This window comes from Caballeronia sp. LZ008 (genome assembly GCF_031451435.1).
Taxonomy (GTDB): domain Bacteria; phylum Pseudomonadota; class Gammaproteobacteria; order Burkholderiales; family Burkholderiaceae; genus Caballeronia; species Caballeronia zhejiangensis.
Map to the genome: position 1 here is coordinate 277,455 of NZ_JARUXK010000003.1, position 57,671 is coordinate 335,125.

General features: G+C 64.7%; 50 protein-coding genes and 1 pseudogene (1 of these 51 only partly in view). 36 read left to right on the plus strand and 15 right to left on the minus strand.

Translation table 11 applies throughout. The features are described 5' to 3' along the window. The 6 genes from QCE49_RS20415 to QCE49_RS20440 form a co-directional block, all read left to right on the plus strand. Positions 1 to 366: BON domain-containing protein (locus QCE49_RS20415; protein ID WP_309806368.1), on the plus strand; the 366-nt coding region annotated here is incomplete at its 5' end. 209 nt (positions 367 to 575) lie between these two features. Then, positions 576 to 770: a hypothetical protein gene (locus tag QCE49_RS20420; protein WP_008347565.1), complete on the plus strand. Its 195-nt coding sequence runs from the start codon at positions 576 to 578 to the stop codon at positions 768 to 770. A gap of 151 nt (positions 771 to 921) precedes the next feature. Further along, complete coding sequence (locus QCE49_RS20425) at positions 922 to 1,908, plus strand: sulfonate ABC transporter substrate-binding protein (protein WP_250437132.1); 987 nt, start codon at positions 922 to 924, stop codon at positions 1,906 to 1,908. Between the two features lie 138 nt (positions 1,909 to 2,046). After that, positions 2,047 to 3,195, plus strand: coding sequence for an FMNH2-dependent alkanesulfonate monooxygenase (gene ssuD / locus QCE49_RS20430; protein ID WP_008347568.1), 1,149 nt, complete (start codon positions 2,047 to 2,049; stop codon positions 3,193 to 3,195). Beyond that, positions 3,192 to 3,974 carry an aliphatic sulfonate ABC transporter permease SsuC gene (gene ssuC, locus QCE49_RS20435; RefSeq protein ID WP_008347569.1) on the plus strand — a complete coding sequence of 261 codons (783 nt, stop codon included), beginning with the start codon at positions 3,192 to 3,194 and terminating at the stop codon, positions 3,972 to 3,974. The genes ssuD and ssuC overlap by 4 nt, the downstream gene beginning before the upstream one ends. Further along, positions 3,971 to 4,768 (plus strand): ATP-binding cassette domain-containing protein, encoded by a 798-nt coding sequence (locus tag QCE49_RS20440; protein WP_250458612.1) that lies wholly within the window; start codon positions 3,971 to 3,973, stop codon positions 4,766 to 4,768. Before ssuC ends, QCE49_RS20440 begins: the two co-directional genes overlap by 4 nt. Positions 4,769 to 4,791: 23 nt before the next feature. Here the strand turns inward: QCE49_RS20440 and QCE49_RS20445 are convergent, their stop codons facing one another. Beyond that, complete coding sequence (locus tag QCE49_RS20445) at positions 4,792 to 5,265, minus strand: Lrp/AsnC family transcriptional regulator (RefSeq protein ID WP_175980527.1); 474 nt, start codon at positions 5,263 to 5,265, stop codon at positions 4,792 to 4,794. 135 nt (positions 5,266 to 5,400) lie between these two features. Between QCE49_RS20445 and QCE49_RS20450 the strand changes: the two genes are divergently transcribed. From QCE49_RS20450 to QCE49_RS20460, 3 genes are all read left to right on the plus strand, one after another. Next, positions 5,401 to 6,774, plus strand: coding sequence for an amino acid permease (locus tag QCE49_RS20450; protein ID WP_008347574.1), 1,374 nt, complete (start codon positions 5,401 to 5,403; stop codon positions 6,772 to 6,774). 11 nt (positions 6,775 to 6,785) lie between these two features. Beyond that, entirely contained in the window at positions 6,786 to 7,991 is a 1,206-nt protein-coding gene (locus QCE49_RS20455; protein ID WP_250458614.1) for an amino acid aminotransferase, read from the plus strand. Between the two features lie 67 nt (positions 7,992 to 8,058). Beyond that, positions 8,059 to 9,612 (plus strand): class I adenylate-forming enzyme family protein, encoded by a 1,554-nt coding sequence (locus QCE49_RS20460; protein WP_250458617.1) that lies wholly within the window; start codon positions 8,059 to 8,061, stop codon positions 9,610 to 9,612. Between the two features lie 376 nt (positions 9,613 to 9,988). On the opposite strand, the pseudogene QCE49_RS20465 reads toward QCE49_RS20460, so the two are convergent. From QCE49_RS20465 to QCE49_RS20480, 4 genes and pseudogenes are all read right to left on the minus strand, one after another. After that, a pseudogene (locus QCE49_RS20465) lies at positions 9,989 to 11,173 on the minus strand (benzoate/H(+) symporter BenE family transporter). Positions 11,174 to 11,181: 8 nt separating this feature from the next. Beyond that, on the minus strand, positions 11,182 to 11,460 hold the full coding sequence (gene catC / locus QCE49_RS20470; protein WP_008347582.1) for a muconolactone Delta-isomerase: 279 nt from the start codon (positions 11,458 to 11,460) through the stop codon (positions 11,182 to 11,184). A 38-nt stretch (positions 11,461 to 11,498) separates the two neighbouring features. Further along, the gene (locus QCE49_RS20475) at positions 11,499 to 12,626 is read right to left on the minus strand and encodes a muconate/chloromuconate family cycloisomerase (protein WP_008347583.1); all 1,128 of its coding nucleotides are present in this window, start codon (positions 12,624 to 12,626) and stop codon (positions 11,499 to 11,501) included. Between the two features lie 105 nt (positions 12,627 to 12,731). Further along, the gene (locus QCE49_RS20480) at positions 12,732 to 13,655 is read right to left on the minus strand and encodes a LysR family transcriptional regulator (RefSeq protein WP_008347585.1); all 924 of its coding nucleotides are present in this window, start codon (positions 13,653 to 13,655) and stop codon (positions 12,732 to 12,734) included. A gap of 177 nt (positions 13,656 to 13,832) precedes the next feature. Here QCE49_RS20480 and catA point away from each other — a divergent pair, with 177 nt between their 5' ends. The 7 genes from catA to QCE49_RS20515 all read left to right on the plus strand — a co-directional run bounded on the left by catA (position 13,833) and on the right by QCE49_RS20515 (position 20,467). Continuing rightward, positions 13,833 to 14,768 carry a catechol 1,2-dioxygenase gene (gene catA, locus QCE49_RS20485; RefSeq protein WP_008347586.1) on the plus strand — a complete coding sequence of 312 codons (936 nt, stop codon included), beginning with the start codon at positions 13,833 to 13,835 and terminating at the stop codon, positions 14,766 to 14,768. Positions 14,769 to 14,873: 105 nt separating this feature from the next. Continuing rightward, positions 14,874 to 16,232 (plus strand): Rieske 2Fe-2S domain-containing protein, encoded by a 1,359-nt coding sequence (locus QCE49_RS20490; protein ID WP_250458627.1) that lies wholly within the window; start codon positions 14,874 to 14,876, stop codon positions 16,230 to 16,232. Next, positions 16,229 to 16,717, plus strand: coding sequence for a benzoate 1,2-dioxygenase small subunit (benB, locus tag QCE49_RS20495; protein WP_008347590.1), 489 nt, complete (start codon positions 16,229 to 16,231; stop codon positions 16,715 to 16,717). Before QCE49_RS20490 ends, benB begins: the two co-directional genes overlap by 4 nt. Before the next feature lie 35 nt (positions 16,718 to 16,752). After that, complete coding sequence (gene benC / locus QCE49_RS20500) at positions 16,753 to 17,781, plus strand: benzoate 1,2-dioxygenase electron transfer component BenC (protein ID WP_250441310.1); 1,029 nt, start codon at positions 16,753 to 16,755, stop codon at positions 17,779 to 17,781. Next, the gene (benD, locus tag QCE49_RS20505) at positions 17,778 to 18,554 is read left to right on the plus strand and encodes a benzoate diol dehydrogenase BenD (RefSeq protein ID WP_250458636.1); all 777 of its coding nucleotides are present in this window, start codon (positions 17,778 to 17,780) and stop codon (positions 18,552 to 18,554) included. Before benC ends, benD begins: the two co-directional genes overlap by 4 nt. 19 nt (positions 18,555 to 18,573) lie before the next feature. Further along, the gene (locus tag QCE49_RS20510) at positions 18,574 to 18,981 is read left to right on the plus strand and encodes a RidA family protein (protein ID WP_250458638.1); all 408 of its coding nucleotides are present in this window, start codon (positions 18,574 to 18,576) and stop codon (positions 18,979 to 18,981) included. A gap of 145 nt (positions 18,982 to 19,126) precedes the next feature. Further along, the gene (locus tag QCE49_RS20515; protein ID WP_250458640.1) at positions 19,127 to 20,467 is read left to right on the plus strand and encodes an MFS transporter; all 1,341 of its coding nucleotides are present in this window, start codon (positions 19,127 to 19,129) and stop codon (positions 20,465 to 20,467) included. 19 nt (positions 20,468 to 20,486) lie between these two features. On the opposite strand, the gene QCE49_RS20520 is transcribed toward QCE49_RS20515, so the two are convergent. Continuing rightward, entirely contained in the window at positions 20,487 to 20,681 is a 195-nt protein-coding gene (locus QCE49_RS20520; protein ID WP_008347602.1) for a hypothetical protein, read from the minus strand. A gap of 153 nt (positions 20,682 to 20,834) precedes the next feature. Here QCE49_RS20520 and QCE49_RS20525 point away from each other — a divergent pair, with 153 nt between their 5' ends. The 4 genes from QCE49_RS20525 (at position 20,835) to QCE49_RS20540 (ending at position 23,122) form a co-directional block, all read left to right on the plus strand. Then, positions 20,835 to 21,872 (plus strand): zinc-dependent alcohol dehydrogenase family protein, encoded by a 1,038-nt coding sequence (locus tag QCE49_RS20525; protein ID WP_250458643.1) that lies wholly within the window; start codon positions 20,835 to 20,837, stop codon positions 21,870 to 21,872. A gap of 42 nt (positions 21,873 to 21,914) precedes the next feature. Continuing rightward, positions 21,915 to 22,361, plus strand: coding sequence for a universal stress protein (locus QCE49_RS20530; protein ID WP_008347606.1), 447 nt, complete (start codon positions 21,915 to 21,917; stop codon positions 22,359 to 22,361). A 52-nt stretch (positions 22,362 to 22,413) separates the two neighbouring features. Further along, positions 22,414 to 22,722 carry a hypothetical protein gene (locus tag QCE49_RS20535; RefSeq protein WP_250458645.1) on the plus strand — a complete coding sequence of 103 codons (309 nt, stop codon included), beginning with the start codon at positions 22,414 to 22,416 and terminating at the stop codon, positions 22,720 to 22,722. A 94-nt stretch (positions 22,723 to 22,816) separates the two neighbouring features. After that, entirely contained in the window at positions 22,817 to 23,122 is a 306-nt protein-coding gene (locus QCE49_RS20540; RefSeq protein WP_008347608.1) for a DUF1488 domain-containing protein, read from the plus strand. Here the strand turns inward: QCE49_RS20540 and fnr are convergent. The 6 genes from fnr to QCE49_RS20570 all read right to left on the minus strand — a co-directional run bounded on the left by fnr (position 23,098) and on the right by QCE49_RS20570 (position 26,851). Beyond that, a complete protein-coding gene (gene fnr, locus QCE49_RS20545) occupies positions 23,098 to 23,832 on the minus strand; it encodes a fumarate/nitrate reduction transcriptional regulator Fnr (RefSeq protein WP_250458647.1) in 735 nt (244 codons plus the stop codon). The two genes, QCE49_RS20540 and fnr, sit on opposite strands and share 25 nt — an antisense overlap. Before the next feature lie 162 nt (positions 23,833 to 23,994). Beyond that, positions 23,995 to 24,642 carry a response regulator transcription factor gene (locus QCE49_RS20550; protein ID WP_250458649.1) on the minus strand — a complete coding sequence of 216 codons (648 nt, stop codon included), beginning with the start codon at positions 24,640 to 24,642 and terminating at the stop codon, positions 23,995 to 23,997. Further along, complete coding sequence (locus QCE49_RS20555) at positions 24,639 to 25,106, minus strand: universal stress protein (RefSeq protein ID WP_008347612.1); 468 nt, start codon at positions 25,104 to 25,106, stop codon at positions 24,639 to 24,641. The genes QCE49_RS20550 and QCE49_RS20555 overlap by 4 nt, the downstream gene beginning before the upstream one ends. Positions 25,107 to 25,190: 84 nt before the next feature. After that, a complete protein-coding gene (locus tag QCE49_RS20560) occupies positions 25,191 to 26,300 on the minus strand; it encodes a PAS domain S-box protein (RefSeq protein ID WP_250482003.1) in 1,110 nt (369 codons plus the stop codon). 18 nt (positions 26,301 to 26,318) lie between these two features. Then, a complete protein-coding gene (locus QCE49_RS20565) occupies positions 26,319 to 26,549 on the minus strand; it encodes a hypothetical protein (RefSeq protein WP_008347614.1) in 231 nt (76 codons plus the stop codon). Between the two features lie 74 nt (positions 26,550 to 26,623). Beyond that, the gene (locus QCE49_RS20570) at positions 26,624 to 26,851 is read right to left on the minus strand and encodes a hypothetical protein (protein ID WP_008347615.1); all 228 of its coding nucleotides are present in this window, start codon (positions 26,849 to 26,851) and stop codon (positions 26,624 to 26,626) included. A 131-nt stretch (positions 26,852 to 26,982) separates the two neighbouring features. Between QCE49_RS20570 and QCE49_RS20575 the strand changes: the two genes are divergently transcribed. Then, positions 26,983 to 27,165, plus strand: coding sequence for a hypothetical protein (locus QCE49_RS20575; RefSeq protein ID WP_144403708.1), 183 nt, complete (start codon positions 26,983 to 26,985; stop codon positions 27,163 to 27,165). Positions 27,166 to 27,411: 246 nt separating this feature from the next. Here QCE49_RS20575 and QCE49_RS20580 read toward each other — a convergent pair whose 3' ends face one another. Continuing rightward, positions 27,412 to 27,759: a hypothetical protein gene (locus QCE49_RS20580; RefSeq protein WP_235366246.1), complete on the minus strand. Its 348-nt coding sequence runs from the start codon at positions 27,757 to 27,759 to the stop codon at positions 27,412 to 27,414. Here QCE49_RS20580 and QCE49_RS20585 point away from each other — a divergent pair. The 6 genes from QCE49_RS20585 to QCE49_RS20610 all read left to right on the plus strand — a co-directional run bounded on the left by QCE49_RS20585 (position 27,746) and on the right by QCE49_RS20610 (position 35,537). After that, complete coding sequence (locus tag QCE49_RS20585; RefSeq protein ID WP_250458652.1) at positions 27,746 to 29,266, plus strand: PQQ-binding-like beta-propeller repeat protein; 1,521 nt, start codon at positions 27,746 to 27,748, stop codon at positions 29,264 to 29,266. The genes QCE49_RS20580 and QCE49_RS20585 overlap by 14 nt on opposite strands. Before the next feature lie 61 nt (positions 29,267 to 29,327). After that, complete coding sequence (locus tag QCE49_RS20590) at positions 29,328 to 29,903, plus strand: DUF1993 family protein (protein WP_008347619.1); 576 nt, start codon at positions 29,328 to 29,330, stop codon at positions 29,901 to 29,903. Between the two features lie 54 nt (positions 29,904 to 29,957). Next, positions 29,958 to 30,647: an ABC transporter ATP-binding protein gene (locus QCE49_RS20595; RefSeq protein ID WP_250458654.1), complete on the plus strand. Its 690-nt coding sequence runs from the start codon at positions 29,958 to 29,960 to the stop codon at positions 30,645 to 30,647. Further along, positions 30,644 to 33,187: an FtsX-like permease family protein gene (locus QCE49_RS20600; protein ID WP_250458656.1), complete on the plus strand. Its 2,544-nt coding sequence runs from the start codon at positions 30,644 to 30,646 to the stop codon at positions 33,185 to 33,187. The genes QCE49_RS20595 and QCE49_RS20600 overlap by 4 nt, the downstream gene beginning before the upstream one ends. Beyond that, on the plus strand, positions 33,187 to 34,272 hold the full coding sequence (locus QCE49_RS20605) for a lipocalin-like domain-containing protein (RefSeq protein ID WP_250458658.1): 1,086 nt from the start codon (positions 33,187 to 33,189) through the stop codon (positions 34,270 to 34,272). Before QCE49_RS20600 ends, QCE49_RS20605 begins: the two co-directional genes overlap by 1 nt. Positions 34,273 to 34,559: 287 nt before the next feature. Further along, positions 34,560 to 35,537 (plus strand): M23 family metallopeptidase, encoded by a 978-nt coding sequence (locus QCE49_RS20610; protein ID WP_250458660.1) that lies wholly within the window; start codon positions 34,560 to 34,562, stop codon positions 35,535 to 35,537. A gap of 3 nt (positions 35,538 to 35,540) precedes the next feature. On the opposite strand, the gene QCE49_RS20615 is transcribed toward QCE49_RS20610, so the two are convergent. After that, positions 35,541 to 36,695, minus strand: coding sequence for a GGDEF domain-containing protein (locus QCE49_RS20615; RefSeq protein ID WP_250458662.1), 1,155 nt, complete (start codon positions 36,693 to 36,695; stop codon positions 35,541 to 35,543). Positions 36,696 to 36,992: 297 nt separating this feature from the next. Between QCE49_RS20615 and QCE49_RS20620 the strand changes: the two genes are divergently transcribed. From QCE49_RS20620 to QCE49_RS20650, 7 genes are all read left to right on the plus strand, one after another. Continuing rightward, positions 36,993 to 37,688: an RNA polymerase factor sigma-70 gene (locus tag QCE49_RS20620; protein WP_008347629.1), complete on the plus strand. Its 696-nt coding sequence runs from the start codon at positions 36,993 to 36,995 to the stop codon at positions 37,686 to 37,688. Between the two features lie 37 nt (positions 37,689 to 37,725). After that, positions 37,726 to 37,971 carry an MbtH family NRPS accessory protein gene (locus QCE49_RS20625; protein WP_008347630.1) on the plus strand — a complete coding sequence of 82 codons (246 nt, stop codon included), beginning with the start codon at positions 37,726 to 37,728 and terminating at the stop codon, positions 37,969 to 37,971. Then, positions 37,971 to 38,969, plus strand: a complete 999-nt coding sequence (locus tag QCE49_RS20630) for a TauD/TfdA family dioxygenase (protein WP_008347633.1) — start codon at positions 37,971 to 37,973, stop codon at positions 38,967 to 38,969. Before QCE49_RS20625 ends, QCE49_RS20630 begins: the two co-directional genes overlap by 1 nt. After that, positions 38,966 to 39,781 carry an ABC transporter ATP-binding protein gene (locus QCE49_RS20635; RefSeq protein WP_250437156.1) on the plus strand — a complete coding sequence of 272 codons (816 nt, stop codon included), beginning with the start codon at positions 38,966 to 38,968 and terminating at the stop codon, positions 39,779 to 39,781. Before QCE49_RS20630 ends, QCE49_RS20635 begins: the two co-directional genes overlap by 4 nt. A 94-nt stretch (positions 39,782 to 39,875) precedes the next feature. Continuing rightward, positions 39,876 to 41,960: a Fe(3+)-hydroxamate ABC transporter permease FhuB gene (gene fhuB / locus QCE49_RS20640; RefSeq protein WP_250458664.1), complete on the plus strand. Its 2,085-nt coding sequence runs from the start codon at positions 39,876 to 39,878 to the stop codon at positions 41,958 to 41,960. Then, positions 41,957 to 42,715 carry a siderophore-iron reductase FhuF gene (gene fhuF / locus QCE49_RS20645; protein ID WP_008347638.1) on the plus strand — a complete coding sequence of 253 codons (759 nt, stop codon included), beginning with the start codon at positions 41,957 to 41,959 and terminating at the stop codon, positions 42,713 to 42,715. The genes fhuB and fhuF overlap by 4 nt, the downstream gene beginning before the upstream one ends. Then, positions 42,712 to 43,665 carry an ABC transporter substrate-binding protein gene (locus QCE49_RS20650; RefSeq protein ID WP_409017477.1) on the plus strand — a complete coding sequence of 318 codons (954 nt, stop codon included), beginning with the start codon at positions 42,712 to 42,714 and terminating at the stop codon, positions 43,663 to 43,665. Before fhuF ends, QCE49_RS20650 begins: the two co-directional genes overlap by 4 nt. A gap of 30 nt (positions 43,666 to 43,695) precedes the next feature. Here QCE49_RS20650 and QCE49_RS20655 read toward each other — a convergent pair whose 3' ends face one another. Then, a complete protein-coding gene (locus QCE49_RS20655) occupies positions 43,696 to 45,438 on the minus strand; it encodes a cyclic peptide export ABC transporter (RefSeq protein WP_175980557.1) in 1,743 nt (580 codons plus the stop codon). 209 nt (positions 45,439 to 45,647) lie between these two features. Here QCE49_RS20655 and QCE49_RS20660 point away from each other — a divergent pair, with 209 nt between their 5' ends. Then, positions 45,648 to 55,190, plus strand: a complete 9,543-nt coding sequence (locus QCE49_RS20660; protein WP_250458666.1) for a non-ribosomal peptide synthetase — start codon at positions 45,648 to 45,650, stop codon at positions 55,188 to 55,190. Between the two features lie 25 nt (positions 55,191 to 55,215). Further along, on the plus strand, positions 55,216 to 57,671 hold the beginning of the coding sequence (locus tag QCE49_RS20665; protein WP_250458677.1) for a non-ribosomal peptide synthetase. It continues 2,506 nt past the right edge of the window; only the first 2,456 of its 4,962 coding nucleotides appear in the window; its start codon is at positions 55,216 to 55,218; its stop codon lies beyond the right edge, outside the window.

Here is a 57,671-nt window from a genome sequence, read left to right on the forward strand (position 1 = left end):
CGTGCTATCCGTGCTCGACGCGGGAGCGGGCGCGCTGGCCGTGGGCGAAGATGTGCCGCTCGACGCGGCGTCGTCAGCCGCTCGAATCTGGTGCAGGCGCTGGCGTCGGCGCTCGCCGTCGAAGCCGCGCCCGAGGCGCTCGCCAGCGATGCCGAGATCCGCGCCATGCTGATGGGCGATCTCGCGGGACGCGGCTGGGCGTTTCCGGGGCGCAATATCGTCGTGCGCGATGGCGTCGTGCATTTGTGGGGCACGGTGTGGTCGAGGGATCAGCTCGATGCCATGCGTATCGCGTCGCAAAGCATTCCGGGCGTGAAGCGCGTCGAGGATCACACGATTCCTTATCCGATCATGCCGGGGCTGTGAAAGTCCGAAGCCGATCAACGACAGGCGCGTCGCGGCGTAAGTCGTCTCGATCGGCCGATTTCTCCCACTATCCGGGACGACCCGAATTGCCGCGAACGGGCATCCGGTCCTACTATCGAATCCCGCTGCTATCGCGGCCAGAGGTACCCCCGGGTCATGCGTCCGAAGCGCATGCCTACATCAGCTAATCAAACGATGGGGAGACAGGTATGCTCAGCGCACACGAATTCGCAACCCTCATGCTCGTCAAGGATGCCGCCGATCAGATCATCGACCGGCACGAGCTCGACACGCTTCTCGAACGTCAACTGATCGCGATGGAACAACTCGTGAGCGGCGCGCAACTGCCGCGCATCACGGAAGATGGCGATTGGCTGCTGCGCGCCGTGCGGCGCACTCACTGAGTCGTCGGGACGTGTGCAGACGTACTGAGTCACGTCGGTACACATCGGCCTGACCGCACTATCGATATCACGATTTCTCGTTTAGCCCGCGAGGCATGCGTTGTTAGCATTGGCATCGGTAAAGATGCCTTCGCTCAACGAGGAAACACGCATGTCCGACCGCAAGAACACGCCTTCCATTCCCGCGCGCCGTCGCACGCTCTTCACGCTCGCCGCGCTCGGTGCGGGGCTGTCGGGCGGGCTCGCCACGCGCATCGCGCAAGCCGCCGATGCGCCGAAGACCTTGCGTATCGGCTATCAGAAGTACGGCAACTTCGTCGTGCTCAAGGCGCGCGGATCGCTCGACAAACGCCTTGCGGCGCAAGGTGTCACGGTGCAATGGCTCGAATTCCCGGCCGGGCCGCAACTGCTCGAGGGACTCAATGCGGGCGCGGTCGATATCGGCACGGTAGGCGAGACGCCGCCGATCTTCGCGCAGGCGGCGGGCGTCGACTTCGTGTATATCGGCCACGAGCCGCCCGCGCCGCACGCCGAGGCGATCGTCGTGCCGAAGGATTCGACTATCCGTTCGGTCGCGGAATTGCGCGGCAAGAAAGTGGCGCTGAATAAAGGATCGAATGTTCACTATCTGCTCGTCGAGGCGCTCAAAAAAGCGAATCTCACGTGGTCGGATATTCAACCGGTCTATCTCGCGCCCGCCGATGCGCGCGCCGCGTTCGTGCAGGGCAGCATCGACGCATGGGCGATCTGGGATCCGTATCTCGCCGCCGCCGAAAAGCAGGCGAACGCGCGTCAACTGACCGACGCAGAAGGCATCGTGCGCAACGTGCAGTACTACCTCGCGACGCGCAGGATCGCGACGGCGCAGCCGCAACTCGTGCATGCGGTGCTCGAAGAGCTGGATCAGGTCGATCGCTGGGCGCGCGACAACGTCTCCGCCGTGGCGGCGCAATTGTCGCCGCTCGTCGGGCTCGATACCGGCATCCTCGAAACGGCGTTGAAACGCACGTCGTACGGCGTGCAGCCGATCGATCCAGCCACGCTCGCGTACCAGCAGCAGATCGCCGATACCTTCACGAGCCTCAAGCTCATCCCGAAGAAGCTCGACGTGACCGAAGCGCGCTGGAACGTTGCCTGACGCGGCGACCGGCGTTAGCACGATCACGCACATCCTTAGCGCGAATCGATGGTTCAGCCGCGCGCGACGCGTCGTTAGACTCGTTCGAGCGCCGCTGCATTCCTGCGCGCGGCAAGCCCTCTCTCAGACACGACGAACATGAATGTTTTCTGGTTCATCCCCACGCACGGCGACAGCCGCTATCTCGGCACGTCGCAAGGCGCGCGCGCCGCGAATTACGATTACTTCCGTCAGATCGCGGTAGCCGCCGATACGCTCGGCTACGAAGGCGTGCTGCTGCCCACGGGCCGTTCCTGCGAGGACGCGTGGGTGGTCGCGTCGAGCCTCATTCCCGCGACGAAGCGCCTCAAGTTTCTCGTCGCGATTCGCCCTGGCCTGAGCTCGCCGGGATTGTCGGCGCGCATGGCATCGACGTTCGACCGGCTCTCGAACGGGCGTCTGCTCATCAACGTCGTGACGGGCGGCGATCCGACCGAACTCGCGGGCGACGGCGTCTTTCACGATCACGACACGCGCTACGAAATCACCGACGAATTCCTCACGATCTGGCGCGGCCTGCTCGAACAGTCGCACGACAACGGCAGCTTCGATTTCGACGGCAAGCATCTGCAATCGCAGGGCGGCAAGGTGCTGTATCCGCCGGTGCAGAAGCAGCATCCGCCGCTGTGGTTCGGCGGTTCGTCGGCGGCGGCGCACGATATCGCGGCGAAGCACATCGACACGTATCTCACGTGGGGCGAGCCGCCCGCGGACGTCGAGAAGAAGCTCGCCGATATCCGCAGCCGCGCGAAAGCGGAAGGGCGCGACATCAAGTTCGGCATTCGCCTGCATGTGATCGTGCGCGAGACCGAAGAGGAAGCATGGGCCGACGCCGACAAACTCATCAGCAAGCTCGACGATGAAACCATCCGCCGCGCGCAGGCCTCGTTCGCGAAGATGGATTCCGAAGGCCAGCGACGCATGGCCGCGTTGCACGGCGGCAGCCGCGACAAGCTGGAGGTGTATCCGCATCTGTGGGCGGGCGTCGGGCTCGTGCGCGGCGGAGCGGGCACCGCGCTCGTCGGCAATCCGGAGCAGGTCGCCGGGCTGATGAAACAGTACGCGGAACTCGGCATCGATACGTTCATCCTGTCGGGTTATCCGCATCTTGAAGAGTCGTATCGTTTCGCCGAACTGGTGTTTCCGCTTCTGCCGCGCAAGCAGCGCGAGCAGGCGAGCGGGCCGCTCTCGGGGCCGTTCGGCGAAGTCATCGGCACGTCGGAATTGCCGCGCGCATCGGCATCATGAAACTGGCATTCATTGCTCGCCGCGCGCTGCCGTGGCTCGTGCCGTTGATGATCCTCATCGCTTGGGAAAGCGCCGCGCGCACGGGCGGACTGTCGTCGCGCGTGCTGCCCGAACCGCTCGCGGTGGTGAAGGCGGCGTGGGCACTGATCGAATCCGGCGATCTGTGGGCCAACGTCAAGGTCAGCGCGGGCCGCGCGCTCGCGGGCTTCGCGATGGGCGGCGGAATCGGCTTCGTGCTCGGTCTCGCGACGGGTCTTTTTAAGCCCGCCGAAATCGCGCTCGACTCGACCGTGCAGATGATCCGCAACATCCCCGCGCTCGCGATGATTCCGCTCTTGATCCTGTGGTTCGGCATCGGCGAGGAAGCGAAGCTCGTGCTCGTCGCGCTGGGCGTGTTCTTTCCGGTCTACGTCAACACGTATCACGGCATCCGCTCGGTCGATCGCGACCTGATCGAGATGGCGAGAAGCTACGGCTTGTCCGGCTTCGCGCTGTATCGCGATGTGATTTTGCCGGGCGCGTTGCCGTCGATACTCGTCGGCGTGCGCTTCGCCTTCGGGCTGATGTGGGTGATGCTGATCGTCGCCGAGACCATTTCCGCGCAGTCGGGCATCGGCTACATGACGATGAACGCGCGAGAGTTCCTGCAAACCGATGTCGTGGTCGTCGGCATCCTGCTGTACGCGCTGCTCGGCAAACTCGCCGACATGGCCGCGCGCGCGATCGAACGCGCGACCTTGCGCTGGCATCCGGCGTATCAAACGAAGGCGCAATCATGAATCTGATCGATATCGACACGCTGACGCCCGCGTTCAGGCGCGTCGAAACACATGCGCGCGCGCCGCTCGGCGGGCGCGATATCGCCGTGTCGCTGCGCGGCGTGGAGAAGCGCTTCGGCGAGCGCACGGTGCTGGATCGGCTGGACTTGTCGATCGAGCGCGGCAGTTTCGTATCGATCGTCGGGCGCAGCGGCTGCGGCAAGTCGACGTTGCTGCGGCTCATCGCCGGTCTCGATCAACCGACCGGCGGCATTCTGCAGCGCAACGCCGCCGCGCGATCGGACGAACTGCAAGTGCGGATCATGTTTCAGGACGCGCGTCTCTTGCCGTGGAAGAGCGTGCTCGACAACGTGATGATCGGCCTGCCGCGCGACAAGCGCGACGAAGCCCGCGCGACGCTTGCCGAGGTCGGCCTCGCGGAACGCGAGAAGGACTGGCCGTCGCGTCTGTCGGGCGGGCAGCGTCAGCGTGTGGCGCTGGCGCGCGCGCTCGTGCATCGGCCGGATCTGCTTTTGCTCGATGAACCGCTCGGCGCGCTCGATGCGTTGACGCGCATCGAAATGCAGGGCTTGATCGAGCGTTTGTGGCGTGAACATCGGCTCACCGCGCTGCTGGTTACGCACGATGTGCAGGAAGCGGTGTCGCTCGGCGATCGCATCGTGCTGATCGATGCGGGGCGCATCACGCTCGATACCGACGTCCCGCTGCCGAGGCCGCGCACGCGCACGGCGCCGGGGTTTGCCGAACTCGAGGAACAGGTGCTTTCGCGGGTGCTTCAGCGAGGTTCGACCTGATCCTGGCGTGAGCGCCGCCCTCACTATCCCTCCAGCGGCACCGCGCTCACGCACTTCAACTCGTCGAGACATACGCTCGACTTCACGCCGCTCACGCCGGGAATACGCATCAGCGTGTCGAGCAGAAACTCCGACAAGCCCTTCAGGTCCCGCGCGATCACCTTCAGCATGTAATCGATATCGCCGGTCACGGCGAAGCATTCCTGAATCTCCGCGAGCTTGCCGACGACGCCCTTGAACTTCGCGAGGTCGCGCACGTGCCCGCGCTCCATCGTCACCTGAATGAAGGCGACGACGCCGAAGCCCAGCGCCTGCGCATCGAGCCGCGTCTCGTAGCCCTTGATGACACCCATCTCTTCCAGCCGCCGATGCCGCCGCAACGTCTGCGCCGGCGACAGGTTGATCGCTTCCGCCAGTTCGAGATTGGAGATGCGTCCGCGCGACTGCAGTATCCCGAGCAAACGCAGGTCGATACGATCGATCTCGATAGTCTGCAATTTTCTTTCTCCGATGAACCAATCGATGAAATCCGGACGCGCAAACTAGGGTTTGTCTGCGCGCGTTAGGAAATCATATTGTGCCGTAACAAATTTACACTGATTCCCCTAAATCGAGCACAAGGAGAGAGACACGTGACACATGAGGGACACGGCACGCTCAAGCGCGGCCTGAAGAACCGTCACATTCAGCTGATCGCGCTCGGCGGGGCGATCGGCACCGGGCTTTTTCTCGGCATCGCGCAGACGATCAAGTCGGCGGGACCATCGGTGCTGCTCGGCTACGCGATCGCGGGCATCGTCGCCTTTTTCATCATGCGGCAACTGGGCGAGATGGTCGTCGACGAGCCGGTCGCGGGTTCGTTCAGCCACTTCGCGGACAAATACTGCGGACAGTACGCGGGCTTTCTGTCGGGCTGGAATTACTGGGTGCTCTACATTCTCGTGTCGATGGCCGAGCTGTCCGCCGTCGGCATCTACGTGCAGTACTGGTGGCCGGGCATCCCGACGTGGATCTCCGCGCTCGTTTGCTTCTGCATCATCAACGCGATCAATCTGACGAGCGTGAAATCGTATGGCGAGCTGGAGTTCTGGTTCGCGATCGTGAAGGTCGTCGCGATCGTCGGCATGATCGGCTTCGGCGGCTGGCTGCTGTTCTCGGGCAGCGCCGGGCCGGACGCGAGCGTGACCAATCTCTGGCGTCACGGCGGCTTCTTCCCGAACGGCGTCTCCGGTCTCGTCATGGCGATGGCCGTCATCATGTTCTCGTTCGGCGGGCTGGAGCTGGTCGGCATCACCGCGGCCGAAGCGGACGATCCCTCGCACACGATTCCGCGCGCGACCAATCAGGTGATCTATCGCATTCTGATTTTCTACGTAGGCGCGCTCGGCGTGCTCCTTTCGCTGTATCCGTGGCAGAAGGTGGTGACCGGCGGCAGCCCGTTCGTGCTCATCTTCCATGCGATGAACAGCAACTTCGTCGCGCATGTGCTCAATGCCGTGGTGCTCACTGCGGCGCTCTCGGTCTATAACAGCGGCGTGTATTGCAACAGCCGCATGCTCTATGGTCTCGCGCAGCAGGGCAATGCGCCGCGCGCGCTGCTCAAGGTCAACCGGCGCGGCATTCCGCTCGCCGCGCTCGGCGTCTCCGCGCTCGCGACGGCCGTCTGCGTGCTCATCAACTATCTGATGCCGGGCAAGGCATTCGAGTTGCTGATGGGGCTCGTCGTGTCGGCGCTCATCATCAACTGGGCGATGATCTCGCTCATCCATCTGCAATTCCGACGCGTGAAGGCGCGCAACGGCGAAACGACCGTGTTCAAGAGCCTCGGCTATCCGCTCACCAACTATCTGTGCCTCGCGTTCCTCGCGGGCATTCTCGTGGTGATGTGCCTGATCCCCGATCTGCGCATCTCGGTCTATCTGATTCCCGTGTGGCTCGCGGTGCTCGGCGTCGGCTATGCGATTCGCAATCGCCGTCGCGCGAGTGCGGCCTTGTCGCGCGTCTGACGGAGACGGTCATGTTCGAACACATCGATGCCTATCCCGGCGATCCGATCCTTTCGCTCAACGAAGACTTCGCGAAGGATCCGCGCGCGGACAAGGTCAATCTGAGCATCGGCATCTACTACGACGACGAAGGCCGTCTGCCGGTGATGCGCGCCGTGCGCGACGCGGAAGCGCAGTTGCTCGCGGAACCCGCTGCGAAACCGTATCTGCCGATGGCGGGCTTCGCCGCGTATCGCGATGCCGTGCAGTCGCTCGTATTCGGCGACGATTCCGCAGCGCGCATCGAAGGCCGCATCGCGACCGTGCAGACGCTCGGCGGCTCCGGCGCGCTCAAGGTCGGCGCGGACTTCATCAAGCGCTATTTCCCGGCGTCGCACGTCTGGGTGAGCGATCCGACGTGGGATAACCATCGCTTCATCTTCGAGCGCGCGGGCTTCACGGTCGGCACGTATCCGTACTACGACGAAGCGAGCGGCGGCCTGAAGTTCGACGCGATGCTCTCGGCGATCCTCGATCTGCCTGCGAAGAGCGTCGTGCTGCTGCACGCGTGCTGTCATAACCCCACGGGCGTCGATCTGAACGATGCGCAATGGGCGATGCTCATCGATGCCATCAAAGCGCGCGACTTGCTTCCGTTCATCGACATGGCGTATCAGGGCTTCGGCGCGGGACTCGATGCGGATGCGTTCGCGATTCGCGAGCTGGTTCGCCGCAACGTGCCCGCGCTGATCGCCAATTCGTTCTCGAAGAACTTTTCGCTCTACGGCGAGCGTTGCGGCGCGTTGTCGGTGATCTGCGAATCGGCGGAGATAGCGGCGCGCGTGCTCGGTCAACTGACGAGCGCCGTGCGCGCGAACTACAGCAATCCGCCGACGCATGGCGCGAGGATCGTCGCGCGCGTCTTGACGACGCCCGCGTTGCGGCAATCGTGGCAGGAAGAACTGGCGTCGATGTGCACGCGCATCGCGCGCATGCGTAGCGCGATTCACGCGCGTCTTTCCGGCAACGTGCCCGATGCGATGCTTGCGCGTTACGTCGAGCAGCGCGGCATGTTCACGTACACGGGGCTTTCCGCCGCGCAGGTCGACGTGCTGCGCGAACGGCACGGCGTCTATCTGATCCGCTCGGGCCGCATGTGCGTCGCGGCGCTGAACGAGCGCAACGTCGATGCGACCGCGCGCGCCATCGGCGAAGTGCTGTCGAAAGCGATCGCGTAGCCGCTCATTTTCGCCTCATTGTGCGCGGGCACACTGCATCCATCGCTGATGAAGGAGGGATGCAGTCATGGAAACGTTTCGCTCTTATGTCGATGGGCTGCTCGACCAACTCGACGCGCACGCCGATCGCACGGTGCTGCGCTATCTCGACGACGACGTGACCGGCGCGGCGTTTCGCGCATCGATCTATCGATATGCGCGGGCGCTTGCGTCGTTCGGCGTCACGCGCGGCGGGTTCGTCGCGATGTTCGCGCCGAACTGCCCCGATGCGCTCGCGATCCGCTACGCGACCGGCCTGCTCGGCGCAACGACGATGTTCCTGCCCGCGATCACGCGCGCGGAACAGCGCGCCGCGTTTGTCACGCGCATGCAGCCGACGTTGCTCATCGCCTTCGAACAGACGAAGCATCTCGTGCCGGCGCATAGCGGCGCGCGTCTCGCGTATGTCGGAACGGGGCCGGCGCGTTTGCGGCTGGATATCCGGGCGCGCGTGCAGCACGATCTGCCGGTTGAGAGCCGCGCACGACCCGACGATCTCGCCGTGGTGGTGTCATCGGGCGGCTCGACCGGCGTGCCGAAAGCGAGCCGCCGCAGCTTCGCCGCATATTCGACGATGGTGAGCGCGCCGAGCCCCGAGGATCGGCGGCAGCTCGTCAACGGCGCGCTTGCGTATCTGTCGCAAGTGCTCGTCGATAACACGTTGATGGGCGGCGGCATCGTCGTGCTGAAGCCAGGCTACGATCCCGCCGAAACGCTCGCGACGATCGAAGCCGAGCGCATCACGGACGTCTTGCTCGTCGAACCGCAACTGTTCGAAACGATGGATCATCCGGACGTTCATCGGCGCAATCTGTCTTCGTTGCGCTCGGTCGCGCATATCGGCGGATCGGCGCCCGCGATTTTGCGGCGGCGCGCGATCGAGCGCCTCGGCCCGGTGCTCACGCACATGTACGGCGCGAGCGAAGCGGGGCTCGTGAGCGTGTTGACGCCGTCGGACTATCTCGTCGATGCGAGTCTGCTCGAGAGCGCCGGGCGTATCCGGCCGGGCGTCGAGGTGCGGATTCGCCGCGCCGACGGCACGTTCGCGCGTCATGGCGAGCACGGCGCGATCGAGGTGAAATCGAAGGCGGTGGCGCAGGGCTATTACCGGCAGCCGATCGAAGCGGCGCAGAAGTTTCGCGATGGCTGGTGCATGACGGGCGATATCGGCTTCATCGACGGGAGGGGTTATCTGCATGTGATCGGACGTGGAGGGGATGTCGCCGAAATCGATGGTGCCGTCGTCGGTCCGGCGCAGATCGAAACGCCGCTTTGTGCGTTGCCCGATGTGCGCTATGCGCGCGCTGTTGCATCGGCCGATGCTGCGCGCGGTTATGTGTGGGATGTCGTAGTGGTGCCGTGGACAGGAAGGCGTGTGGATGTCGCGCGTTGCATGCGGGCGCTTGAATCGGCGTGTGGGGTCGCAGTGGCGAAGGTTGTGCGGATGGCTGCCGTGCAGCGCGTGCCGCTTACCGAGCAAGGGAAGGTGAATCGGGCGGCGATTGGGTTCTGGTGTCGGGAGGCCTTAAGTACCAGGTGTACATTCGGCCAAGCGGGTGCGATGCCGGCTGCAGTCAGTTGAAATATTGTCCTTGGTAAGTAAGCACGCCGATCGAAGACGTAAAGCTACCGCCATCGACAAGTCCCTCACTCATGCTCCGGAGCACGATCGACGCATTTGCCGAATTGAGCGTGCCCGAAGATCGAACGCAGCTGTAATGACACCATTGCTACCGCCCTGCGCATTTTGAGTGGTGTATCCCTGTTTAACGCTCGCAAACGGGAGTTAAACATTCTCGGCATGGTAGCCACCCGATCCAATAGGATCGACGCCGCTAATACGCACGTCTTCAAGCGTGAACTTCTGGAAGTCGAGCGGCGTCCCGCCTGACTTGCGCATCGTGAGGATGGCTCTCGGGATAACCGTGCGTTTTGAAGGCGTACACGCAAAGTCCGAATTAGCCCCTGTCCCTCGCCCGCCCCAACACCAAATGCGCCATCGTCCCCAGCACGATCCCCCAAAACGCCGACCCCAACCCGAGAAAACTCATATTCGAAGCCGTCGCGATAAACGCGATAAACGAAGCTTCCCGATGCGCCTCATCCTGCACCAGCCCCACGACGTTCGCCGCGATCGCGCCGAGCAGCGCGAGACCGGCGAGCACCGCAACGAACGCATTCGGCAGCGCGGCGAACAGCATGACGACCGTCCCCGCAAAGCATCCGCCGATCAGATAGAAGACGCCATTGGCGATGCCCGCAACATAACGATTCGCCGGGTCGCGATGCGCATCGGGCCCGGTGCATAGCGCCGCCGTAATCGCCGCGATGACGATCGTGATGCCGCCCGAAAACGCGACGAGCATCGATGCGAGGCCCGTCGTCATGAGCACGGGACGCGTCGGCGTCTGATAACCCGACACGCGCAAGATCGAAAAGCCAGGCAGGAATTGCCCCGTCAGACTGACGATGACGAGCGGCAACGCAAGACTCACGGTCGATTGCCAGGACCAAGTCGGCATCGTGAATACGGGGCGCGTGAGATGAAGGCTGACCGACTCGAAATGCGTCAGGCCGAGTGCCATCGCAAGCGCGCAGCCGGACGCGAGAACCAGAATGAGGCAGTAGCGCGGCGCCCATCGGCGAAAAACGAGGAAGCTCGCGATGATGCCCAACGCGAGCCACGGCGTAACGGCAATCGACTTGAATACGTTCGTGCCGAACTGAAAGAGAATGCCGGCCATCATCGCGCAGGCGATGCCCTTCGGTATGCGCTTGACGATCTCATCGAATCATCCCGACAAGCCGAGCACGAAGATGCACGCGCCCGCGACGATATACGCGCCGATCGCCTCGCTCACCGGCATGCCGGGAAACAGCGTGACGATCAGCGCCGAACCGGGCGCCGACCACGCGGTGATGATCGGCTGCTTCAGCCACACACTCAGCGCGATGCCCGAAACGGCCGCGCCCATCGAGATGGACCAGACCCACGACGCGATCACGTCGTTGCCGACATGTGCCGCGTGCGCGGCCTGGAAGAGAATCGCGAGCGGTCCGGCATACGAGATGATGACGGCAAGCAACCCGGCGCTGACCGCCGATACCGACCCGCTTCCTTCCCGCGATACCGGAATCGACATGCGCGGCTTCAGCGAATCGACGACGGATGATGCGCGAGCGCCGTCACTTGCATCGTCATGTACGGGAAGAGCGGCAGGCCGGACAAGATCGTGTGCAGTTCATCGTGCGAATCGACATCGAAGACGCTGTAGTTCGCATATTCGCCGACCACGCGATGCAACTGCTGCCATTTGCCTTGCCGCTGCAGTTCCTGCGAGTATTCCTTCTCGCGCGCCTTGATTTCGTCGGCTTTGGCGGCGGGCATGTCGTGCGGCAGATGAACGTCCATTCTGACGAGATAAAGCATGATGTCCCCATTCGTTGTTGATGCGTTGATTCGATGATTCAAGCGCGCTTGTCGCGACGATAAAACGCGAGCTTCGCTTCATCGATCTGAAGCCCGAGGCCCGGTCCTTCCGGCAAGTGCAGATCGAAGTCGCGATACTGCGGACGCGCCGTGACGATGTCGTCCTTCAACAGCAGCGGCCCGAACAGTTCCGTGCCCCACGCGAGCTGCGGCAACGCGCTGAAACCATGCGCCGATGCAATCGAGCCGATGCTGCCTTCGAGCATCGTGCCGCCGTAGAGCGACACGCCCGCCGCATCGGCGATGGCGGCCGTGCGCATCATTCCGTAGATGCCGCCGGACTTCGCGATCTTCAGCGCGAACACATCGGCGCATGCGTGACGCACGAGTTCGAGCGCGTCCTCGGGGCCCGTCACCGCTTCGTCGGCCATGATCGGCACGATGAAGCGCGCCGCGAGCCGCGCGAGCGTGCCGCGCTGCTCGCGCGGAGTCGGCTGTTCGATGAGATCGATGCCCGCTGCCTGAAGTGCTTCGATGCCGAGCGACGCATCGGTCTCGCTCCATGCCTGATTCACGTCGACGGTGACTTTCGCGCGATCGCCGAGCGCGGCCTTGATCTTCGATACATGCGCGACGTCATCGCGCACGCCGCGCCGGCCGATCTTCAGCTTGAATGTGTTGTGACGGCGTTCGGCCAGCAGCATTTCCGCTTCTTCGATATCGCGCTGCGTGTCGCCGCTCGCGAGCGTCCAGAGTACCGGAAGCGTCTTGCGCACCGCGCCGCCGAGCAACTCCGACACCGGCACGTTCAACCGCTTGCCTTGCGCGTCGAGCAGCGCCGTTTCGAGCGCGCACTTCGCGAAGCGATTGCCGCGCGCGACCTTGTTGAGCTTCAGCATCGCCGCGTTGATGTTGCTCGCATCCTGTCCGATGAGCGCGGGCGCGAGATAGGTATCGATCGTCAGCTTGATGCCTTCGGGGCTTTCATCGCCGTAAGACAGGCCGCCGATGGTCGTGGCTTCGCCAATGCCCTCGATGCCGTCGCTCGTGCGCAGACGGACGATGACGAGGGTTTGCTGCTGCATCGTCGCCATCGCGAGTTGATGCGCGCGAATGGTCGGGAGATCAACCAGAATCGCTTCGACGGAGGTGATTTGGGCGTTCATACCTGAAATGTCGGAATGGAGAGGTTGATGCAGTATTGCGCGCCCGTTTGCCGCCTGTCCAAGACCATTCACGTCTAGTGCGATACCCCCCAGGTATGACGTGCGTCATCGCCCCCGATCCGTGCGCGCCGTGTAAGGAATCTTCTCCTCGTCATACAGCCGGTAAATGAGTTCGAGCATTTCCTTGATGTCGCGCGATTCGTCGAGCGCGCGCATGCTCATGATGACCGGCGAAACGAGCGTGGGATCGTCGAGTTCCTTGTAGCTCACGTCGTCGCGCTTCAGGCCGTGGACGCTGCTCGGCACGACGGAAATGCCTTCGCCCGCGGCGACGAGCCCCAGCGCGATCTGCAATTCGCGCACTTCGTAGATCTTGCGCGGCGCGAGCCCGCGATCCTGAAACGCCGCGAGCACCTGATCCGCATAACTCGGGCGCGGCGACTTCGGAAAGATGATGAGCGTCTCGTTGACGAGATCGCGCAGCGAGAGAATGGGCTTCGCGAGCGAGAGCGGGTGCCCGAGCGGAAGCGCGACGATCAGTTGCTCTTCGCGCAAGATCACGCGACGGATGTTGGCATCCTCATGACGAATGCGCCCGAAGCCCACATCGATGCGGCCATCCTTGAGCGCGCGGATCTGGTCCATCGTCGACATTTCGTGCAGGCTCAGTTCGACGGTCGCGTTCTCGTCGCGAAAGCGCCGGATGATCTTCGGCAGCATGCCGTAGAGCGTCGAGCCGACGAATCCCACCGAAAGACTGCGCTCGATATTGCCTACGCGGCGCGTCATCGATTCGAGTTCGGCGGTCTGCGCGAGCAACTGCACCGCATGCGAATAAAAGAACTTGCCGGTCTCCGTGAGCTTGAGCGGCCGCGAGTTGCGTTCGAAGAGTTGCACGCCGAGCGTTTCTTCGAGTTGCTGTATTTGACGGCTCAAAGGCGGTTGTGCGATATGCAGCCTTTCGGCCGCGCGCGTGAAGTTTCTTTCTTCCGCCACCGCCACGAAGTAACGCAGGTGTCGCAACTCCATTCAATACCTCCTGGATATGGCCCGATACTAAATCAGTGTTGGACTGGGCTTCTTTACGTCCATTATCCTGCCTTCACGCTCTGTTTCAACACCCGACTATACCTTCCGAGCATATCTGCACAGGTGATGAAGCGAGGGTTAACCCCCACCAGAAAATTGCGAGATTCAGGAGAAGACATGAGCATCAAAGTGTTCGATACGAAGGAAGTGCAGGACCTGCTGAAGGCCGCTGCGAACATCGGGAGTCAGGACGGCAATGCTCGCGCCAAAGAGATCACGCATCGCCTGTTGAGCGACCTCTTCAAGGCGATCGACGACCTCGACATGACGCCCGATGAAATCTGGGCCGGCGTCAATTACTTCAACAAGCTCGGTCAGGATGGCGAAGCGGCGTTGCTCGCCGCCGGCCTCGGTCTGGAGAAGTATCTCGACATCCGCATGGATGCCGCAGACCGCGAAGCCGATATCCACGGCGGCACGCCGCGCACCATCGAAGGCCCGCTGTATGTGGCTGGTGCGCCGGTGCGCGAGGGCGTGTCGAAGATCGATCTCGATCCCGATGCGAACGCCGGCCCGCTCGTCATTCGCGGCACGGTCACGGGTCACGATGGCAAGCCGGTTGCGAACGCGGTCGTCGAATGCTGGCACGCCAACTCGAACGGCTTCTACTCGCACTTCGACCCGACCGGCGCGCAAAGCGATTTCAATCTGCGCGGCGCAGTGAAAACGGGCGCGGACGGCAAGTACGAATTCCGCACGCTGATGCCGGTCGGATACGGCTGCCCGCCGCACGGCGCGACGCAGCAACTGCTGAACTCGCTCGCGCGTCATGGCAATCGTCCGGCGCACGTGCACTTCTTCGCGACGAGCGAGAAGCATCGCAAGCTGACGACGCAGATCAACATCGAAGGCGATCCGCTGATCTGGGATGACTTCGCTTATGCGACTCGCGAAGAACTCGTTCCGCATGTCGTCGAAAAGACGGGCGGCACGGCGCTGGGGCTGAAGGCCGACGCGTACAACGAAATCGTGTTCGACATCCAGTTGACGCCGCTCGTGCAGGGCAAGGACAACCAGCTCGTCCAGCGCCCGCGCGCATCCGTCACCGCGTAATTACGCAACAGCGGCGGTCAGCCCGCCGCCGCCCGAATCTCCGTACGACCCCTTCGATACCGATGCATGCGCTCCGTCGCCGGAACGCGCATAGGGAGAACTCATATGTCCGCCATCACCGACAAAGCCACGCAGCTCGATGAACTGCTGCAAAACGCCGTCCAGGACGACAAGGAGAGTGGCATCTTCCGTTGCCGCCGCGACATCTTCACGAACGCCGATCTGTTCGATCTCGAGATGAAACACATCTTCGAGAGCAACTGGGTGTATCTCGCGCACGAAAGCCAGATCCCGAACAACAACGATTACTACACGACGTGGATCGGCCGTCAGCCCATCGTGGTGACGCGAGACAAGACCGGCGAGTTGCACGCGGTCATCAATGCATGCGCGCACAAGGGGGCGATGCTCTGCCGCCGCAAGCACGGCAACAAGGGCAGCTTCACCTGTCCGTTCCATGGCTGGACGTTCTCCAACACCGGCAAGCTGCTGAAGGTGAAGGACGAGAAGACGACCGAATACCCGATCCAGTTCAACACGCACGGCTCGCACGATCTGCGCCGCGTGCCGCGTTTCCAGAACTATCGCGGCTTTCTCTTCGGCAGCCTGAATGCGGATTCGATGCCGCTCGAAGACTATCTCGGCGAGACGAAGGTCATCATCGATCAGATCGTCGATCAGGCGCCGAACGGCCTCGAAGTCTTGCGCGGCAATTCCTCGTACATCTACGACGGCAACTGGAAGATGCAGATGGAAAACGGCTGCGACGGTTATCACGTCAGCACCGTGCATTGGAATTACGCCGCGACGATGGGCCGCCGCAAGATCGAAGGCACCAAGGCCGTCGATGCGAATAGCTGGAGCAAGTCGGTCGCGGGCGTGTACGGATTCGATCATGGCCACATCCTGTTGTGGACGAAGACGATGAATCCGGAAGTGCGGCCGGTGTATCAGCATCGCGAAGAGATCAAGGCGCGCGTGGGCGAAGTGCAGGCGGATTACATCGTCAATCAGACGCGCAATCTGTGCCTCTATCCGAACGTCTTTCTGATGGATCAGTTCAGCACGCAGATTCGCGTGGTGCGCCCGCTTGGCGTCGACAAGACCGAAGTCAGCATCTTCTGCTTCGCGCCGAAGGGCGAGAGCGCCGAAGATCGCGCGACGCGCATCCGTCAGTACGAAGACTTCTTCAACGTGACCGGCATGGGCACGAGCGACGACCTCGAGGAATTTCGCGCGTGCCAGTCGGGTTATGCGGGCATCACGGCGATGTGGAACGACCTCTCGCGCGGCGCGCCGCTTTGGGTCCACGGTCCTGACGAGAACGCGCAGAACATGGGTATCAAGCCGCTCATTTCGGGCGAGCGCAGCGAAGACGAAGGACTCTTCGTCGTGCAGCACGAATACTGGGTCAACGTGATGCGCGACGCGTTGAAGAAGGAACAAGGGGAGACACTGGCATGAGCTTCGACTACCTGAAAATCTGCGCGACGCTGTATCGCGAAGCGCGTCTGCTCGACGATCGTCAATGGGACGAATGGCTCGGCTGCTATGCGGAAGACGTCACGTACTGGATGCCCGCATGGGACGACGACGATCAGATCACCGATGACCACGAAAGTCAGATCTCGTTGATGTATTACCCGGATCGCGGCGGCCTCGAAGATCGCGTGTTCCGCATCAAGACCGAGCGCAGTGGCGCTTCGATGCCCGAGCCGCGCACGAGCCACAACGTCACCAACGTGGAAGTGCTGGCCGAGCGCGAGAACGAAGTGGATGTGCGCTACAACTTCGACACGCTCAATCACCGCTACAAGATCACCGATCATTTCTTCGGCACGATCTTCGTGACGCTGCGCAAGGTCGACGACATTCTGGTGATTGCGCACAAGAAGATTGTGCTGAAGAACGACTATATCCGCCAGGTGCTCGACGTCTATCACGTCTGACACTCGCGGTGACGAGACAGGAAGTAGGAGGCAACATGTCCAGCTACAACATTGCACTGAATTTCGAAGACGGCGTGACGCGTTTTGTCGAATGCAAGGCGGGCGAGAAAGTTCTCGACGCCGCATTCCGCGCCAAGATCAATCTGCCGATGGATTGCTCCGACGGCGTCTGCGGCACCTGCAAATGCCGCGCCGAAAGCGGCAACTATGATCTCGGCGACGACTACATCGAAGACGCGCTTTCCGACGACGAAAAGGAAAGCGGTCTCGTGCTCACCTGCCAGATGGTGCCATCGAGCGATTGCGTGATCGCGGTCCCGGCATCGTCGACGGCATGCAAGACCGCGCAGAGCAAGTTCGCCGCGACGGTCACGAAGATCGAGCCGCACAACGACGCCGCCGTCGTGCTCGAACTGGATGTGGATGCCGCTACGCCCGCGCCGGTTTTTCTGCCGGGCCAGTACGTGAATATCGATGTCCCGGGCAGCGGACAGCATCGTTCGTATTCGTTCTCGTCGGCGCCGGGCGCGACGAAGATCAGCTTTCTCATCAAGAAGATTCCCGGCGGCGTGATGAGCACATGGCTCGAATCCGCGCAGGCCGGTCACACGGTCGAGCTGACCGGTCCGCTCGGCAGTTTCTATCTGCGCGGGGTGGAGCGTCCGCTGCTGTTCCTCGCGGGCGGCACGGGTCTCGCGCCATTCCTCTCGATGCTCGAAGTGCTCGCACGCGCGAACTCGCAGCAGAAGATTCACCTCATCTATGGCGTGACGCGCGATCTCGATCTCGTGCAAGTCGAAGCGATCGAAGCCTATACGGCGCGGTTGCCGAACTTCACGTTCAGCACCGTCGTCGCGGATGCGGATTCGAACCATCCGCGCAAAGGCTGGGTGACGCAGCACATGCCCGCCGAATCGCTGAATGACGGCGATGTCGATGTGTATCTCTGCGGCCCGCCACCGATGGTCGATGCCGTGCGCAAGCACTTCGACGATAGCGGCGTGAAGCCCAACAGCTTCCACTACGAGAAGTTCACGCCCAACGCCGCGCCGGTGGCAGCATGAACACGCAACGATTTGCCGGCAAGGTGATGGTCGTGACCGGCGCGGCGCAGGGCATCGGGCGCGGCGTGGCGCTGCGTGCGGCGGCGGAAGGCGCGAAGGTGGTGCTCGTCGATCGCGCGGACTTTATCGGGGAAGTGGCCGCCGAAGCGCAGGGCGCGGATACGGCCGGCTTCGTCGCCGACATGGAAACGTATGAAGGCGCGGCATCCGCGATGGCGTTCGCGGCGCGCACGTTCGGCGGCATCGATATCCTGATCAACGGCGTCGGCGGCGCGATTCGCATGCGTCCGTTTGCCGAGTTCGAACCCGCGCAGATCGACGCCGAAATCCGGCGCTCGCTCATGCCGACGCTCTACGCGTGCCATGCCGTGTTGCCCCATATGCTCGAACGCGGGCGCGGAACCATCGTGAACGTGTCTTCGAACGCGACGCGCGGGATTCGTCGCGTGCCGTATTCGGCGGCGAAAGGCGGCGTCAACGCAATGACGCAGGCGCTCGCGATGGAATACGGCGAGCGCAACATCCGCGTGGTCGCAGCCGCGCCGGGCGGCACCGAAGCGCCCGCGCGACGCGTGCCGCGCAATGCGAGCGGCGACAGCGAGCAGGAAAAAGTGTGGATGGGCGAAGCGGTGAAGCAGGTCACCGAATCGACGTTCTTCAAACGCTACGGCACGCTGGACGAACAGATCGCGCCGATTCTCTTCCTCGCATCGGACGAAGCGAGCTATATCACCGGCGCGGTATTGCCCGTCGCCGGCGGCGATAACGGCTGATGTCACGGGAGACGCAATCATGAGTGAACGCAAGGCAATCGTTCCCGCGGGAATGGAAGCGGTCTACGAAAAGATCCGCTATGCGCCCGCGATCAAGGCCGGCAATACGATCTACGTGTCCGGGCAGATCGGACGCGATGCGAACATGCAACTGGTCGAAGACCGCGAAGCGCAGATCGTGCAGGCTTTCGACAATCTCAAGCTCGTGCTCGAAGCGGCGGGTGCTTCGTTGAGCGATGTCGTCGACGTGACGAGCTTTCATACCGACATGCGCGATCTGCCGTTGTTCATGCAGGTGCGCGAGCGTTATCTGAACACGCATCCGCTGCCGGCGTGGACCGCGATCGGCGCGCATATGCTCGGTGGTTCCGCGGGTTATATCGTCGAAATCAAGGCGGTCGCCGTAGTGACGGCGAGCGCGTCGTAACACGCAAGAAACGTCAACGTAAAAAGAACCGACCTTGCTGCGCCATGCACGCAGCAAGGAGAACGCGCGCGCGTTCATCGTTCCGCCTGATCAATACATTAAAAATCGCGGAATCAAAGCAAGTCCTACATCCTTGGAGACACCCATGCGGCAAATAGACGTGCAAAAGCTATGCGACGATGCCCGGTTCAGCAAGTTTCATTTGCTGCTTCTGTTCTGGTGCGCGCTCATCATCATCTTCGACGGATACGATCTCGCGGTCGTCGGGATCGCGCTTCCGTCGATCATGAGCGACATGGGCATTCAGCCGACGAGCGCCGGATTCATGGTGAGTTCCGCGCTGCTCGGCATGATGATCGGCGCGGTGTTTCTCGGCACGATTGCCGACAGGATCGGCCGCGTGCCCGCCATCGTCATTTGTCTGCTGCTGTTCAGCGTATTCACGGCCGCGGCCGGATTGACGCGCGATCCCGTGACGTTCGGCATCGCGCGCTTTCTCGCGGGACTGGGCATCGGCGGCGTCATGCCGAATGTCGTCGCGCAAATGACCGAGTATTCGCCGCGCAAGATCCGCAGCACGATGGTGACGCTGATGTTCAGCGGATATTCCGTCGGCGGCATGCTCGCGGCGCTCGTCGGCAAGGGGATGATCGAGCGCTACGGCTGGCAATCCGTCTTCATCGCGGCGGGCCTTCCGGCGCTGCTCGCGCCTGTGATCCTCAAGTACATGCCCGAGTCGCTCGCATTCCTCGTGCGAAACGAACGCGCGGCGCGCCTGAAGGACATTCTTTCGCGCGTCGATCCGCGCTATGTGCCGCAAGAGGCCGACCGCTTCGCGCTTTCCGATCGCGAAGCCGCGCCCGGTTCGTCGATCGCGCGACTCTTCGCCGAAGGACGCGGCATGAGCACCGTCATGTTGTGGATCGCGTTCTTCATGTGCCTCTTCATGGTCTACGCGCTGAGTTCGTGGCTGACGAAACTGATGGCTGGCGCGGGGCACAGCCTCGGCTCGGCGCTCACGTTCGTGCTCGTTCTGAACTTCGGCGCGATGATCGGCGCGATCGGCGGCGGATGGCTCGCGGACCGCTTCAACATCAAGTACGTGCTGATCGCCATGTACGCGCTCGCCGCGATTTCCATCAGCCTGTTGGGCGTGAAGGTGCCGGTCGGCGTGCTGTTTTTCCTGGTGGGTCTCGCGGGCGCATCGACGATCGGCACGCAGATCGTCACGTATGCGTTCGCCGGTCAGTTCTATCCGACCGCGATCCGCTCGACGGGCATCGGCTGGGCGTCTGGCATCGGGCGCAGCGGGGCGATTCTCGCGCCTATCGTGATCGGCTTTCTCGTGAGCAAGGCGTTGCCGCTGCAGCAGAACTTCGTCGCCATCGCGGTGCCCGGCGTCATCGCGATGCTTGCCGTTTGTCTGATCGATGCGCGTCGTTCGCGCAATGACGCCATCGCCGTGGCCGCCGCCGATCCGGCGTAACGACGCGTGCGCCCGGCAATCACTCCTTCGCGGGCTTCGGTTGCCGGGCCTTCTGCGGCTCGGATGGAGCGCCGCGCTGCGTCGGCGCGCGCGTGCAGGCATCGGGCGGCGTGACATAAGGCACGTCGTGGCAGCAGCACGCATAGACCGGAAAGCCGTACGCGTTCGTGCGGACGATGGTCGTCGGTCCATGCAACGGACACACCGCTTTCATGCAGCCTCCTGAAAATGAAAACGCAGTCAATCAGGTGGTTTCATGTTACTCGCGATATGCGCGTGCGCTTGATTCAAGTCAATCGGAGCCGCGGGCGTCCCGATAGAGTGAGAGCGTCGATTCACGTCACGCGCCACGCAACGGAGTTCGCAGATGAAAGCACTCGTCTATCACGGCCCCGGCATCAAGTCGCTCGACGAGCGGCCGAAACCCGCGCTCGCCGCCGCCACCGATGCGATCGTTCGCGTGACGCGCACGACCATCTGCGGAACCGATCTGCACATTCTCAAGGGCGATGTTCCCACCTGCGAGCCCGGCCGCGTGTTGGGTCACGAAGGCGTGGGCGTCGCCGAGGACGTCGGCGCGGCGGTGTCGACGTTCAAGCCGGGCGATCGCGTGCTGATCTCGTGCATTTCGTCGTGCGGAAAGTGCGAGGCGTGCCGGCGCGGCATGTATTCGCACTGCGCGACGGGCGGCTGGATTCTCGGCCACAAGATCGACGGCACGCAGGCCGAATACGTGCGCATCCCGCACGCGGATACGAGCCTCTATCCGATTCCGGCAGATGTCGAGGAAGAGGCGCTCGTCATGCTCTCCGACATTCTTCCGACGGGCTTCGAATGCGGCGTGCTCAACGGGCGCGTGCAGCCGGGCAGCACGGTCGCGATAGTCGGCGCGGGGCCGGTCGGTCTCGCCGCCTTGCTCACCGCGCAGTTCTACGCGCCGGCGCAGATCGTCATGATCGATCGCGACGCGCATCGGCTCGAAATCGCGCGTACGTTCGGCGCGAGCGCGTGCATCGACATCGCGCGCACGGAGGCCGTCGCCGAGATCATGCGTCTGACCGATGGCGCGGGCGTCGATTGCGCCGTCGAAGCGGTCGGCGTGCCGGCGACCTTCGAGCTGTGCCAGCAGATCGTCGCGGCGGGCGGCACCATCGCGAATGTCGGCGTGCATGGCGTGAAGGCCGATCTGCATCTCGAATCGCTCTGGGATCGCAACATCAGCATCACGACGCGTCTCGTCGATACGGTCAGCACGCCGATGCTGCTCAAGACCGTGCGCGCGGGGCGGCTGCAGCCGAAGCAGCTCATCACGCACCGCTTCACGCTCGCGCGCGCGCTCGACGCTTACGACACCTTTGGCCGCGCGGCGGAAACGAACGCGCTGAAGGTCATCATCGAAATTTGAAGTGGGCGGCCTTCAGCGGGAAGCCGTGCGGGCCGAAAAACGATGTACCGCAAAATCCTGGTTGCGCTCGATGGCAGCGAGTGCTCGCAACGCGCGCTCGACGAAGCGATCCGCATCGGCGCGCGTGCGCGAGTGAATGTCGTGTACGTGATCGACGTGGCCGCGCTTTCGTCGTATCCGGCGCAGTATCGCGTGAACGTGCGCGAGGAAGGCGGGCACGCGCTCGATATCGCGTATGCGCGCGTGATCGATGCGGGCATCGAATGCGAAACGGAACTCGCGGAGACGCGCAACGTCACCGATACGATCGCGAAGTGCCTGCAGCGCCGCGCGGTGCACATGCCCGCGGATCTCGTCGTGATGGGCACGCATGGCCGGACCGGGTTGCGCAGGCTCGCGCTCGGCAGCGTCGCGGAAGCGTTCGTCAGACGCTCGACGTGTCCGGTGCTGCTCACGCGCGCACCGAAGCATGTCGCGAAAGACGCGTGAGCCACGACGAGTGAGGCGCGCCCGCGCGATGGCCTGACCGGAGAACAATGACATGGGCCTCGGAATGCAGATCGCCTGCCTCGGCTTCGCGGGCTCGAGCGCGATCGAACGCGAAGCGGGCGTCGAACTCGTGCGGCTTGCGGGCGTCGCGAAAGACATCGTCGATTGCAGGCTCACGATCAAGGCGTCGCTCGATCGCGCGGGACGCACCGTCTTCGACGCGCAACTGGTTCTGCTCACGCGCGATTCCGAGCAGGTCACGGTGCAACGCAGCACACACGCCGACGTGAACGCGGCGCTGCGTCATACATTCGATGACGCCGTTCAGCTGCTTCAGCGCGGCGCGCCGGATGCGATTTGATCCAGATCAATACGCGCTCCGAAACCGTGGCCAAGACTAAGTGGATATGCGCTGCGCCGGCTCGCGTCGCATCAACGTTCCACGAGGTATCGGCATGATCGTTACGTTTCCGAGTCAGCCGCCCGTCTATCAGGGCGATGTCCCTTCGCTCACTTTCGCCGCCTTCGCGGACGGTGAGCCGATCGAGTGCACCATTTCGGCCGAAGCGCTGGAGGATCACTTCGGCGCGGCGTCGTGGCGTGAGGAAGATCTGCAGCAGGCGTTCGAGAGCCATCGCTCGTCGATAGAAGGCGCCGCCGAACATGTGCTGAGCCGCGTCGGCGGCACGTCGGTGATGCTGCGCAGCGGATTTTTCCGCTTTCGCGAAGCGCGCGCTCAGACTGCTTCGAGCCGCGCCTGATCGAGGATCCGCACGTCCTTGCCGCGCGCGTCGATCACGCCGGCCTTTTGCAGCCGCGAGAACATGCGGCTGACCGTTTCGATCTTCAGCCCGAGATAGCTGCCGATTTCCTCGCGCGTCATGCGCATCACGAATTGCGCGGGCGAATAGCCGCGCGCCTTCATGCGCGTCGACAGATTGAGCAGGAAGGCCGCGACGCGCTGCTCCGCCGTCATCGTGCCGAGCAGCATCATCAGATTGGATTCGCGCACGATCTCGCCGCACATCATGCGATGAACGTGATGCTGCACCGCCTTCACTTCGCGGCACAGCAATTCGAGCAGATCGAACGGAACGATGCAGACGACGCTGTCTTCCAGCGCGATGGCGTCGCACGCGTGCCGGTCGGTGCTCACGCCGTCGAACCCGAGGGGCTCGGCCGCCAGATGAAAGCCCGTGACCTGCTCGTGTCCTTCGCGATGCATGACGACGGTCTTGAAGCAGCCGCTGCGCAGCGCATAGAGACTCTGGAAGGGATCGCCGCTGCGGAAAAGCGTTTCGCCGCGCCGCACGAAGCGCGTCGAGCTGATCATCGCGTCGAGACGCTGATAATCGACCGGCGACAAGCCGGACGGCATGCAGATGCGCTTCATCGAACACGTCGAGCAACGCGTGCTCGGCGGCTTCGCGTCGGCGTGCATGCCGGGACTGTCTGCGCTCGCGGAAATCATGCTGCGCCTCCTGTCGAACCGGATCGCGCATCGACGCGCGATCCCGCATGTCACCTGTCCAATTATGGAGTGCGCTGTCTCGAAAAAATGTCGGTGCTGGCTGATCGTGCCGTAGGCATTCGGGAAGACGTGTAGGGAAATGCCGACACGCGCCGCTTCGATTCAGGCGCTGTCGTCGTCGAAAAGCTGATGGCGCACCGCGTAGCGCACGAGCGCGGCTTCGTGGGGAATCTGCATTTTTTCGAGGATGCGCGCCTTGTAGGTGCTGATGGTCTTCGCGCTCACGCACAACGCCTCGCCGATATCGCTGATGGATTCGCCCGCGCACAGCCGCCGGAACACTTCGAACTCGCGGTTCGACAATCGCTGATGCGGTAGCGCATCGTCAGGTTCGGTGAGGCTTTGCGCGAAGCGTTCGGCCATCGCGAGGCTCACGTACGCGCCGCCCGACGCGACCTTGGCGACCGCCGCGACCAGCTCCGCGCTCGCGCTTTCCTTCGTCAGATAGCCCGACGCGCCAGCCTTGAACGCGCGCGCGGCGTATTGCTGCTCGGCGTGCATCGTGAGCACGAGAATGCGCAGTGCGGGCTTTTCGTCCTTGATCTGCTTGAGCAGGTCGAGGCCGCTGCGGCCGGGCATCGACAGATCGAGCACGAGCACGTCCGCCTCCGTTCCGCGCACGAGCGCGAGCGTGCCCGGCCCGTCGCTCGCTTCGCCGGCGACCTCGAAGCCGTGCGCGTTCGCGAGGATATGGCGCAGGCCGTCGCGCACGAGCGCGTGGTCATCGGCGATCAGGACTTTCGTCGTCATGGATTCGGTTCTTCCGTTTCGCGGCCCGGCACCAGCAGAACGGGACACCGCGACAGCCGCGCGAAACCTTCCGCGACGCTGCCGAGCACGATCCGCCGCAAGCCGCGCCGCCCGTGCGTGCCCATGACGACGAGATCGGCGCGGAAATCGTCGGCGCAATGACGGATGCGCTGCGGGATGTCATCGCCGAGATACTCGACTTCGCACACGCGCGGCGTGCCCTTGACGCCCGCTTGCGTCATGCGCTCCGTGGCCGTCGCAGCGAGCCGCCGGCCTTCCTCCAGCAATGCGTCGCGCAGGCCAGGATAGAACGCGCTCGTGGCGTCGTAGGAAACGGGCTGCATGTCGACGACGAAGAGCGGCTGAATTTGCGCCGCGCTCGCGCTTGCGATCCTGATCGCCTCATCGAGGGCGTGGAGGGAAGTCGGGCTGCCGTCGATGGGCACGAGAATGCGGTTGTACATGACGATCTCCTGATCCGGTGTGTTGGCGCGTCGCGGGTGTGCGATCGAGTCTACGGACGGCGTATGCAAAACGGTTGACGCAAGTCAAGGAACGGACCGGTCATCGGCGGGGCGATGAAGCGGAATGTCCACGACGACGCGAAAGCCTTCGCCCGGCGCGCTGCGAAACTCGATGACGCCGCCCAGTTGCCGCACGCGCTCGCCCATGCCGAGCAGGCCGAACGTGCCCGCCGCGCGCGGCCGTTCGATCTCCGCGCCGCGGCCGTCATCCTCGATCGTCAGCGTGCAGCGCGCATACGCGCAGCCGATCGCGATGCGAACTTCCGATGCCCGCGCGTGGCGCACGACGTTCGTCAGCGCTTCCTGCACGAGCCGGAAGAGCGACGTGGACGCAGTCGCCTCGAAGCCGTCCTCGTCGCCTTCGATATCCAGATGGATCGTCAGATCGTAGCGGCGGCGGTAATCGCAAACGAGCCAGTCGATTGCGGCGAAAAGGCCGAGATCGTCGAGCACGGGCGGACGCAGGCCCGCCGCGATGCGTCGCAGCGAACCGATGATCGTGTCGATTTGCGTGAGCGCCTGCTGTTTGAAGCGCGCGTTCGGCGCGGTGCTGTCGAGAATCGACAACTGCATTTTGAGCGCGGCAAGCTGCTGGCCGAGATCGTCGTGCAACTCGCGGGCAATCGACGCGCGCTCGTTTTCCAGCGCCGTCTGTACGTGCGCGGAGAGCTCGCGCGCATGCTGCAATTCCGTGAGCCGCAAGCGGTCGGTCATGTCGCGCGTGACTTTGGCGAAGCCGATCAGACTACCCGACGGATCGTGCAACGCGGTGATGACGACGTTCGCCCAGAAGCGGCTGCCGTCTTTGCGGATGCGCCAGCCTTCGTCCTCGACGCGGCCCACGCGCGCCGCCGTCGAGAGGGCGTTGTGCGGCTTGCGCGCGGCGATATCGTCGCCCGGATAGAAGACGGAAAAATGACGGCCGACGATATCGCTCGCGTCATAGCCCTTGATCCGCCGCGCGCCGTTGTTCCAGGTCGCGACGTGGCCGTGCGCGTCGAGCAGGAAGATCGCGTAGTCCTCGACCGCTTCGACCAGCAGACGGAAAGGTGCGTCCGTCAGCAGCGAAGGCGTGTTGCCGGGTTCGGTCGCGGAGCAGTCGATCATCGTTGCAATGGGCGGATGCGCTTGCAACGTCGACGCGTTGCGGCGCTATTGCTTCATCATCTGAAAGGGCGGCAAGGGCAGCTCGTCGCCGTCGAGAAACGCGGTCGCGCAGCGCACCGCGAAGCCGAGCGCGCCGTCCTTGCTTGCGAATGCGCCGAGATTGCCGAGCGAGGTGGCATGGCCGTCCTCTTCGAGAATCGACGCGGTCGCGACGAACGCGTTGCCTACACGGGTGGCGGAGGGCTTAAAAGCCGCTCCCCGATGATAGATGATCATAGATTTGACCGGTGGAGATGATCGAAAGGCTTATGCGGCAGGCATGCCGCGGCGTGAGAGCGAATGCGCGCGGATCAGCGCGGGTTCTGCACTGACTGTCGATAGTCGATCTCGGCCATGCCGTAAGCGAACGCGTAGCGCACCGCGCCCGTTTCGCTGGCGAATTCGCCGAGCATTCCGCTCGAACGGCGCGTGCCGTCCGGTTCTCGCACGATGAGCATCGCCGCGTATCTGTCCTGCTCCGGGACGGCGGTCGCGCTCAGTACGTGCCCTTTGTAGATCACGTCGTCGGGTCGATTCATTGCTCTCTCAGGTTCTAATGTTTTGCCGGCGTGGCAATTCTGACGTTTGCCTACATTCCGTAAGCAGTAAGCCTAACCGTTCAATTTTTGTCGCTTAATCCGATTTAAGCTTTTTTACTTTTCCCATGCAAATGCTTAAGTCCGACCAATCGGGCGGGCATCGGGTCGCGCCTCTGCGCATCGCGTTGAACAGTCTCGATACCGACTTCGCCGCAACGACGTACATCGCGCCGGAGAGCCCCGAATCGGAGCGCATCAGCAGATCGGCTGCGAAAAGCGCCGCGATCGCGACGAGCGGGTGGCACATCACCTGAGCGGTCAAGCGTTTCATCTGCGTCTCACCTCGAAAACATCTGTCGAAATCGGGCAAGACCGCACAGTGCTGCGATAGCGATACGAATCGGGTCCCGTCCTGAGCCTTACTGTGCGTTTAACGTCCGCTTGCAGTCCTGCCCGCACGTCCGCGCTGGCTGCCCGATCGTCCGGGTTTTTTTCCGCTGTCTGCGAATTCGTGAGACGCATACATACAGCCCGCCGACCGTTCCGCCAAAGCCTAGCGTTCAGCCGACCGTCGTCCACTTTTTTAAGCCGTTGCAGACAATAATCGCGACTGCACCGGGGCCGGCCCCTCCTGAACGGAGATCGCAGATGAAAGGGCATTTATCGGTTGGCGTGATCGCAGTCGCTATCGCAGCAATCATCGGTGGATGCAGCGGAGGAAGCTCCTCCGATCCGTCCTCGACATCCGGCGGCTCCGCGTCGGCATCCGGTCCCGCGTCGGCGTCGAGCCCAGCGTCGGCATCCAGTCCTTCGGCCGCATCGTCGGCAAACGGCGCGAGCGCGCCCGCGAGCGCAAGCGCTCCCGCGACGAACTCGCCGTCCGCATCGACTCCGATGGATGTCACCACGTATCACAACGACATCCGCCGCACCGCGCGGCAGCTCGCCGAGACCCGGCTCACGCTCGCCAGCGTGAAGTCGTCCACGTTCGGCAAGCTCGGCTTCTATGCCGTCGATGGCGCCGTCGATGCGCAACCGCTCTTTCTCGCCAACGTGCCGATCGCGGGCGGCACGCATAACGTGCTGTACGTCGCGACCGAGAACGCGACCCTCTACGCGTTCGATGCCGACACCGGCGCCGTGCTCTGGCAAGTCTCGACGCTCGGCGCGGGCGAAGTGCCGAGCGACGATCACGGCTGCGACCAGACCACGCCGAAAATCGGCATCACGGCGACGCCGGTCATCGACCGCTCGCGCGGGCCCAACGGCGTGATCTATGTCGTCGGCATGTCGAAGGACAGCGGCGGCGCGTATCACCAGCGCATCCACGCCATCGACATCGCAACGGGCGGCGAACTGTTCGGCGGCCCGACCGAAATCACCGGCTCGTATCCCGGCACCGGATCGGGCAGCGTGAACGGCGTCGTGCCGTTCACGCCGGGCCAGTACATCGAGCGCGCGTCGCTGCTGCTGCTGAACGGCGTCGTCTATACGGCGTGGAGCTCGCATTGCGACACGCTGCCGTATACCGGCTGGCTCATCGGCTACAGCGCGGACACGCTCAAGCAGACGGGCATCCTGAACGTCACGCCGAACGGCGAGATGGGCGGCATCTGGATGGGCGGCGCGGGCCTGGCATCGGACGGCACGTCGATCTATTTCCTCGACGGCAACGGCACGTTCGACGCGACCATCAACGCGCAGGACATGCCGATCAGGAACAACTTCGGCAACGGCTTCCTCAAGGTCACGCCGAGCGCGACGTTCGCGCTTCAGGTCAACGATTACTTCGAGCCGTCGAACACCGTGGTGGAATCGAACCAGGATCTGGATCTCGGCTCGGGCGGCGTGCTCGTGCTGCCCGATGTCACCGACATCAACGGCAACGTGCAGCATCTCGCGATAGGCGGCGGCAAGACGCGCGTCCTCTACGTCGTGAACCGCGATTCGATGGGCAAGTTCGATTCGAACGCGGATCACATCTATCAGCCGCTTTACTCGACGATCACCGGTCCGATGTTCACCGCGCCGGCGTTCTACAACAACACGATCTACGTCGGCCCGGCGGGCGATCATCTGAAGGCGCTGCCCGTCGTCAACGCGATGGTCGCGACGAGCGCATCGAGCCAGACGACGAGTCCCGCGGGCAACTGGAATTTTCCGGGCCTCGCGCCGGTCATTTCCGCGAATGGCAATACCGACGGCATCGTATGGGGCGTCGAGAACACCACGCCGACCGCCGTGCTGCATGCCTACGACGCGAGCAATCTCGCGATCGAGCTTTACAACAGCAATCAGGCGGGCACGCGCGATCAGTTCGGCAACAACAAGTTCATCTCGCCGACGGTCGCGAACGGCAAGGTCTTCGTCGGCACGAAGACGGGCGTGATGGTGTTCGGTCTGCTCGGCGGATGACTCGCGCGGGTCGGGGCCGCATCGATATAAGATCGCGTTACCTCGACCCATGGAGCTTCCGATGCAACTGACCCGTCTTCTCGTTCCGACGTTCGTGCAGACGTTGAAGAACCTGTCGGCGTGGCTCGATAAAGCCGCTGCATTTCAGCACGAGAAAGGCGCGAATCCCGACGCGCTGATGACCTTGCGTCTCGCGCCCGACATGTTTCCGCTCGCCGCGCAAGTGCGCTTCGTGTGCTTTCAGGCACAGGAACCGGTGTACCGGCTGCGCGGCGAAGACCTGCCGCAGACAGTGCTGCGCGTGCGGAAAGAAGGCGCGCATTCGAACGAAGCGCCGGGCACGTTCGCCGATGCGCAAGCCTGCATCGCCGATGCGATCGCATTGCTCTCGAACCTCACTTCCGATGCGCTCGACGCCGGAACCGGCGAGCCGATCGCGCTGGATCTGCCGAACGGCATCGTCTTCGACATGACCGGCGAGCAATACGCGCGCGACTGGTCGCTGCCGCAGTTCTATTTCCACGCGATGACCGCTTACGCGATCCTGCGCAACCATGGCGTGCCGCTCGGCAAGCCGGATTACGTGGCGCACATGTTCTCGTATATCCGGCCCGGCACGCTGCCCCAATCGGGCTGAATCCGCGCGACTTCGGCACAATGCTTGCGCAGACACGAACTACGACCTTGCGCCATGCGACCCGCCGACCCGAACGTTTCTCCCGCCCTCGAATGCCGCCGCCTGACGAAAACCTACGGCAGCGGCCGCATCGTGCTCGACGCGCTCGACTTCGCGCTCGGCGCGGGCGAGTTCGTCGCGATCATGGGCGACTCGGGCGTCGGCAAATCGACGCTGCTCAATCTGATCGCGGGCCTCGACACCGCCGATAGCGGCGACGTGCTGATCGACGGCGCATCGATCTCGACGCTTCCCGACGACGCCGCCACGCGCCTGCGCCGGCAAAAGCTCGGCTTCGTGTTCCAGGCGTTTCACGTCCTGCCGCATCTGACGCTGTATCAGAACGTCGCGGTGCCGCTGCTGCTGAACGGCATGCCGCCCGCGCCCGCGCGCGCCATGCTCGCGGCGGTCGGCCTCGACGGACGCGGCGACGACATGCCGCGCCAGCTTTCCGGCGGCGAGTTGCAGCGCGTGGCGATTGCGCGCGCGCTGGTGCATCGGCCGCGCCTCATTCTCGCCGATGAACCCACCGGCAATCTCGATCCGCAGACCGCGCACGAAGTGCTCGAATTGCTGCGCGCCGAAACCAAGGCGACGCGCGCCGCGACGGTGATGGTCACGCATTCCGAGGCGGCGGCCGCGTTCGCGGATCGCGTCGTGATTCTGCGCGACGGCGCCTTGCACACAGCGACGCTCGCCCGATGAGCGATATCGCCGCCGGAAGCGGATTCGCCGACACGCTCACGCGCTGGCTGCTCGGCGCGCAATGGCGCAGCCATCGCGGACGCGCGCTCGTCGCCATGCTGACGATCGCGCTCGGCGTCGGGCTCGGTTATGCGGTGCAACTCATCAACGGCGCGGCGTTCAACGAGTTTTCCGCCGCCGCGCGCAGCCTTTCCGGTCAAGCCGACTTGCAAGTGCGCGGCGCGCAGCCTTTCATCGACGAGAACGTTTATCCGCGGCTCGCGACGCGCGCGGGCGTGGCCGCCGCGAGTCCGGTGCTCGAACTCGATGTCGCCGTGCCCGGCAAGAACGCGCCGCTCAAGGTGCTCGGCATCGACGTGTTCCGCGCGAAGCGCATCGCGCCGGACCTGACCGGCGTGCCGTCGCCGGAAGCATTGTTCGATGTTCTCGCCGATGACGCGATCTTTCTTTCGCCCGCCGCGCTCGCCTGGCTCGGCGCGCGCGATGGCGGACGCATCGAATTGCAAAGCGGCACGTCGCCGGTGACGTTGCGCGTCGCGGGCGGCATCGCGCGAACGCGTCCCGGCCAGCGCATCGCGGTGATGGATATCGCCGCCGTGCAGAACCGCTTCGGCATGGCGGGCAAGCTATCGCGCGTGGATGTGCAACTCGCGCGCGGCGTCGATCGCGATGCGTTCCGCGAGACGCTGCAACGCGAACTCGGCGCGCGGCTCGTCGTGACCGGCACGCAGGATATCGAGAGCCGGACGGACCGGCTGTCGCGCGCGTATCGCATCAATATGAACGTGCTCGCGCTCGTCGCGCTGTTTACCGGCGCGTTTCTCGTGTTCTCGACGCAAGCCGCGGGCGTCGTGCGCCGTCGCGCGCAATTCGCGATGCTGCGCGTGCTCGGCATGACGCGCGCATCGCTCGTGCGGCAGATCATGCTCGAAGGCGCGCTGCTCGGCGTGGTGGGCGGCGTGCTCGGCATCGCGCTCGGCTTCACGGTCGCGGCGCTCGCGTTGCGCTTTTTCGGCAGCGATCTCGGCGGCGGATATTTTCCGGGCGTCGAGCCGCGCGTCGTCTTCGATCCGCTAGCGAGCGCGATCTTTCTCGCGCTGGGCATCGGCGTCGCGCTCGCGGGCACGCTCGTTCCCGCGCTCGAAGCGGCGCGCGCCCGGCCCGCGCCCGCGTTGAAGGCGGGCAGCGAAGAAGCCGCGCTCGCACCGCTCGGCACGCCGTGGCCCGCGCTCGCGTGCCTCGCGGCAGGCGCGGCGCTGACGCAGGCGCCGCCCGTTTTCGATGCGCCCATCGGCGGTTATCTCGCCGTCGCGCTGCTGCTCGTCGGCGGCATTGCGCTGATGCCGCGTGTCACGGCAATCGTGTTCCGCCGCGCGATGAAACCGCGCAACGCCGTCGCGACGCTCGCGCTCGCGCGTCTCGCCAATGCGCCCGGGCAGGCATCGATCGCGATGGGCGGCGTGCTGTCGAGCTTCACGCTGATCGTCGCGATGGCGATCATGGTGACGAGCTTTCGCGTGTCCGTCGAAGACTGGCTCGCGCATCTGCTGTCGGCGGATCTTTATGTGCGGATCGCATCGAGCGGCGACACGGGCGGCTTGCAGCCCGATCAGCAAACGCAGATCGCAGCAGTCGATGGCGTCGCGCACGCGGCGTTCACGCGCGCGACGAAGCTGACGCTCGATCCCGCCAAGCCGCCGGTCGCGCTGATCGCGCGCGAGCTCGACGCCGCCGATCCCGGCGCGACGTTGCAGATGACCGGCGATGCGTTGCCGCCATCCGCGTGGCGCGCGGGCGAAACGCCCGTCTGGGCCTCGGAAGCGATGGCCGATCTGTATGGCTATCGCGTGGGCGAGCGCGTGAGCTTGCCCGTCGGCGGCGCGGGCGAGCGTTTCGTCGTCGCGGGCATATGGCGCGACTACGTGCGGCAGACGGGCGCGCTGCAAATGCGTATCGCGGACTATCGGCGGCTGACCGGCGACACGGCCGCCACCGACATCGCCATTACGTTGCGCGCGGGTTCGGGCGCGGCGCAGGTCATCGACGCGATCAAAAAGCTGCCCTTCGGCGGCGCGCTCGAATTCTCGCAACCGGGCGAGATCCGCGCGCGCACGCTGACCATTTTCGACCGCAGTTTCGCCGTGACGTATCTGCTCGAAGCGGTCGCGATCGTCATCGGGCTGTTCGGCGTCGGCGCGACGTTTTCGATGCAGACGCTCGCGCGCTCGCGCGAATTCGGCATGCTGCGGCACGTCGGCGTGACGCGCGCGCAGATTCTCGGGCTGCTCGCTGCGGAAGCGGGCTGGCTCACGCTGCTCGGCATCGCGATGGGCTGCGTGCTCGGCTTCGCGATCAGCCTGATTCTCGTGTTCGTCGTGAATCCGCAGTCGTTTCACTGGAGCATGTCGCTGCACATTCCGTCGACGATGATCGCGGCGATCGCGTGCGTGATGATGGTGTCGTCGTGCGCGACGGCGGTGCTGTCGGGCCGGCGCGCCGTGTCGGTCGATGCGGTGCGCGCCGTGCGGGAGGACTGGTGATGCGCGCGCTGCTTTTCGCGTTGATGCTCATGTCGATGACCGCATTCGCCGGCGAGCCGAAGTTCGCGCCCGTCGCGCCCGGCCACGTCATCGACTGGCCGAAGGACAGCGGCGCGCATCCGCCGTATCGCACGGAATGGTGGTACGCGACCGGCTGGCTCGAGACGGCGGAGCACCAGCCGCTCGGGTTTCAGATCACGTTCTTTCGCTCGAACACCGGCAAGAAGCACGGCAAGAGCGCGTTCGATCCGTCGCAACTCGTCATCGCGCATGCGGCGTTGTCCGATCCCGCGTACGGGCGGCTCGCGCACGATCAGAACATCGCGCGGCAGGGCTTCGGTCTAGCGTACGCGAAGGAAGGCAACACCGACGTCAAGCTCGACGCATGGCGCATGTCGCGCGCGGCGGACGGCAGCTACACGGTCATCGCCGATGCCGCCGGATTCGCGCTCCATCTCACCTTCACGCCGACGCAGCCGCCGATGTTCCAAGGCGAAGGCGGCTACTCGCGCAAAGGGCCTTCGCCGGAGCAGGCGAGCTATTACTACAGCGAGCCGCAGCTCAAGGTGACGGGCAGCGTCGTGCGGCCATCGGCATCGGGGAAGGAGAGCGCGAGCGTCGCCGTGACGGGCCGTGCCTGGCTCGATCACGAATGGTCGAGCACGTTGCTGCCATCCGATGCGGCCGGCTGGGACTGGCTCGGCGCGAATCTCGACGACGGCTCCGCGCTGATGGCCTTCAAGGTCCGCGCCCGCGACGGCCATTCGGTCTGGGCGCACGCCGCTTTGCGCGATCGCGACGGCCGCACCCGACAATTCGGCCCCGGCGATGTGGAATTCACGCCGGAGCGCGAGTGGCGCTCGCCACGCACGAACACGACGTATCCGGTGGCGATGAACCTGCGCGTCGGCGGAATGCGCTGGCGGCTGACTCCGCTCATCGACGATCAGGAACTCGACTCGCGCGATTCGACCGGCGCGCTGTACTGGGAAGGCGCGGTCACGCTCGACGGTGACGGCGGAAAAGGACGCGGATATCTCGAACTGACGGGATACGCAAAGACGATCGAGATCGAAAAGCGGTGAAGTGGCGGCATCCTCGTGCAACTGTAGCGAAACTTCGTACAAAAGCGTAAAAAGGGGCAGCTTAAGCTTCGTTTAAGAAAAGTCTCATAGTCTCGCTCGACACGCCTCCGCCGTCTCGCCTTTCCATGTCAGCGCGCCTTTTTGTCCGAAGATCCCCGACGATTTGCCCGCTTTCACGGCAGATCGAATGACGCGCGCGTTTTCCCGACGCTCGCGGCCCGCGCCGCGCCTTCTGATCCCTCGACCGATGCGCCCTAAGCGCGCGTCGCTCGATCCGCCTCCCGCCGATGCCTTTATCTTCTTCCAACGCCTTGCCCGGCAAGGCAGGCCGACTGCTTTTCACTTGCGCGATCGGTTCCATCTGTACGGTCGTGATCTGCAACGCGCTGCATCGTCCGACCGCGCCTTCGGCCGATGAGGACTACACGCCCGCCGTATCGCTGCCCCAGCGCGCCGCGCCGAAAACGCCGCCCGCGCCGACACGCACCACTGAAAGCGCGACCGTCGACGAGACGTTCTCCGATGCCGCGCAAAGCCTCGGCATCGACCAAGGGACGATCGCGACGCTCACCGAAGCGTTCGCGAGCAACGTCGACATGCGGCGCGATCTCAGAAAGGGCGACACGCTCAGCGTGGTCTATGACCGTCCGCAAGGCAGCGCAACCGCCGATGACCCGCCGCTCGCCGTGCGTCTGACGACCGGATCGTCATCGCACGACGTGTTCCTTTATCGCGATCCGAACGGCGAAACGCGCTATTACGCGAAGGACGGCAAGAGCACAAAACCCGCGTTCTCGCGCTATCCGGTTGCGTTCACGCGGGTATCGTCGGACTTCTCGCTGCGAAGGTTCGATCCGGTCGTGCATCGCTGGCAAAGTCACGACGGCGTCGATCTCGCCGCGCCCATCGGGACGCCGGTGCACGCGACGGCGCAGGGCAAGGTGACGTTTGTCGGCAGGCAGACGGGTTACGGCAAGGTCGTCATGCTGGAAAATCCGCCGCCGTATTCGACCGTCTACGCGCATCTTTCGCGTTTCGCGAAAGGCATCAGGACTGGCGGAACGGTGCAGCGCGGGCAGGTGATCGGCTATGTCGGCGAAACGGGTTGGGCGACCGGACCGCATCTGCACTACGAAGTGCACGTCGATGACGTCGCGATGGATCCGCTCACCGTCGATCTTCCCGGCGACGATCGTCTGCACGGCGAAGAACGCCAGCGATTCGCGAGGGAAGCGGAAGCGCTGAGCGCCGAGCTCAACGGCTGACGTTCAGACGGCGAGACCGGCCGATTCCCGCACGCCCGCCAGAACGCGGCGGCTCTTGCCTGCGCGCTTGGCTTCGTAGAGCGCGTTGTCGGCGTCGCGCAGCACGCCGTCGAGTTCGTCGTGATGATGATCGAACATCGCGACGCCGATGCTCACGCCGATCTCCAGCATCGCGCCGGCATCGGTGACGAAGGGCTTCGACAACTCGCGCACGATGACATCCGCGAGCGCGAGCGGATCGGCCTGCGGCGGCGTGACGATCACGAACTCGTCGCCGCCGAGCCGCGCGACCAGCGATCCTTCGCCCGACAGATGCCGCAAACGGCGCGCGACCAGCGCGAGCAGCGTATCGCCGATTTCGTGGCCGTGGGCGTCGTTGATGGCCTTGAAGCCGTCGAGATCGAGATAGAGCAGAGCGGTGTGCTCCGGCGCGCTCGACCGGACCGCCCGGAAAAGACCCGCGCGGTTGAGGAGCCCGGTCAGTTCGTCGTGGCGCGCGCGGCGATCGTTTTCCTGTTCGGCTTTCATCGTGGAGACGAGCATGCCGTTCAGACGCCACGCGGCGGCGCTCATCGCAAAAAGATAAAACGGGATTTGCAAAAGCGTGAGCCAGAGCGTCGGCTCGCCCGAGAGCACCGCGCCGATGCAGCACGGCCCGAGCGACAAAAAGATCATCACCGCGACGAGACGCGGCGCGCCGAAATTGCGGAAGCAGATGCCGCCGACCATCGCGGCGGCGGACAGAAACGACAGCGTCGCGGCGACCCAGTCGCCCGACAGCACGGAGACCAGCGCGCCGTAGCCGACGGTTGCGCCCCAAAGCGGCGCGAGAAGCACGTAGGTATCCGTCAGCGTCGATTCGCGCTCGCGCGCGCGGCGTCGCGCGACGACGAGCACGACGAGCACGACGAGCCGCACGAGACACACGGCGATTTCGAGCGCGAGCCAGATGTGGAATGCGGGCGTCGGATGGCGGCCGTCCAGCACCCACGCGACGGCGACCGTGTTCAGCACGCCGCCCGCGAATATCGGCAGCGTGCCGAACAGGCTTCCGACGAGGGCGACGCGGATCGCGCGGGGAATGTCGGCTCCCGCGTGCAGCAACCACGTCGCCGCACGTCCGCGCGGCAGGGTGAACACCTCAGTTTGTTGTTCCATATCGGGCTTTTCGCGTCACGGTCGGGCCGGACCACACTGCGGATAACGGTCGTTCGCATCGAAACTTTAGTAGGCCGCCGCTTAACAACGGCGCGCAATCGGTTGGGAATAGGCGATAAAAAATAGTTATTCGCGGCGTGTTCTTGACTTTTTGTCCGCTTCGCGCGCGCCCATATTCGCTCAGGGAATCCGTCCGAATCGCGCGAAACCTTACGACCTGCTGTCATGTAGGGCTTTATTGAGAACGATTCGCGTTTACGTTAGCTTCGCGACTCCTACGGAAGTGGAGCACGATTTATGGCTTACATGCACATACAGCCGGCATCGTCGAAGCGTTCTTCGACCTCGCCGCCGCCTTCGAATCTGCCTCTCGATGCTTACTGGCATCGGCGCGAACCCGCCGTCGCGCGTCCGGCGCCGCCCGAGCGCGAAGCCACCGGGCGCAGCCTGCTCGATCTCGCCATCGCCAACCGGCAGATGCTCGTGAACATGGCGCGCGGCGTCGTCGGTTGCGCGAGCCGTGCCGAGGACGTGGTGCATGACGTCTTCGTCAGTCTCATCGACTTGCCGCAGCAGGACGCCGTGCGTCAGCCGATGGGCTACATCGCGCGCATGGTGCGCAATGCGTCGATCGACGCGTGCAGGCGGCAAAGCCTCGAAAACATCTATCGCGCGGACGAGGAGGACGGCCTCGACGTGCCCTCGCACGAACTCTCGCCCGAAGCGCGCGCGCAGGCCCGCGATACGCTGCACCGCGTCTGCGATGCGCTCGCGCAGTTGCCCGAGCGCAATCGCGCCGCCTTCGAAATGGTGCGGCTGCGCGACGAGACGCTGCAAAGCGCGGCGCGCGCGCTGAACGTCTCGCAGACGCTCGTGCACTTCATGGTGCGCGACGCCCAGCAGCATTGCGCCGCTTGCCTCGACGCGCGCGAACGCAATGTCGCGTGTCCGGCGTTCGTCGGCGGTAAAAAAGCGCGCCGCTCATCCGTCTAGTCGATATAGGCCAACTCGCAGAGAGAGAGACATCACCATGTCGCAACAGCAGAACCACGCAGCCGACGATCTCGTCTACACGGTCGTCATCAACGACGAAGAGCAGTATTCGATCTGGCCGACGTTCCGCGACGTGCCCGCGGGATGGCGCGAAGCCGGCAAGCGCGGCGCGAAGGCCGATTGCCTCGCGTACATCGAACAGGTCTGGACCGACATGCGCCCCGCGAGCCTGCGCCGTCACATGGACGCCATCGCCACACAAGCCCGCGCGAGCCTGAACTGATGAGCGCGCTCTCCGTGACCGCGCCCGCGCTCGCCGATCTGCGGATCGAGCCGGGCTTGCCGGTCGTCGTATCGCCGCGCGCGGGCGTCGATCTGTCGCTCGCCGATGCCGCGCCGCTGCTGCATTCGATCGTCGCGGAATCGCTCGAACGCGCGGGCGGCGTGCGCTTCACCGGCTTTCGCGTCGAGTCGATCGAGGCGTTCCAGCAATTCGCCGCGTCGTTCGGCGATCCGCTGATCGGCTACGAATTCGCCTCGACGCCGCGCAGCCAGGTCGAGGGCGCGGTGTACACGTCGACGGAATATCCGCCGCATCGCTCGATTCCGCTGCACAACGAGCAGTCGTACACGCGCGAATGGCCGATGCGCATCTGGTTCCACTGCGCGCTCGCGGCGCGTGCGGGCGGTGCGACGCCGATCGCCGACAGCCGCGCGGTGTATCGCGCGCTCGGTCCGGCGCTCGTCGAACGCTTCGCGAAGCGCGAGCTGCTGTACGTGCGCAACTTCGGGCAAGGACTCGATCTGCCGTGGCAGAACGCGTTCGGCACGGACGATCCGCGCGAGGTCGAGCGCATCTGCGCGGCGCGCGGGATTGCCTGCGCGTGGCGCGACAGCGACGACGGCGAACTGCTGCTGCGCACGGAAGAGCGTTGTCAGGCGGTCGCGCGGCATCCGCGCACGGGCGACATGGTCTGGTTCAATCAGGCGAATCTCTTTCATCTTTCCGCGCTCGACGACGACATGCAGGAAGCGCTCGTCGATGCCGTCGGATTGGAAAACGTGCCGCGCAACGTCTTTTACGGCGACGGCGCGCCGCTCGAAGCCGATGCGCTCGCCGAGATCCGCGCGGTGCTCGACGAAAAGCGCATCGCATTTCCGTGGCTCACCGGCGACGTGCTGATGCTCGACAACATGCTGACCGCGCACGCGCGCGATCCGTTCGAAGGACCGCGCCGCGTCGTCGTGGCGATGGCGCAGAGTTACCGCGAGGCGCGATGACATTGCCCGTGGCGCTGCGCGCGCGTTCGTTGACGGTCGCCTATCGCGACGACGTCGTGCTGGAAAACCTCGACATCGATATCGCCGAAGGGCGCGTCACCGCGTTATGCGGACCGAACGGCTGCGGCAAGAGCACGTTGTTGCGCACGCTCGCCGGTTTGCAGGCGGCGCGCGCGGGATCGGTCGACGTGAACGGCAAGCCGCTCGCATCGATGCGCCGCCGCGCGCTCGCCCGCACGCTCACCATGCTCGCGCAGTTCAATCAGATTCCGGCGGGACTCACGGTGCGCGAACTCGTCGCCTACGGACGCTACGCGCACGGCGGCTGGATGCGCGGTCTCACGCGCGCGGACCACGCGGCGATCGATGCGGCGCTCGACGCGAGCGGACTCGTCGACGATGCCGCGCGCGATGTCGCCGCGCTTTCCGGCGGCGAGCGTCAGCGTGCGTGGATCGCGATGGCGCTCGCGCAGGAAGCGCCGATCGTGCTGCTCGACGAGCCGACGACGTACCTCGACATCCATCATCAGCTCGACATCCTGCGGGAATTGCGGCGGCTCAATCGCGAGCGCGGACTCACGATCGTCTGGGTGCTGCACGACCTGAATCAGGCGGCGGCGTTCTCCGACGAAATCGTGCTGATGCGCGCGGGGCGTATCGTCGCGCAAGGCTCGCCCGAAGCGATGATCGATCCGCGTCATTTGCTGGAGACTTTCGGCGTTCGCATGCTGCGCGTCACGCATCCGCAGACGGGCGCGCCGATGTGCGTGCCCGCTTACGATGGCGTCGAAGAACGGAGCATCGCCGCATGACGACGCTCGCGACTCGCCGCCGCCTGCATCGCGCGCATTCGTTCTGGGCGCGCGTGTCGCTCGTCATCGATCTGATCGCCGGACGCCGCACGACATGACGACGCTCGCCACGGCAAACGCATCGCGGCGTCGCGTGGCCGCGCCGAATCGCGCGGGCGCGATCGCGTGTGCGTTGATCGCGCTGATTCTCGCGCTGGCCGCGCTGCGTCTCTATCCCGAACTGCGCGCGTGGCTCGATGCGCCATCGGGCACGGATGGCGCGCGTCTCGCGCATGTCTTTCTCTTCGATCTGGGCGCGCCGCGCGTGGCCGCCGCGCTCGTCGCGGGCGGCTGTCTCGCGGTCGCGGGCACGCTCTTTCAGGCGCTGACGCGCAACCCGCTCGCCGCGCCCGATCTGCTCGGCATCACCGGCGGCGCGCAGCTCGGGCTGCTCGCGGCGATGATCGCGCCGGAGGTCGTCGGCGCGGCGTCGGTGCCGTTGCTGTTCGTCTGCGGGCTCGCGGCGGCGGGTTGCGTCGCGGCCGCGGCGGGCGGCTGGCGCGCGACGCCCTTGCGCCTCGTGCTCGCGGGCAGCGTGTGCATGCTGCTTTTTTCCGCGGTCTCGACGCTCTTGCTCGCGTTCTTCGAGCAGACGGTCGTCGGCGCGTCGCTGTGGGCGAGCGGCAGTCTGTATCAGCCCGGCGCGACGGGATTGATGTCGGCGCTGCGCTGGCTCGTGTTGCCGCTTCTCGCGCTGCCGTTCGTGATGCGCCCGCTCGATCCGCTCGCGCTCGGCGACGATGCCGCTGCCGCCGCCGGCGTGAACGTCGATGCGACGCGCCTCTTCGCGATGACGGTCGCGGTCGGCTTCGCGAGCGTCGCGGTGGCGATCGCGGGGCCGCTGTCGTATGTCGGGCTGATCGCGCCGAATCTGCTGCGTCACCTGCGCGGCGCCAAAGCGTCGAAGCTCGCGGCGCTCGTGCCGCTCTCCGCGCTCGCGGGCGGCGCGCTCGTGCTCGCGACCGACAGCGCCGTGCTCGCGCTCGATCTCGATTCGACCTTGTCGACGGGCGTCGCGATCGCATTCGTCGGCACGCCGCTGATGCTCGCGATGATCAGGAGCGGCGCGGCGTGGTCCGGCGCGCTGCACGCGGGCCAGGCGCGCGAATCGGCGCGGCGCGGCATGGGCGCGGTGCGGGCGTTGTCCGCGTGGCCGTCGCCTGCGCTCGCCGCTTTGCTCCTCGCCATCGGATGCGCGGTGCTCGCGATCGGCGCATCCATCGGTCCGACGATGCTCGGCCCCGCGCGCTGGATCGATGCGCTCGCGCACCGCGACGACATCGCCCGCATGCTGCTCGAACTGCGCGTGCCGCGTCTTTTGTGCGCGTTGCTCGCGGGCGCGCTGCTCGCATCGAGCGGCGTGCTGATGCAGAGCATCGTGCGCAATCCGCTCGCCGGACCGGAAGTGCTCGGCGTGACGCAAGGCGCGGGTCTCGCGACGCTCGCCGCGCTGATGATCTGGCCGCTCGCCGGGCATCTCTTTCTCGCGGCGGCCGCGTTGACCGGCGGCGGCGCGACGCTCGGCATCACGCTGCTTTTCAATCGGCGGCATCGATACGCGCCGCTCGCGGTGGCGCTGACGGGCATCGTCATCGGCACGTTATGCACGACGCTCGCGCAATGGCTCATCACGCAGCAGAGCGTGCAGCCGGCGCGTTTTGTCGTGTGGCTCGTCGGCGGCACGTATGGGCGAAGCTGGGGCGAAGTCGCGACGATCCTGCCGTGGTGCGCGCTCGCGCTGCCGGTGCTGGCGTTGCTCGCGCGTCCGCTCGATTTGCTCGCGCTCGGCGACGAACAGGCGCTGGCGCTCGGCCTGCCGATCGCGCTCCTGCGTCCGCTCGTGCTCACGGTCGCGACGCTCGTCGCGTGCGCGGCGGTGGCGGCGGTCGGGCCGGTCGGCTTCATCGGCCTGATGGCGCCGCATCTCGCGACGATGCTCGGCGCGCGCACGCACGGCACGCGGCTCTGGCTCGCGGCATTGCTGGGCGCGCTCGTGCTCGCCGCCGCCGATCTCGCCGCGCGCACCCTGCTCGCGCCGCGCGAGATTCCGGCGGGCGTGCTGACCGCGCTGATCGGCGCGCCTTACATGCTGGCGCTGCTCGTCATCGAAACGCGTCGCGAGAAGGGTCGCGCGCGATGACAGAGCAAGCGCGTTCCTTCGCTGAATTCGCGCCGCCCGAGCTTGCGCCGTATCTGCAGAACGTGTGGCTCGGCAAGCCGGACGACGATGCACAACGCATCGCGCTGACATCGCTCGCCGATCATCGCGATGCATTGCTCGCCGCGATGATCGCGCTCTATGGCGGCGATGCCGCGCTTCATGCGCGCGCGCTGCTGTCGCAATGGAGCAAGTACTACTTCGGCCTCGCGGCGCCCGCGGGCGTGGCGGCGGCGAGGCTGCTCGGGCGTCCGCTCGATATGTCGCCCGAACGCACGCATCTCGTGCTGAAAGAGGGCATGCCCGCCGCGCTTCATTTCGATGCCGATGCATTGCGCGCACCCGATGCCGATCCCGCGCGCCGCTATGCGAGTCTCGTCGCGCATCTGGACAGCGTGATCGGCATGATCGCGGGCATGACGAAGATCGCACCGCGCGTGCTGTGGAGCAACGCGGGCAACGTGCTGGACTATTCGCTCGCGAATTGCCGGTCGATTTTCAGCGATGCCGATATCGACGCGGCCTGGCTCTTTCGCGCCGGCGATGCGAATCCGCTGCGCACGCCGATCCGCGATGCGACGCCGCGATCGACGCTTCTGCCCAACCCGTTTCGCGCGCGCCGCGTATGCTGCGTGCGCTATGAGATTCCCGGAGAGACGCAACTGTGCGCAAGCTGCCCGCTGCTTTTGACGATGCGCGACGAAGAACTCGCTTTGCAAGACGCCATCTCTCGATAGCGCTTGGAGCGTGTCTGTGCATCGCGTTCTCCGGTCAGCGCGCGCTCGCCTGCGCGCCGCTCGCCGGCAATCCGACCGTGTCGCAATTCAGCAAGACGATGCCTGCGCGCCCGTTGCGCATCGTCGTGCTCGAATTCATGTTCGCCGAAGACGTGGCCGCGCTCGACATGACGCCCGTCGGTGTCGTCGATCCCGAGTATTACGACGGCTGGATCGGCTACGACAGCGCGCGCTTTAAAGGCGTGCCGGCGGTCGGCACGCGTCAGGAACCGAGTCTCGAAGCGATCGCATCGACGCGGCCGGATCTGATCATCGGCGTGGGTTATCGACATGCGCCGATTTTCGCGGCGCTGGATCGCATCGCGCCGACGGTGCTGTTTCAATTCAGCCCGGATGTGCAGAACGGCAAAGCCGATGGCGCGCGCACGCAGCTCGAATGGACGCGCAGCATCTTTCACACGATCGCGTGCATGACAGGACGCGAAGAGCAGGCGCGCATCGCCGATGCCAAGCTCGATGCGGGACTGGCTCGCGATGCCGCGCGTCTGAAGGAAGCGGGTTTGACGGGCACGCGCTTCGCGCTGTTGCAAGACCTCGGCCTGCCCGACCGATACTGGGCTTATACGGGTAACAGCACGGCGGCGGGCGTCGCGCGTGCGCTCGGCGTTCATCTGTGGCCTGAAAAGCCCACGCGCGAAGGCACGGTGTATGTGACGTCGGCGGACTTCCTGAAGCGGCCGGATGTGGCCGTGCTGTTCGTGACGACATCGAATGCGGCGACGTCCGTCGATGCCACACTCGATTCGCCGATATGGCGCTTCGTGCCCGCGAAGAAGGCACAGCGCGTGACGCTCGTCGAACCGAATATCTGGGGATTCGGCGGGCCGATGTCGGCGTTGAAGCTCGGCGACATGATTACCGAAAAGCTGCTTGCGTTGCCGAAGCATTGAAAAAACGGGGCCTTGCGCCCCGTTCATCGTTCAACCCGATGTGCCATTCGCCTGAACGTCGAGCGTTGCCGCTCTCACGCCGCCGCCGCGCGTCTCGTTCACGACCATTCCGTTCTCCAGCTTCAGCACGCGATCCGCGATGGAGAAATAGCGGTCGTCATGCGTCACGACGATGACAGTCTTGCCACGCGCACGCAACTCCGGCAACAACTGCTCGTAGAACACCGCTTTGAATGCCGGGTCCTGATCGGCGGCCCATTCATCGAAGAGATAGAGCGGACGGTCTTCGAGATACGCGACCACCAGCGCAAGCCGTTTGCGCTGACCTGTGGAAAGCGAGCGCGTCGAGAACGCGCCATCGACGACCTTCACCTTGTGATCCAGCGACAGCTTCGCGACGAGCGCATTCGCGCGGGCATCCGCGGCCGCGCGCGATGCATCGTTCGGATCGACGATGCCGAGCAGCGCATCGAACAGATGGAAGTCGTTGAACACGGCAGTGAAACGCTCGCGATATGCAGCGCGATTCGTTGCATCGACCGCGACGCCATCGACTTCGATCACGCCCGATTCAGGCTCATAAAGCCCTGTAAGCACTTTCGCAAGCGTGGTCTTGCCGCTGCCGTTTCCGCCGACGATGAACACGAGTTCACCCGGCCTGAACGTCAGATCGACGGGACCGATGCGGAACATGCGCTCGTCGCGTTCATGGAAATACGAGTGCGCGACGCCGCGCATGGTGAGCGTGTGAAAGCCCGCATCATCGGCGGAGGAAACAGAAACAGAAGACACGCGCAGACTGCCGAACTCCGCCATCACCTTCTCGATGCGCGCCAGCGAAACGCGCGCCGCGTTCAGCGTGGGAATGTTGTTGAGCAAACCATCGAGCGGCACCAGCATGAACAGAAACACGACAACGTAGCCTGCTGTCGCGCCCGCATCCGCGCGCACGCCGAGCGATGGCCAGAACGCCGCAGCACCGAGAAAGCCGTAGAACAGAAAGATGATCCAGCCCACGCCGATCGCATAGGCGCTGAACGCGCGCCGCCGATGATCGCGCACTTCGCCGATTGCCGCGCCGAGTTGTCCATCGACGAACTGCTGCGAGCGCGCGCGATGCAGCTTCAATTCCTTCGCGCCCGCAAAGAGCGCGCCGAGATAGCCGAACAGCTTGTCCTGCGATTGCCCGGCCGCTTCGAGCGAAGCGATCGCGCGCTTGTCGCCGAGGTGATAGCCGAGCGATCCGGTGATGATCGCCGCGAGCGCGAGCAGGCAAACCGGCCACGACAGCCACGCGAGATAGCCGAGGCAGCCGAACACGATCGATCCGTGCATCACGATGTTCGGCAACGCGAAGAAGAGCATGGAGACATTGGTGGCGTCGTCGGTCAATACGGACTGAACGGGCGCCGCGCCGATGCGCTCGACATCGCGCAACTCCGCCGCCGCCACGCGCCGCGCGACATGCTCGCGCAGTTGCGCCATCGTGTCCTGCGAGAGCCGCGCGAACAGCACGCCCGATACGACGCGCGTGAAGAGCGCGATGACTGCGCACAACGCAAAGCGCCAGGCGAGCGCGCCATCGGCGGATGAAGGCGTCGATAGCGCGCGATTGAGCGTCGCGACGAGCATCACGCTCGCGATGCCGTTCATCACGCAGGCGACGAGCGCCACCGCGAATGCGCCGCGCGAGCGCTTGAGCAGCGCGAGGATGAGGCGCGCAGCGGGCTTCTGCGTGGCGGAAGAATCTAAAGGCTCGTGGATAGCAGTCATTGGCAGGGCATCACTGAACTGAAGTCGGAAAGCGGCGCTGAACGCACCTCTACCTAGAGACGTTTCAGCACGACGAATCTTTAGCGCATGAAAAGCGGTAAAAATTTTTTCGCGCGAATCGTCATCCCGAATGAAGCCGCATTTTCAGCGGCCCACGTTCGTGCCGCAGCTTTTCCCGATGCGGCCGGAACCCGAAGGAATTCATGCCGATGACGAGTTTTCCGACCGCGCTGCATCTTCGTATCAAGGCACTCGCGCGCCTTCAACCGGATGCGCCCGCCCTCGCATTCAATGCACATGACGACGCACGTCTCACACGCGGCGAACTGGATGCCCGCGCGTCGCGGCTCGCGGCGCGTCTGCGCGCTGCGGGCGTCGGCGCTGAAGTGCGCGTCGGCGTATGCGTCGAGCGTTCTTGTGAATTGTTCGTCGCGCTGCTTGCCGTGCTGAAGGCGGGCGGCGTATTCGTGCCGCTCGATCCGCATCATCCTGCCGCGCGTCTCGACTGGATCGCGGACGATGCGCGCCTCGCGCACGGCATCGTCGATCGACACGCCGACGATGCGATGCGCGCGCGCTTCACGCGATGCTTCGACGCAGAGCAAGACATCGCCGATGCACCCGCGCTCGACGACGCTGCGCCCGTGCATCCGCGCGCAGCCGCGTACATGATTTACACGTCGGGATCGACGGGCACGCCGAAGGCCGTCGTCGTCGAACATGGCCCGCTCGCCGCGCATTGCGATGCACTTGTGGCGGCGCTCCGCATCGGCGAGGGCGACAGCTTGCTGCACTTCGCATCGGTGAACTTCGATGCGGCGCACGAATGCTGGCTCGCGCCGCTGGCCGTGGGCGCGCGCGTCGTCATCACGGCGCCGCCGCCGTTCGCGCCCGAAGCAGCGCATACGTTGATCGAACGTGAACGCGTGAATGTGGCCGCGTTTCCGCCTGCTTATCTGCGCGAATTCGCTTCGGTTGCCGAGCGCAAAGGCGTGCCGGCCTCGTTGCGCGTGCTCGCGTTCGGCGGCGAGGCGCTGTCGCGTGAAGCGTTCGCGCGCGTGCGTCGTGAATTCGCGGCGCAGCGCCTCATCAACGGATATGGTCCGACGGAAGCCGTCATCTCGCCGATGCTCTGGCCCGTCGAGCCGCACGTCACGCCCGATCTCGACGATGCCGATGCGTATGCGTCGCTGCCCATCGGACGCGTGATCGGTCCGCGTGTCGCGCGCATCGACGATGGCGAGTTGCTGCTCGGCGGCGCGTGCATCGCGCGCGGCTATCACGGTCGCGCTGCGCTCACGGCGGAGCGTTTCGTGCCCGACGCTTCCGGCGAGCCGGGCGCGCGCATCTATCGCACGGGCGACCTCGCGCGCGAACGTGCCGATGGCGCCTACGACTATCTCGGCCGCATCGATGACCAAGTGCAGATTCGCGGCGTGCGCGTCGAGCCTGCGGAAATCGCCGCGTGTTTGCGCGCGCATCCATCCATTCGCGACGCAGCCGTGCTCGCCGATTCGACGAACGGACGCGTGCAACTAACCGCCTGTTTCGCGCCCGCACATGAAGCTGTAAGCGATGCCGCGTTGAAGGCATATCTCGCGGAACATTTGCCCGCAGCCTGGCAGCCGCATCGGTATGTGAGGCTCGCGCGCCTGCCCTATACGTTGAACGGCAAGCTCGATCGCGATGCGTTGAAGAAGCAGGCGGATCGCGCAACGTCGATGTCGCGCGACGCGGATTACATCGAGCCGGCGACCGATACCGAACGCCGTCTCGCGCAAACGTGGCAGCGCATTCTCGACCATGCCGCGCCCATCGGACGTGCTGATCGCTTCTTCGAACGCGGCGGCGATTCGCTCGCGGCGATGCAGTTGCAGGCGGCGATCCGCATCGACTGGCGCGTGAATCTGCGGCTCGATACGATCTTCGACGATCCGCCGCTGCAAGCACTGGCCGCATCGATCGATGCGAGCGAGAAGGAGGCGAGCGATCCGGTCATCGTGAGAAGCGTGGTTTCGTCGGATGCGCCCTATGTCGATCGCGCGGCATCGTTCGCGCAGCAGCGCTTCTGGGTGCTCGCGCAAACGCGCGACGCGGGCGCGGCGTATCACGTCGCGGGTCGTTGGGACATCAGCGGCAGGCTGGATGCAAACGCATTGCAACGCGCGCTGGATCATTTGATCGAACGCCACGAGGCATGGCGCACGACGCTCGTCGAGAACGAAGACGGCGTCGTCATGCAGCGCATTCACAAGTCCTCGCCGGTGACGATTCAGCGTGTGAATCACAGTTCGAATGCTGATGAAGAACGTCACGCGAGCGAAGCGTTCGACTTGTCGAATGGTCCGCTGTTGCGCGCGACGCTCGTATCGTCCGGCGATGAATCGCACCGGCTGATGCTGGCGGCGCACCACGCGATCACGGATGGCTATAGCTCGCGCATCGTCTTCGATGAACTCGCGCATGTTTATAGCGCGTACGCGCAAGGCCAAACACCTTCGCTTGCCGCGTTGCCGATTCAATACGCGGATTACGCGCAGTGGCAGCGCGAACTCGTCGCGGGTGAAGAGGGCGCGCGTCAGCTTCGCTTCTGGCGCAAGGCGCTCGATGCCGCGCCTGAACCGCTCGCGCTTCCTTTGGATCGCGCGCGTCCAGCCGAACGCGATCATCGCGGGCAACGCGTAACGTTGCGCTTGTCCGCCGATACGTCGAACGCATTGCGTCAGCTTGCACGCACGAAGCACGCGTCGCCGTTCGTGGTGTTGCTGAGCGCGTTCGACGCGTGGCTTCATCGGCTTACGGGCGCAAACGATTTCGTTGTTGCGACGCCGGTCGCGCATCGGCAGCGGCCCGAGACGGCGGCGCTCATCGGCCTGTGCCTGAACACGCTGGCGTTGCGTGCGCGCGTCGATGCGGCTCAAACGTTTTCCGATCTGATGGAAGCGACGCGCATTCATGCGCTCGATGCGTTCGCGCATCAGGACGTGCCGTTCGATCGCGTGCTCGATGCAGTGAAGCCGCCCGTCGCGCGTGGCGACGAGTGGCTGCGCGTGAAGCTCGCGCAGCAGTTCGATGCAGCGTTAACATCGACGTTACCGAACGCATCGGCGATTGCAACGCCCGGCCCCGATCTCGCGGCGCGTTTCGATTTCGCGCTCGACTTCACCGACGATGTTCGCGGCATCGAACTCGTCGCGGCTTACGCGTGCGATTGCATCCATGAAGCCACCGCGCGCGCATGGCTTGCGAGCTTCGCGACGCTCGTCGCGGATGCGGTGCGCGATCCGTCGCGCCCGATCGCATCGCTCGATTGCATGCCTCAGCGCGACGTGCAACGAGGCCGCGCACTGAACTTCGAAGCCGACGATATCCTCGCGTTGATCGCGCATCACGCGAGCGCGACGCCTCATCGCATCGCGCTTGCGGACGCGCATACGCAGATCAGTTACGCCGAACTCGACGACGCATCGAACCGCATCGCGCTCGCGTTGCGTCATAAAGGCGCGAAGGCGGAGCAGGCGGTCGCGGTGTGCATCGAACGTTCGGTGCGCTTCGTCGTTGCGTTGATCGGCGCGATGAAGTCGGGTGCCTATGCGGTGCCGCTCGATCCGTCGATGCCGCACGCGCGCATCGATGCCGCGATCGACGCATGCGGCGCGCGTTTCGCGCTCGTCGCGATGAACGACGACAACGCGCCGCGCGCGCTCGGCAATGCTCAACTGCTCGATGTCGATACGCTCGCGCACGATGCATCGCTCGCGAATGCCGCCGTGCAGCGCGTGCAGCTTGCGCCTGCGCAGACCGCTTATGTCATCTTCACGTCGGGCTCGACGGGCACGCCGAAGGGCGTAGCGGTGCCGCATCGCGCGCTCGCCGACTACGTGCAAGGCATGCTCGATGAACTCGCGTTCGCGCCTGGCGCATCGATGGCGATGGTCTCGACGGTCGCCGCCGATCTCGGTCATACGACGCTCTTCGGCGCATTGTGTTCGGGACGCACGCTGCATCTGTTGCCTGCTCGATGCGCGTTCGATCCGGATCGCTTTGCCGCAGAAATGCGCGTGCGCGAAGTGGGCGTGCTGAAGATCGTGCCGAGTCATCTGCACGCGCTGCTCGAAGCGCAGCATCCTGCCGATGTGTTGCCGTCGCATGCGCTCGTGACGGGCGGCGAGTCGTTGCCGTGGGCGCTGGTCGATCGCGTGAAGGCGTTGAAGCCTTCGTGCCGCGTCATCAATCACTATGGTCCGACGGAAGCGACTGTCGGCGCCATTGCGTGCGAAGCGTCTGCATTCGCCGACGATGAACGCAATGCGCAGAGCGTGCCGCTCGGACGCCCAATGCCCAATGCCGAGGCTTATGTTTTCGATACATCCGGCGCGTGCGTGCCGCCGGGCGGCATCGGCGAGTTGCATATCGGCGGGCCGGGCGTTGCGCGCGGTTATCTCGGACGCGCCGCGGCGACAGCGGAGCGCTTCATGCCGCACCCGTTCGTGCGCGGCGAACGCCTTTATCGGACCGGCGATCGCGTTCGTCTGCTCGCGGATGGACGTATCGCCTTCCTCGGCCGTCTCGACGATCAGGTGAAAATTCGCGGCTATCGTGTCGAGCCGGGCGAAGTGAGCGCAGCATTGCGCGCGATCGAAGGCGTGGCTCAGGCCGAAACATTGCCCGTCGATCGCGATGGGCGTCTTCAGCTTGTCTCGTTCGTGACCGGTTCCGCGCAAGACGATTCGACGTTGCGCGATGCGCTCGGCGCGCGCCTGCCCGACTACATGGTGCCCGCGACGATCGTCATGCTCCGCGCGTTGCCGATGACCGACAACGGCAAGATCGATCGTGCAGCATTGCGCAGCATCGCATCGAAGCCGGTCGAATCCGTCGTAACGAGCGATACGCCGCGCGGCGACACCGAGGAAGCCATCGCCTCGGTATGGCAGGACGTGTTGAAGGCGAAGCACGTCGGGCGCGATGACAACTTCTTCGAGCTTGGCGGCGATTCGATTCTCGTGCTGCAAGTAATCGCGCGTCTGCGCAAGCGAGGCCTTCGCGTCACGCCGAAACAGGTTTTCGATAACGCGACAGTCGCGCAACTCGCGCTAGTCGCGAAGCCTGTCGACACGAACGAAGCGAAAGCGCCTGTCGTCGCGACGAAACAGGCGGATGGAAGCGCAGCGTTGACGCCCGCGCAATTGCGCTTCTTCGCACTCGACATTCCGCAGCGCGGGCATTGGAATCAATCGGTGGAATTCGACGCGAATGCATCGTTCGATCTCGACGCCTTTGCGCGCGCGTTGGATGCGCTGCTTACGCATCACGCTATCTTCAGGCAACGCTTCGAGCGCGATGGCACGACTAACGCATGGCGCATCGTGCAGGCATCGAAGGCATTCGATACGCTGCCGCTCGCAGCCGTCGCCGCGAACGATGAAACGGATGCGCTTGCGCAGTTCGATGCGATTCAGCGCACGCTCGACATTTCGCACGGGCCGCTCGCATGCGCGCTCGTTGCATCGCTTGCGGACGGACGCACGAAGCTCTATCTGGCAATTCATCATCTGATCGTCGATGGCGTGTCGTGGCGCATCCTGCTCGACGATCTGTCGAGCGCATATCAAGCGGCGCAGTCGCGCGGCACCGCGAGTCTTGCGCGTACCGGCGCGACGGCGTCGCAATGGGCCGCGCGCCTTGCGGCAGCCGCGCGTGACACACACTCTCCCTTCGCAGGCGAGGCGAAATACTGGATCACCACACTCGCTGCGGGCGCTGACCTGCGTCTCGATCATCCGCAAGCGAAGGCAACGAACGCAGACGCCGCGGTCATCGAACAGACGCTCGAAGTCGATCTCACGCGTGCCGTGCTCGCCGATGCCAACCTCGCCTATCGCACGCAGACGATCGAACTGCTGATCGCGGCGCTTGCTCATGCGACCGGCGCGACGTGCCGCATGGAGCTGGAAGGACATGGCCGCGAACCGCTCTTCGACGATATCGACGCAAGCCGCACGCTCGGATGGCTGACGAGTCACTATCCGGTTTCGATTCCGGTGCTGGCATCGCCGATCGAAACGCTCGCAGCCGCGAAAGACACGCTGCGCGCAGTGCCGAACAAAGGTCTCGGCTTCGGCGTGCTGCGCCATTTCGGCGACGATGCGACGCGCGCTTCGCTCGAAGCATTGCCGCGGCCGCGCGTGACCTTCAACTACCTCGGTCAGTTCGATTCGCTCGATTCGCGCGACGCAGCGTTCACGCCGCGCTTCGGCGGCGCGGGTTGCGAGCGCGATCCTTCCGGTCCGCTCGGCAACGCGCTCGCGATTCACGCTTATGTCGCCGATGGAGCGGAGCGCACGCTCAGGCTGCATTGGGTCTACGGCGCGACGCAATTCGAACGCGCGACGATCGAGGCGCTTGCGCAGCGATTCGAGGGCACGCTCGCCGATATCGTCGCTGCATGCGCCGGGCGCATCGCGATGAAAGGCGCAGGCGCGACGCCGGGCGATTTCCCGCTCGCCCGCGACGGCGGTTTGACGCAAGCGGCGCTCGAACGCCTGCCTGTGGATCTGCGCAGCATCGCCGATATCTATCCCCTCTCGCCGATGCAGCAGGGCATCCTGTTCCACTCGCTGTTCGCGCCTGAGCAGTCGACGTATGTGAATCAGTTTGCCGCAACGTTGATCGCGCCCGATATAGACCGCCTGCGCGCGGCCTTCGAGGCTTCCGTGCCGCGTCACGACATCCTGCGCACAGGCTTTACCGCCGATGAAGCCGCGCCGATGCAGATCGTGCATCGCCAGGCGGGCTTGCCTTTCGATGTGATCGACTGGCGCGAACGTAGCGATGCATCGGCCGCCTTCGAAACGTGGCTCGCCGACGATCGCGCGCGCGGCTTCGATCTTGCCGCGCCGCCCCTGATGCGCGTCACGCTGATTCGCGTCACCGACGATGAATGGCGCATCGTGTGGACGCGTCATCATCTGCTGCTCGATGGCTGGAGCACGGCCCGCATGTTTGCGGATGTCCTGCGCGACTACATCGAGCCGCCGCGCGCGCAGCCGTTCGTCGCGCACGCGAAGACGCGTTATCGCGACTTCATCGAATGGCTCGCGACACGCGATGCGCAAGCCGACCAAGCGTTCTGGACCGACCGTCTCGCACGCCTCGGCGAACCGACGCGCATCGCGCAGCGCGAAGCGAGCAAGGCGCCGACACTCGACGATCATCGCTCGTGGCGCGCGTCGCTCGACCCTGCGATGACCGCGCGTCTCACCGAAGCCGCGCGCCGTCTGCGCGTGACGCTCAACACGCTCGTGCAAGGCGCGTGGGCGCTCGTGTTGCAGCGCATGACGCATCAGGCGAGCGTGGCGTACGGCGCGACGGTCGCAGGCCGCCCGGACTCGCTCGCCGATATCGACGGCGTACTGGGACTCTTCATCAACACGTTGCCGGTGATCGCCGAGCCGCTGCCGCAACGCGCCGCGTCCGCATGGCTGCGCGAATTGCAAGCGGATAACGCCGCAGCCCACGAACACGCTCACACGCCGCTCGCGGATATTCAACGCTGGGCAGGTCAAGGCGGCGGTGCGTTGTTCGACACGCTCGTCGTATTCGAGAACTATCCCGTCGATGAAGCATGGGCCGGCCGCGACGAACGCGCGCTAAAAATGCGCGCGTTGCGCAACATCGAAGCGACCGACTTCGCGTTGACGCTCGTCGTGGAGGCGGGCGAAGCTATCGTCATCGACTATGGATACGACGCGGCGCGTCTGGATGAATCGCGTGTGGCGGCACTGCATCGCGCGCTATCCACATGTCTCGACGCATTTGCGACGAACCCCGATGGGCCGCTCGGCACGATCGCGCTCGCGGATGACGTCGCGCGTTTCAATGCGACAGCGCGCGCATGGAGCGATATCGAAAGCCTGCCACTGCATCGGCAATTCGAACGCATGGCGAACGCCGCGCCCGATGCCATCGCGCTTGAGATGATCGCGGTCGACGGCATTGTGAATCGCATCACGTATGCGCAGTTGAACGAGCGCGCGAATCGCGTTGCCGCTGCGTTGCTTGCAGCGGGCGTCGCGCACGACACGGCGGTCGCGCTGTGCGTCGAGCGTTCGTTCGACATGGTCGTTGCACTGTTCGGCGTGTTGAAGGCGGGCGCGGCGTATCTGCCGATCGATCCGGATTACCCGGCGGATCGCATCGCCTATCTGCTCGACGATGCAAAACCCGCTGTCGTGTTGACGCAAACGCACTTGCGTGCGCGCGTGGAGTCGGTTGCTTCGACGGCGCGCGTGTTCGATGTCGATGCGCTCATGCAAGGCGACGCGACGCTCACTGCGTCCATCGACATCACCGACGCGCATCTCGCGTATCTCATCTACACGTCCGGCTCGACCGGCAAGCCCAAAGGCGCGGGCAACACGCATGGCGCGCTGGCGAACCGTATTGCGTGGATGCAGGACGCCTATCGCCTGACGCGCGACGACGTCGTGCTTCACAAGACGCCGTTCGGTTTCGACGTTTCCGTATGGGAGTTCGTATGGCCGCTCGCGACGGGCGCGAAGCTCGCTATCGCCGCGCCCGGCGATCATCGCGATCCGGCGCGGCTCGTCGCAGCCATTGAGGCGCATCGCGTGAGCACGCTGCATTTCGTGCCGTCGATGCTCGCGGCGTTCGTCGCGCATATCGACGAGTTCGGCGATGCGAAGCGCTGCGCGAGCATCGAGCGAATCGTCGCGAGCGGTGAAGCGCTTGCGCCCGAGCTCGTCGCGCGCGTCGCGAGGCTCTTGCCGAACGCGCGGCTCCACAACCTCTATGGTCCGACCGAAGCCGCCATCGACGTATCGCACTGGACGTGCAGCGCGGACGATATCGAATCCGCTTCCGTACCTATCGGTCATCCGATCGCGAACCTGCAACTGCATGTGCTCGATGCAGTGCTGCATCCGGTGGCCGCGGGCGGCATCGGCGAACTCTATCTCGGCGGTGCGGGACTCGCGCGCGGCTATCTCGGACGGGCGTCGCTGACAGCGGAGCGCTTCGTGCCCGACCCGTTCGTCGCGGGCGCGCGACTGTATCGCACGGGCGATCTTGCGCGCCGCCGCGACGATGGCGCGCTCGACTATCTCGGCCGCATCGACACGCAAGTGAAGCTGCGCGGACAACGAATCGAGCCGGGCGAGATCGAAGCGCTGCTGCGCGCCGAGCCGGATGTGCGCGATGCGGTCGTGATCGTGCGCGACGAGCAGTTGATCGGCTACGTCTCATGCGCGGCATCGGAGACCTTCGATGAAAGCGCCGTGCTGAATTCGTTGCGTTCGCAACTACCTGCGTACATGGTGCCCGCGCGTGTGATGGCACTCGACGCGTTGCCGGTCACGCCGAATGGCAAATGCGACCGCAACGCGCTGCCGGCCCCGGCGCGAACGCAACGCATCGTGACGGCGGCGCGAACGCAGACGGAACGCGAACTCGCCGCGATCTGGCAGCGCGTGCTGCGAGTGGAGGCCATCGGCCGCGACGACGATTTCTTCACGCTCGGCGGCCACTCGCTGCTCGCGACGCAAGCGAACGCTCAGGCCAACCTGCACTGGTCGCTCACGTTGCCGCTGCGCACGCTGTTCGATGAACGCACGCTTGCGCGCTGCGCCGCCGCGATCGACGCCGCGCTGGCTTCACGCGATGAAAAGGGCGGCGCGCATGACGCCGCGAGCGTCATCGATGCCTTGCTCGATGAACTGGAGACGCAATGAAAACCGCAAGTCAAAGAGGACACGCATGACGCAGGCCAAACCCGATCTGCTTTCGCTCGCGACGCGCTTCGCGCAGTTGCCCGATGCGCAGCGCAAGGTGTTCGTCGCGCGACTCGCCGATGCAGGCATCGACTTTCGTACGCTGCCGATTCCGCCGCGCACGCGAGGCGATGCGTGCGAAGCGAGCGTGCCGGCATCGTTCGCGCAGACGCGTCTGTGGCTGCATGCGCGCATGATCGACGAGCCCGCGGCGTATCACATCACCGAGCGCCTTCAGCTCGATGGCGCACTCGATGCGAATGCGCTGCGCCTTTCATGCGATGCGTTGATCGCGCGTCACGAAGCGCTGCGTACTACGTTCAGCGAGGGCGCGGACGGCGTGCTGCAAACCGTGCACGCGCCCATGCGCTGTCCGTGGCATTCGGTGAACCTCGAGCATCTTCCGGTCGCCGAGCGTGAGGCACGCGCCACGGCGCTCGCGCTCACCGATGAATCGCGTCCCTTCGATCTCGCTCACGCCCCGCTCGTGCGCGCGCATCTGATCAGACTCGATGCGAACACGCACTGGCTTTCTCTGACGACGCATCACATCGTGTCGGACGGGTGGTCCGCCGATATCGCGCTTGCCGAGCTTGCTTCGTTCTATCGCGCGTATGCGTGCGGCGAAGCGGTGTCAGTCGGGCCGTTGTCCATTCAATACGCGGATTTCGCGCTTTGGCAGCGGCGCTGGCTCGATGCGGGCGAGCGCGAACGTCAACTGGACTTCTGGCGCGCACGGCTCGACCCATCGCGCGACGTATTGATGCTGCCCGGCGCGGCAGCGCGTCCCGGCGAGCGCAGCGCGTGCGGTGCGCGCCATCTTTTCACGCTCGATGCAGCGCTTGCGGCGCGATTGCGTGTCATCGCAAGCGAATATCGCGCGACGCCTTTCGCCGTTTTGCTCGCCGCGTTGAGCGCGCTCTTCGCGCGCGCATCGGGCGAGGCGCATATACAAATCGGCGTGCCCGCGGCGAACCGCGAGCGTGCTGAAACGGCAGGACTGGTCGGCTTCTTCGTCAACACGCTGACGCTCGCTTCGCGCGTCGATGCAACGCAGTCGTTCTCGATGCTCGTCGATACAACGCAAGCCGCGCTCGTCGATGCGCAGTCGCATCAGGATGTGCCGTTCGAGCAGGTCGTGGAAGCGCTCGGCGTCGTGCGCAGTGCGAGTCATCATCCGTTGTTTCAGGTCATGGCGGCATATGGCGCGCGCCGCATGTTGCCTTCGTTCGCCGATGTGCGCGTGACCGAATTGCCTTCGGGCGCGCCGTTCGCGAAGTTCGATCTGACCGCGAACTTCGAGGAACGCGCGGACGGATCGCTTGCGGCCGCTTTCGTCTACGCGCTCGATCTCTTCGAAGCCGATGCCATTGAACGCCTCGCGCGCCGCTTCGTCGAGTTGTTGAGCAATGCACTCGACGCACCGCCAACGCTCGTCGGCGATCTGCAATGGTTGCCGCAAGACGAACGCATGCAGCTCGACGCATGGAATCGCCATGCGCCTGAACATGCGCTCGAATTCGTCTCGGTGCATGAACGTATCGCACGCCATGCGCGTGCGCGACCGGATGCGCGCGGCGTCGCGGATATGGAGCGCGCCTTCACGCGTAGCGAAGTCGACGCACGCGCGACGCGCATCGCGCAGCGTCTCATCGATGCGGGCGTGCGCGCTGAAATGCGCGTGGGCGTCGCGTTGAGCCGTTCGGTCGATCTGCTCGTCGGCCTGATCGCGGCGCTCAAGTCGGGCGGCGCATTCGTGCCGCTCGATCCGAGTCATCCGCGCGAACGTCTCGCGCAGATTCTCGACGATGCGCGCATCGAGCACATCATCACCGAGCGCGCGAGCATCGATGCGTTGCCCCTTCCAGCGAGCGCACGCGTCCTGCTTCTCGACGATGAAACCCTCTACGCCGACGATGCAACATCGCGCATCGCACTGCCCGATGTCGTCGCGGAGCAAGCGGCGTATGCGATCTACACATCGGGTTCGACGGGCAAGCCCAAGGGCGTGATCGTCGATCACGGATCGTTCGCGCGCCATTGCGTCGCCATCGCGCAACGTTATGGCGCGACCGAGCGCGACACGTTCATGCTGTTCCAGTCGGTTAATTTCGACGGCGCGCACGAAGGCTGGTTCTCGCAGTACATCAGCGGCGCGGGGGTCGCGATCACCACCGATACGCTATGGCCACCCGCGCTGACCTGCAAGCTCATGCGCAAAGAGGGCGTGACGATGACCTACGTGCCGCCCGGTTGCGCGACGCAGCTTGCGGAATGGGCGCTCGTGCACGGCGCGCCGCCGACGTTGAAGTCGATCACGGTGGGCGGCGAAGCGACATCGCGTGAAGCCTTCGCGTTGATGCGCCGCGCGTTTCCGAATGCGCGCATCGTCAACGGATATGGTCCGACGGAGACCGTCATCACGCCGATGCTGTGGATGTT

Coding starts and splice junctions, on each gene's coding strand:
- QCE49_RS20535 (WP_250458645.1), top strand. CDS start 22,414: ATGGGCCTCGGAATGCAGATCGCCTGCCTCGGCTTCGCGGGCTCGAGC.
- QCE49_RS20600 (WP_250458656.1), top strand. CDS start 30,644: ATGAGCGATATCGCCGCCGGAAGCGGATTCGCCGACACGCTCACGCGC.
- fhuF (WP_008347638.1), top strand. CDS start 41,957: ATGACAGAGCAAGCGCGTTCCTTCGCTGAATTCGCGCCGCCCGAGCTT.
- catA (WP_008347586.1), top strand. CDS start 13,833: ATGAGCATCAAAGTGTTCGATACGAAGGAAGTGCAGGACCTGCTGAAG.
- QCE49_RS20590 (WP_008347619.1), top strand. CDS start 29,328: ATGCAACTGACCCGTCTTCTCGTTCCGACGTTCGTGCAGACGTTGAAG.
- QCE49_RS20455 (WP_250458614.1), top strand. CDS start 6,786: ATGTTCGAACACATCGATGCCTATCCCGGCGATCCGATCCTTTCGCTC.
- benD (WP_250458636.1), top strand. CDS start 17,778: ATGAACACGCAACGATTTGCCGGCAAGGTGATGGTCGTGACCGGCGCG.
- QCE49_RS20575 (WP_144403708.1), top strand. CDS start 26,983: ATGCTTAAGTCCGACCAATCGGGCGGGCATCGGGTCGCGCCTCTGCGC.
- fhuB (WP_250458664.1), top strand. CDS start 39,876: ATGACGACGCTCGCCACGGCAAACGCATCGCGGCGTCGCGTGGCCGCG.
- QCE49_RS20480 (WP_008347585.1), bottom strand. CDS start 13,655: ATGGAGTTGCGACACCTGCGTTACTTCGTGGCGGTGGCGGAAGAAAGA.
- QCE49_RS20475 (WP_008347583.1), bottom strand. CDS start 12,626: ATGAACGCCCAAATCACCTCCGTCGAAGCGATTCTGGTTGATCTCCCG.
- catC (WP_008347582.1), bottom strand. CDS start 11,460: ATGCTTTATCTCGTCAGAATGGACGTTCATCTGCCGCACGACATGCCC.
- QCE49_RS20490 (WP_250458627.1), top strand. CDS start 14,874: ATGTCCGCCATCACCGACAAAGCCACGCAGCTCGATGAACTGCTGCAA.
- QCE49_RS20510 (WP_250458638.1), top strand. CDS start 18,574: ATGAGTGAACGCAAGGCAATCGTTCCCGCGGGAATGGAAGCGGTCTAC.
- QCE49_RS20615 (WP_250458662.1), bottom strand. CDS start 36,695: ATGGAACAACAAACTGAGGTGTTCACCCTGCCGCGCGGACGTGCGGCG.
- QCE49_RS20520 (WP_008347602.1), bottom strand. CDS start 20,681: ATGAAAGCGGTGTGTCCGTTGCATGGACCGACGACCATCGTCCGCACG.
- QCE49_RS20530 (WP_008347606.1), top strand. CDS start 21,915: ATGTACCGCAAAATCCTGGTTGCGCTCGATGGCAGCGAGTGCTCGCAA.
- QCE49_RS20610 (WP_250458660.1), top strand. CDS start 34,560: ATGCCTTTATCTTCTTCCAACGCCTTGCCCGGCAAGGCAGGCCGACTG.
- QCE49_RS20440 (WP_250458612.1), top strand. CDS start 3,971: ATGAATCTGATCGATATCGACACGCTGACGCCCGCGTTCAGGCGCGTC.
- QCE49_RS20585 (WP_250458652.1), top strand. CDS start 27,746: ATGGATGTCACCACGTATCACAACGACATCCGCCGCACCGCGCGGCAG.
- QCE49_RS20620 (WP_008347629.1), top strand. CDS start 36,993: ATGGCTTACATGCACATACAGCCGGCATCGTCGAAGCGTTCTTCGACC.
- ssuD (WP_008347568.1), top strand. CDS start 2,047: ATGAATGTTTTCTGGTTCATCCCCACGCACGGCGACAGCCGCTATCTC.
- QCE49_RS20460 (WP_250458617.1), top strand. CDS start 8,059: ATGGAAACGTTTCGCTCTTATGTCGATGGGCTGCTCGACCAACTCGAC.
- benC (WP_250441310.1), top strand. CDS start 16,753: ATGTCCAGCTACAACATTGCACTGAATTTCGAAGACGGCGTGACGCGT.
- QCE49_RS20595 (WP_250458654.1), top strand. CDS start 29,958: ATGCGACCCGCCGACCCGAACGTTTCTCCCGCCCTCGAATGCCGCCGC.
- QCE49_RS20515 (WP_250458640.1), top strand. CDS start 19,127: ATGCGGCAAATAGACGTGCAAAAGCTATGCGACGATGCCCGGTTCAGC.
- QCE49_RS20655 (WP_175980557.1), bottom strand. CDS start 45,438: ATGACTGCTATCCACGAGCCTTTAGATTCTTCCGCCACGCAGAAGCCC.
- QCE49_RS20555 (WP_008347612.1), bottom strand. CDS start 25,106: ATGTACAACCGCATTCTCGTGCCCATCGACGGCAGCCCGACTTCCCTC.
- QCE49_RS20660 (WP_250458666.1), top strand. CDS start 45,648: ATGACGAGTTTTCCGACCGCGCTGCATCTTCGTATCAAGGCACTCGCG.
- QCE49_RS20540 (WP_008347608.1), top strand. CDS start 22,817: ATGATCGTTACGTTTCCGAGTCAGCCGCCCGTCTATCAGGGCGATGTC.
- QCE49_RS20565 (WP_008347614.1), bottom strand. CDS start 26,549: ATGATCATCTATCATCGGGGAGCGGCTTTTAAGCCCTCCGCCACCCGT.
- QCE49_RS20420 (WP_008347565.1), top strand. CDS start 576: ATGCTCAGCGCACACGAATTCGCAACCCTCATGCTCGTCAAGGATGCC.
- QCE49_RS20570 (WP_008347615.1), bottom strand. CDS start 26,851: ATGAATCGACCCGACGACGTGATCTACAAAGGGCACGTACTGAGCGCG.
- QCE49_RS20425 (WP_250437132.1), top strand. CDS start 922: ATGTCCGACCGCAAGAACACGCCTTCCATTCCCGCGCGCCGTCGCACG.
- QCE49_RS20635 (WP_250437156.1), top strand. CDS start 38,966: ATGACATTGCCCGTGGCGCTGCGCGCGCGTTCGTTGACGGTCGCCTAT.
- QCE49_RS20525 (WP_250458643.1), top strand. CDS start 20,835: ATGAAAGCACTCGTCTATCACGGCCCCGGCATCAAGTCGCTCGACGAG.
- QCE49_RS20605 (WP_250458658.1), top strand. CDS start 33,187: ATGCGCGCGCTGCTTTTCGCGTTGATGCTCATGTCGATGACCGCATTC.
- QCE49_RS20550 (WP_250458649.1), bottom strand. CDS start 24,642: ATGACGACGAAAGTCCTGATCGCCGATGACCACGCGCTCGTGCGCGAC.
- QCE49_RS20630 (WP_008347633.1), top strand. CDS start 37,971: ATGAGCGCGCTCTCCGTGACCGCGCCCGCGCTCGCCGATCTGCGGATC.
- fnr (WP_250458647.1), bottom strand. CDS start 23,832: ATGATTTCCGCGAGCGCAGACAGTCCCGGCATGCACGCCGACGCGAAG.
- benB (WP_008347590.1), top strand. CDS start 16,229: ATGAGCTTCGACTACCTGAAAATCTGCGCGACGCTGTATCGCGAAGCG.
- ssuC (WP_008347569.1), top strand. CDS start 3,192: ATGAAACTGGCATTCATTGCTCGCCGCGCGCTGCCGTGGCTCGTGCCG.
- QCE49_RS20625 (WP_008347630.1), top strand. CDS start 37,726: ATGTCGCAACAGCAGAACCACGCAGCCGACGATCTCGTCTACACGGTC.